Here is a 55360-nt window from a genome sequence, read left to right on the forward strand (position 1 = left end):
ATGGTCTGAGCAGAGTCTGCTGCGCGAAACCTGTGCCAGCGACAGCAGGGCGTCGATCATGTCGCCCATGTGCGCCACGTTTACGCGAATGCGGGACAAATAATGTTTGGTGGATTCGCTCACTTCGCCAGCACTGATTTCTTTGCCGAGCAGGCTGCTGTAGCCGTCGATGGCGCTCAGGGGTGTGCGCAGGTCGTGCGAAGCCGAGTACGAAAATGCTTCCAGTTCCTGATTGGCCGCCACAAGCTGTGCAGTGCGCAATCGAACACGTTCCTCCAGATGGAGGTTCAGGCGCTGAACTTCTTCCTCGGCCTGCTTGCGCGCGGTGATGTTGGTGTGCATCACGATGGCTCCACTCGGTCGGTCATTTGACAAAGGAGTCACGGTCATCAGGAACCAGCGCTCGGTCATGGGCGAATGGCAAGGGTATTCAAGTGAAAACTGGTCTGCGTCACCGTTCAAAACTGAACGGACACCATCGGTTGCCCGCCCAGCGCCGGTGCAGTCCTTTTCGCGCGAATTGATGCAAGTCCCGAGGTAGCTGACGCCCACGCCGTCGCCCGGAAGATCAAGCGCATTTCCTCTTGAGAATTGCCGCCATGCCTCATTCACGGCGGTGATGAGCCCGTCACCATCAAGCAACGCTATGTGCGCCGGCAGGGCGTCCAGAATGGCCATCTGCTTGGCGGCCTCGACCAATTGCAGCTCGGTAGAGCGCCTCAACTCCGTCGTACGGGCCAAGACCTCCTGTTCCAGCAGCCGGCTGTGGTTTTGCAGATCGGCAATTGCTTTCAGACGCAACAGGTTTCTCACCCGCAGAGACAGCTCAACCCGGTCAACCGGTTTGGTCAGGAACTCTTCTGCACCGGCTGTGAGGCCCGCCAGCCGGGCGCTGCGTTCGCTTCGCGCCGTGACCATGATGATGGGTATGTTCGCTGTGTCAGGGCTGGCTTTGAGTGCGCTGGCCACAGCGTAGCCGTCCATGCCGGGCATCATGACGTCAAGCAGGATCAGATCCGGAGCATGTTTTGCAATCGATTCCAGACCCTCATCGCCGCTGGCGGCGCTGAGGGTCACATAGCCTTCGGGCTGCAGCAGTGCTTCGAGCAATTTTCGATTCTTGCCCTCATCGTCGATGATGAGAATCGTCGCGGCGACGTCGTTGAACTCGGCGATGGCGTTCATGATTTTCCTGCGATCAGAAGGGAGTCAATAGCCGCATACAGCTCTTTGTAACGCAGCGGTTTTGCGATATACAGGTCGCAGCCAGCTGCCCGGCTCTTTTCGTGGTCCGCTTTCATCGCCATGGCTGTCAGTGCGATGACCGGAATGGCCGCCGTGGTCGCGTCCTGCTTCAGCAGGGCCGTTGCCGCGAGGCCGTCCATGCCGGGTAGCTGGATATCCATCAGGATCAGGTCGGGATGCTCAGCGCGGGCCTGGGTCAGACCCGTCTCCGCATCGACCGCACACAATACGGCATGTCCGGCATCGCGCAGCAAAAGGCAAGCCAGTTTCATATTTGTGGCGTTGTCTTCAATGACTAAAATGCTGGCCATCGGGCGTCTCCCCTGCGGTATGCGTTGCCAACAGACTGTGCGCGCGCACTGGAAGCCATGCGGCAAAGTGCGCACCTTTGCCTTCCGCGCTGGCAACAGCCACTGTGCCGCCATGTAGCTCCGCAAGTTGTTTAACCATCGCCAGACCGAGCCCGGTCCCCTGGTATTTGCGCGCTAGGCTGCTGTCAATCTGACTGAAAGCCTGAAACAGATTGGCCATGTTTTCCTTTGAAATACCAATGCCGCTATCACTGACGGAGATTTCCAGAAACTCGGTGTATTCGTTGTCAGCCAGAGGAAAGCTGTGCACCGGCCAGGTGCCTGGGAGTGTCCCCACCACCTCGCGCTGAACGCGTCGTGCGTTCAATGTGACCCGGCTTCCACCTGCCCCAAACTTGACGGCATTGGCGAGCAGGTTGTAGACGATTTGTTTGGTCTTGCGCATGTCCAGCAGAAGTCCTGCCCCCCCGTCGTTGTCAAGTTCAAGTGCGATGGATCGGGCCAACGCTTTTTCCTTGACAATGGAAAGAGTGCCAGACAGCAGCCTGTCCAGATCGACCGGCTCCAGTTCGAGCGCCATCATGCCGGCCTCGACCTTGGACAGGTCCAGAATGTCATTGATCAGCGAGAGCAAGTGCTGGCCGCTGGTAAAAATGTCGTCGATGTACTCATGTTGTTTTTCGCTCATCGCGCCCACCAGTCCGTCCTTGAGTACCTCGGAAAAACCGATGATGGCGTTGAGCGGCGTTCTCAGTTCATGCGACATGGTGGCCAGAAATTCTGACTTCATGATGCTGGCGTGTTCCAGCTCAATATTTTTCTCCTGCAAGGCGCGCTCAAATCGCTTGCGTTCGGTCACGTCGCGCGCTGCAGCAAACACCCCTTGCAGCTTGCGGTCACGGTCCTGGAAGGTGGCGGCGTTGTAAGACACAACCGTTTCCTCGCCGTTCAGGGCGCGTACCGTGAGTTCGTAGTTGCTGACCTTGTGCTCGGAAAGCACCCGTTGGATGGCGACGTCGGCGCGGGCCGGATCGGTGAAGAACTTCCTGCAGGGAGCCCCGATCAGTTCGTCGCGCGTGCGGCCGGTCAGAGTCATCATCTGCTGGTTAACATCCGAAATGAAACCCTGTGGGTCCGTCATCATCAGCGCATCGATGCTTGATTCGATCAGCGAGCGCGTGTAGAACTGCTGGTCGCGCAGCCGTTGGTCCAGCACGGCCTGAGCCGCCTCCACCTTTTTTCGCGCCGTATTGTCGGTGCCGATGAGCAGGTAACCAATGATGCCTTCTTCGGTATCGCGCAAAGCGGTGACCGAAACAATCGCCGAAAAGCGGCTGCCGTTCTTGCGAATGTAGGTGAGTTCGTAAATGTCTTCGATGCCTCTCGTTGCCTTGAAAACCAGGGCTTCGAAACCGGGCGTGATGCGGGTACCCAGTTCCTGGCTAAGACGTTCAGCCCGGACAATAACTTCCTGAGAGTCAGAAATATCGGCGGGCGTGATTTTATTCACCACGTCGGCAGCAGCGTAGCCAAGCATGCGTTCGGCACCGACATTGAAAATCTGGATGACGCCTTTTTCGTCAGTGGCAATGCTTGAGAAGTTGGCGCTGTTGAAGATGGCGCTCTGCAAAGCGCCGGCCTTGAGCAGTGTTTCCTGGCGCCCGAGCTCCACAGCGCCATCGACGCTTGCCGGTTTCTCACTGACGTTGACGGTAAAGCCCGTATTCGTCATTCACATCTCTCCACGCGAAGGGGCACTCGGCAGTCGGCGGGTGTGAGACACGTCCCATCACTGCAGGGTAGGCTCACGGGTTACCACTTGGTCAGCACTGAAACGCGAACAGGCTGGTGGCAAGGAGGAGTTGATGGAACAAGATTAACAGTGTTGCAACCTTTAGGGACTCCAAAAGCTAAGGAATACCCGACATACAGTAGTTATGTGGGCTTTATGTCCGAAAACGCACAGACAAGTGTGCTGGTTTAGGGATGCCCTCCGTTTCCGGTGGTTCTTGAGCTGCCTGATAGCCGCCTTACTCAACGGCTTCATGTGGACTGTTTGCGCTTCAGTCCAGCTTCGCGCCCGATGCCTTGACCGCCTGGGCCCAGCGCGGCATTTCTGCGGTGAGAAATTTGGCGAAGTCTTCGCTGCCCAGGAATGCCGGGTCCGCGCCCTGGGTCACCATGCGGTTGCGGATGTCGGGGCTGGCCATGACCTGCCTGAAGGCATCGCTCAATTTCGCGGTGACATCCGGGGGCAGACCGGCGGGTGCCAGAAAGCCGTAAAAGCCGACCACCTCAAAACCCTTGAAGCCCGATTCGATGACGGTCGGAATGTCCGGCAGCGCGGGGTTGCGTTCCTTGCTGGTCACGGCCAGTGCGCGCACCTTGCCCTGCTTGTGGTAACTCGCCGCCTGCGGAATCGACTCGCCCATGAACTGCACCTGACCGCCCATCAGGTCGGTAAACGCGGGTGCGCTGCCGCGGTAGGGAATGTGCACCATGAACAGGCCGGCGGCGTTCTTGAACATCCAAGAACCTGTTCACGGTCTCAACGGGGCCGCGTTGGGGTGCAATCGGGATGAGTGGGTCGCGCAGGAACGCCGCATGGGCTGGTGCCCATGCAAGGGCCTGGGTGGGCCAATCGCCCGATTTCACCCCAACCCGGAGGGCAAACGCCTTCTCGGGCGGTCTGCGGCGTTGCGGCGCTAGCCCATAGCCCGGCTATGGGCGTCGCACCGCGCCTTGCATCCCATCCCGCGAAAGCGCTTGCGCGGTCCCGTTTAGATCGTGAACAGGTTCTCAGGTACCAGATGGCTGATGCCCCCATTGCCGGCCGAGCCGTAGTTGACCTGACCCGGACGCGCTTTGGCGTAATCCACAAACTCCTTGAGCGTGGTCACCGGCAGTTTGGGGTTGACCAGCAGCGCCAGCGGCTGCATGGCGGTGCGCGCAATCGGTGTGAAGTCCTTCAACGTGGCGTAAGGCAGCTTGCTGTACAGCGCCGGGTTGATCACCATCACGCCGGTATTGGCCAGCATCAGGGTGTAGCCGTCGGGAGCGGCCTTCATCACATCCTGCGCGCCCACCGTGCCGCCGGCGCCCGACTTGTAGTCAATCACGATGGGCTGGCCCAGCACTGCCTGCAGCCGCTCGGTCAGCAGCCGCGCATGTTGATCGAGTGGCCCGCCTGCGGGAAAGCCGATGACCACCCGTATCGGTTTTTCGGGAAAGGCCGCAAAAGCCCCTGAACTGAGCGCAACAAGCAGAGCCGCCAGGGCATGCCGGGGAGTGAACATGGATGTCTCCTCTTTGTTTGAAATAGTGGCCCATGATAAACAGCGTCGCGCACGCGACGCCGCTAGCGTCTTCCCCGATGCCTCGCTTCACCGGTCGGGTTACGCTTGGCCCAAGGAGACACCATGAACCGCGCCCATTTCAAGTTCTGGCCGAAACGCCTGCCCCACGCCATCACGCCGCCCACCACCTCGCTGTGGCACAACCTGGTGGTCAGCGCCCTGCGTTTTCCGGACAAGGCCGCGCTGGTGTTTTTCGGCCGCGTGTTCACTTATGCGGAGGTGCTGGACAAGGCCGAACGCCTGGCCGCGACCTTGCATGCCCTGGGCGTCAAAAAAGGTGATCGCGTGGTGCTGGACATGCAGAACTGCCCGCAATGGGTGATTGCCCACTTTGCCATCCTGCGCGCCGATGCCGTGGTGGTGCCGGTGAATCCGATGAACCGGGCCGAGGAGCTCAAACACTACATCCTTGACCCCGACGCCAAAGTCGCCATCATTGCGGCCGATCTGGCGTCCGAGCTGGCCCGCGCCAACGCGCAACTGGCCCCGGCCGAGCGCCTGCAGCACATGGTTGTTTCGCATTACAGCGACGCCTTCGACCTGCAGGCCGAAGGCGCCGAGACCCTGCCTTCTGCCTGGCAGGACTGGCTGGGCACGCGGCATCCGCTGCCAGCGCTCGACGGCGGCACGGTCATCGACTGGGCCGACGCGCTGCGCGGCGATGTTGCGACGTTGCCGGCGCACAGCGCCACCCCGCAAGACCTCGCGGTGCTGCCTTACACCAGCGGCACCACCGGCCTGCCCAAGGGCTGCATGCACACGCATGCAAGCATCATGCACAACGCGGTGGCCAGCGGCCTGTGGGGCAACAGCACGTTTGAGAACGTGGTGCTGTCGGTGGTGCCGATGTTTCACATCACCGGCATGGTGTCGGTCATGCATGCGTCGATATATGGCGGCGCAACGCTGGTGGTGATGCCGCGATGGGACCGCGAGCTGGCCGGCCGCCTGATCTCGAAGTGGCGCGTCACGCACTGGACCAACATCCCGACCATGGTCATTGACCTGCTGGCCAGCCCGAATTTTGCGAGTTTTGATCTGAGCGGCCTGGTCTACATCGGCGGCGGCGGCGCGGCCATGCCGCAGGCCGTGGCCCAGCGTTTGTGGGAACAGTATGGTCTGCGTTTTGCCGAAGGTTACGGCCTGACAGAAACCGCCGCGCCCTCGCACAGCAATCCGCCAGACGCGACCAAGCAGCAGTGCCTGGGGGTGCCCTTTGTCGGCGTGGATGCGCGGGTCATCGACCCTTTGACGCTGCAGGAAGTGCCGCAGGGCGAGCAGGGCGAGATCATCATGTGCGGGCCGCAGAATTTTTCAGGCTACTGGAAGCGGCCCGAGGCCACGGCCTCGGCTTTTATCGACTTCGACGGCAAGCGTTTTTTCCGTTCCGGCGACCTCGGGCGGGTCGATGAAGACGGCTACTTCTTCATCACCGACCGGCTCAAACGCATGATCAATGCCTCGGGCTTCAAGGTCTGGCCGGCCGAGGTGGAGGCGCTGATGTTCAAGCACCCGGCCATCCAGGAAGCCTGCATCATCTCCACCCGCGACGCCTACCGCGGCGAGACCGTCAAGGCGGTCGTGGTGCTGCGGCCTGCCGCCAAAGGCGTGACCTCCGAGGAGGACATCATCGGCTGGTGCCGCGACAACATGGCCGCCTACAAATACCCGCGGGTGGTGCAATTTGTCGATGCCTTGCCCAAGAGCGGGTCGGGGAAGGTGATGTGGCGGACCTTGCAGGAGGCGGAGAAGGCCTGAGGCTTGCTCTTCTGACATCTTCCGGGTTTTCATCCCGGACCTGATCCAGGATTTCCGCTCGAAGACCGCCACCGTTCGGGCTGAGCCCGTCGAAGCCGCGTTTTTCCTTCAAGCTTCCTGGGTTTGCTGATGCCTGTTGGCCGGGCAACTCCCGGCCTGCAGGCGCAGCACAAGGAGAGAAGGCTTCGACAGGCTCAGCCCGAACGGTCGGGGATCGCCCCGTGGATCCCGGATCCAGTCCGGAATGACAGACTCCGCGATGAATTCGCTATAAATTAAATAGCTGCTTATGCCCGCCTGGTATGGGCTGTAGCCCGGAAACATGCTCAAGACTGCGCGGTTTTGGCTTTCCGGTAATTCCACCAGGGCAACATGGCCCTGAGCGACAACACCTGACCACTTTGCGCACGTTCGCCGCTGTAGCCGGGCAGGCCGGCCAGGGTGGTTTGCCAGGCGGCGCTTTGCAGTTCGGTCAGTAGCGCCTGTACCGGCGCCTGCGGCAGGGCTGATTTGAGACAGACCAGGTGGTAACGCTCCTGCACCAGCGGCACAAAGTCCAGGCCTTTTTCACGCGCGGCGGCTTCGATGCCAAGACCGGCGTCGGCCGCACCGCTGGCCACCGCCTGCGCAATGGCGGTGTGGGACGGCTCCTGGCTGGTGTAGCCGCGCAGGCCGCTGGCGCCCAGCTTGTCCTGCGCCAGCAGTTCATCGAGCAACACGCGGGTGCCGGTGCCTTCAGCGCGATTGACGAAACGCAGGCCGGGCTGATACATGTCGGCCAGTTGCCGGATGCGGCGCGGGTTGCCTTTGGCCACGATCAGGCCCTGACTGCGATGCGCAAAACCAATCAGCTTGTGTTGGCCTGGCTTGAGCAGGTGGCGGTAAGCACGCGCCGCCAGCGAACTGGCGCCGGGCCGGTCCAGGGTGTGAAAGCCGGCCATCATGCAGCGTCCGCTGTTGAGCGCGGCGATTGCGTCCACGCTGCCCATGAAACGGATGTCCAGATGCAGGCGGCGTGTGGCGGCCTCGTCGCGCAGCGCGCTCAGCGCGGCGTCATGGCTGGCATACAGCGTCAGCACGTGGGCCTCGTCGTCGAAGGCGGTGGAAAACGCACGTTCAATGTCGCCGCGCAAAGCCTCGATCTGCGGCGCCAGCCGGGCCTGGGCCTGGCGCTCGGCCCACAGCAACTTTTCGCCGAACTCGGTCAACTGGGCGCGCTGGCCCTTGTCCCAGACGATCAGGGTGCGGCCCAGCGTCTGCTCCCACTTCTTGAGTGCACCCCAGACATGGCGGTAGGACAGGTCCAACGCGCGCGCGGCCTTCGAGATCGAGCCTTGCTCGCGCACCGCGTGCAGCAGGTCTATCAGCGGGTTGCGGATCAGCGCATCTTTGCCGCGTTCGGGCGACAGCAGGTAGGAGAGTTCGACTTTGTGCATGGCAGAGATGGCCCGATTATGGGTGCAGCTCTGCAGCGGACTGCTGCGCCTATGCACAAGGCTTCATAACTCGTGATCCCCGATGGCGCCCCGCGGCTTGCGCACCTAGGATAGGCACTCTTTTCCGGGTCTGCATGAACACCTTTTCCGACAGCGTCAGCACTGCGTTTGCGCTGATCACCTCTCTGGATCCTCTGCTCGGCAGCATTGTGCTGAGGTCGCTGGCCGTCAGCGCCTGCGCCTGCCTGCTGGCCTGCAGTGCCGGCCTGGTGCTGGGCGCCTGGCTGGGTGTGGCGCGTTTTCGTGGCCGTGGCGCGGTGTTGACGCTGCTCAACACCCTGCTGGCGCTGCCCTCGGTGGTGGTCGGGCTGGTGGTTTACCTGTTGCTGTCGCGCTCCGGGCCGCTGGGTTTTCTCGGTTGGCTGTTTTCCTTCAAAGCCATGGTGCTGGCGCAAACCGTGCTCGTGCTACCGGTGGTCACGGCGCTGGTGCGCCAGACCATCGAGGACGCCGACCGCCTGCACGGTGAGCAGTTCCAGTCGCTGGGTGCAGGCAAGGGCATGCGCAGCCTGTTGCTGCTCTGGGACGAGCGCTACACCCTGCTCACGGTGCTGATCGCCGCCTTCGGCCGCGCGATTTCCGAGGTCGGCGCGGTGATGGTGGTGGGCGGCAACATCGACGGCTTCACCCGTGTGATGACTACCGCGATCGCGCTGGAAACCAGCAAGGGCGACCTGCCGCTGGCGCTGGCGCTGGGCCTGCTGCTGCTGGCGGTGGTGCTGCTGCTCAACGTGCTGATCGCGCTGGTGCGGCGCTGGCGTGAACGCCTGGACGACCATGCGGCGCCGCCCGAAGGCGCCAGCTTGCTGCGTCAGGGAGGCGGCCAATGAACCCGCTGTTCGAACTGAACGCCGTGGGGGTGCGCTACGGCAAGGTGCAGGCGCTGAAAGCCTGCGGACTGCGCATTGAGGCCGGTGAACGCGTGGCGCTGGTCGGCTCCAATGGCAGCGGCAAAAGCACCTTGCTGCGCACCCTGCACGGCCTGGTGCGGCCCAGCAGCGGCAGCCTGCAGGTTGACGCAGCGGCGCGTCAGGCGATGTTGTTCCAGCACCCCTACATGTTGCGTGCCAGCGCCCAGACCAATGTGGCGCTGGGCCTGTGGCTCAAGGGCGTGGCCTGGAAGGATGCGAAAGTGCAGGCCTTGCGCGCGCTCGAACGCGTCGGCCTGCTGGCGCTGGCGCAGCGCAATGCCAAGGCGCTGTCGGGCGGACAGCAGCAGCGCCTGGCACTGGCGCGGGCCTGGGCCTTGCGGCCCGATGTCTTGCTGCTCGACGAACCGACGGCCAGCCTGGACCCCGCCGCCAAACGCGAGGTCGAGGCCCTGATGGCCGAGTTTGCAGAGGCTGGCATGACGCTGATTTTCAGCAGCCACAACCTCGGTCAGGTCAAGCGCCTGGCCAGCCGCGTGATCTACCTGGAGCAGGGGCACCTGCTGGCCGACCTGCCTACACGTGATTTTTTCAACGGCCCCTTGCCGCCTGAGGCCGAGCATTTTGTCAAAGGAGAGCTTGTATGAACGCCGTCCCCATGTGTTTCCGAATTTTGAAGTCTTTCAAGGCTGTAGCCCTTGTCCCGATTGCGCTGGCAGCTACTGTTTCCATAGCGCAAACGCAGCCGATCGTGATGGCTTCCACCACCTCGACTGAGCAGTCCGGGCTGTTTGGCACCTTGCTGCCGGCCTTCAAGCAGACCAGCGGCATCGACATCAAGGTGGTGGCGCTGGGCACCGGCCAGGCCATCGACATGGGGCGCCGCGGCGATGCCGATGTGTTGTTTGTGCATGACCAAGTGGCCGAGGAAAAAGTCGTGGCCGAAGGCTTTGCCGTGAAGCGTTTCCCGGTCATGTACAACGACTTCGTACTCGTCGGCCCGGCTGCCGATCCTGCCAAAACCAAAGGCAAGGACATTGTCGAGGCCCTCAAAAAACTCAACGCGGCCAACGCCAATTTCGTTTCACGCGGCGACAAGAGCGGCACCCACGCTGCCGAGTTGCGTTACTGGAAAAATGCCGGTGTCGACAACCCGCAGTTCGCCAATTACAAGGCCTGCGGCTGTGGCATGGGCCCGGCGCTCAACATCGGCTCGTCGACCAACGCCTACGTGCTGACCGATCGCGGCACCTGGCTCAGCTTCAAGAACCGCGGCGAACTGGCGGTGCTGGTCGAGGGCGACACCCGCCTGTTCAACCAGTACGGCGTGATGGTCGTCAACCCGGCCAGACACCCGCAGGTCAAGCTCGCCGAGGCGCAGAAGTTTGTCGACTGGATTGTTTCCCCGGCCGGTCAGGCCTCGATTGCCAGCTACAGGATAGGTGGTGAGCAGCTGTTTTTTCCGAATGCCACCAAGTGATACACATTCTTCGAACCTTCGACCCGTCGACGGGCTCAGGACAGGCCAAGCTCAAGACGATCGGAACCCGGTAAAGGGTCGTGGGGGCTAACGCAACAAACCAAGCGCAAACGGCAGGCTGACGATGCCCAGCAAGGTGGACAAGGTCACCAGGCCGGCGACAAACGCGCCGTTGTACCCCATGCGCGCTGCCAGCACGTAGCAGCTTGAGGCCGTCGGCAGGGCCGAAAATGACAGCAGCACCGTGGTCTGCACCGGCGACAGTCCAAACACCCAGGACAGGCCCAGGGCGATCAGCGGAATGAAAAAGTGGCGGATCGCCAGCAGCGACACCGCCAGGGTTTTGGCCGAAGCCAGCGAGGCGAACTGCATGCCGGCGCCGGCGGCCATCAGGCCCAGCGCCAATGACGCCGCGCCGATGCGGTTCACGGTCGGCTCCAGCCAGACCGGCATCTGGAAACCCAGCAGGTTGGCGGCCAGCCCGATGGCGGTCGCGATGATCAGCGGATTGCGCACCAATGCGCCCACAAAGCCGGTGTTGGCGTGGCGCGCCATCGGCCAGACCGCGCCCACGTTGAACAGCGGCACACAGACGCCGATCAGCACCGCGATCAGCAGCAGGCCTTCGGCACCAGCCAGGCGCTCGGCCAGCGCCAGCGCGATGAAGGAGTTAAAGCGGAAGGCCACCTGCGCGCTGGCGGCGTGTTCGCGCCGGTCGATGTGTTTGCCCAACCAGGGCAAGTACGGCAACGAGTAGGCCAGGGCGATGCCCAGCACCCCCATGCTCAGCCCGGCAGCGATCAGGCTGGAAGCCGCGCCCAGATCCAGCGGGCTCCTGACGATGGAGTGAAACAGCAGGACCGGGAACAGGAAGTAGTACACCAGGCTTTCCACCTGCTGCCAGACGGTGCGGTTCAGGGCGGTGTAACGGCAGACCAGGTAGCCACACAGAATCAGCGAGAAATCGGGGAAAAGAAGTTGCGCGTAGTTCACCCGGTGAGAATAACAAAACGGTGGGGCTTTCCTAGGGATTGCCCTTATGCGTTATCCACAAGAGGCAGGCACCTTGCTTGCGCTTAGGATTAGCCATTGTTATTTTTTTAAGGAAGTTCGCCATGCAACGTCGTTATCTGCTCACCCTTTCTGCACTGACGCTGGCCACTGCTGCGGCGGGCTCGGCCTTTGCCCAGGCCTACCCCAACAAGGTCATCAAGCTGCAGGTGCCGTTTGCACCGGGCGGCACCACCGACATCGTTGCCCGCGTGATCAGCGAGCCGCTGGGCAAGGCGATCGGCCAGAACGTGGTCGTCGAGAACAAGGCGGGTGGCGGCGGCGTTGTGGGCGCGCTGGACACCGCACGCGCCACGCCGGACGGTTACTCGCTGGGCATGGCCACCGTGTCCACCACGGCGGCCAATCCGGCCATCAACCCGAAGATTCCGTACAACACCCTGACGGACTTCACGCCCATCATGAACATCGCGGCGACGCCCAACATCATTGCGGTGCATCCGAGCTTCCCGGCGCGCAATTACAAGGAGTTCATCGCCGAACTCAAGAAGAGCCCCGGTAAATACTCGTACGCCTCGTCGGGCACCGGCGGCATCGGCCACCTGCAGACCGAGCTGTTCAAGAACCTCAGCGGCACCTTCATCACGCACATTCCTTACCGCGGTGCGGGTCCGGCCCTGAACGACACAGTCGCTGGCCAGGTACAGATCATTTTTGACAACCTTCCCTCGGCCCTGCCTTTCATCCAGCAAAAACGCCTGATCCCCATCGTGGTTGCCGCGCCTCAGCGCCTGACCGTGCTGCCCGATGTGCCGACTTTCAAGGAAGTCGGCCTGGAGCCCGTGAACCGCATGGCTTACTACGGCCTCACCGGCCCCAAGGGTCTGCCGAAAGAGGTGGTTGAGAAGGTCAGCGCAGCCGCCCTCAAGGCCCTGCAGGACCCCGCCGTGCGCAAGCGCATCGAGGACACCGGCTCCATCATTGTGGGCAACACGCCCGAGCAGTTCACTGCACAGATCAAGGCCGAATTCGAGGTTTATAAAAAGGTCGTCAGCAGCGCCGGCCTGAAGCTCGAATAAGCCGCGCGGGCCTTCCAGCCCGCCGCGTGCCGCCACCCCACAGGCCCGGTGCCTGGCGGGGTGTTTTTTGGGTGCACCACGGCGCTCGGGCGGTGCAGTTTGTTATCGTCGCAGCATGCATCCCCACAGCCAGTCCGGCATAGACAGTTTTATCGACGCCTTGTGGCTGGAAGACGGCCTGTCCAAAAACACGCTGGCTGCCTACCGGCGCGATCTCTCCTTGTACGCGGCCTGGCTGGGTGCGAAGGAGCAGGGCGGCCGTGCGCTGGATGCCACCGTCGAGAGTGACATTCATGGCTATTTTTCGGCCCGCCACAGTGCCACCAAGGCGACCTCGGCGAACCGCCGGCTGACCGTGTTCAAGCGTTACTTCCACTGGGCGCTGCGCGAGCGCCTGATCAGCGCCGACCCAACGCTCAAGCTGCAGTCGGCCAAACAGGCGCTGCGCGTGCCCAAGCTGCTGTCTGAAGCGCAGGTTGAGTTGCTGCTGGCGGCGCCGAGCGAAGACACGGCCCTGGGCCTGCGCGACCGCGCCATGCTGGAGCTGATGTACGCCAGCGGCCTGCGCGTGAGCGAGCTGGTCGGGCTCAAGACCTTTCACACCAGCATGAACGACGGTGTGCTGCGCGTCACCGGCAAGGGCGACAAGCAGCGCCTGGTGCCCTTCGGTCAGGTGGCCCGTTTGTGGATAGAGCGTTACCTCGCCGAAGCGCGCCCCGAGATTCTGAAAGGTCAGCAAACCGACGATTTGTTTGTCACGGCGCGCGGCAGCGGCATGAGCCGCGTGATGTTCTGGATGCTGGTCAAAAAATATGCGCTGCGCGCCGGCATCCACTCACCGCTGTCGCCGCACACCCTGCGCCACGCCTTTGCCACGCACCTGCTGAACCACGGCGCCGACCTGCGCGCGGTGCAGATGCTGCTGGGGCATGCCGACATCTCGACGACGACCATCTACACCCATGTGGCGCGTGAACGCCTCAAGGCTTTGCATTCCCAGCACCACCCCCGGGGCTGATTTCGCGCCACGACTGATCGTTTCACAACGGTTCGTCCAGAGCTTGTCGAAGGATGCGCCTGCGGGCCGGCAGAGCCGGACCCGCGGCCTCTGCTTGAACAGAGAGCCGTCCACGAGCTGATCACGGTGGCACGCAAGGCAAAATACAGCCACGTTCATCTCAGGAAAATTCATGTCCTCGTACCCATCACGCCGCCGCCTGCTGTCCCTGCCTTTGCTCGCGCTTTGCGCCGCCGCGCTGCCTTCCGTTTCCTTCGCCCAGGCCGGCTGGCCGGCGCGGCCCATTCGTATCGTGGTGGCCTACCCGCCGGGCGGCATCAGCGACAACATTGCGCGCGCCCTGGCCGAGAAGCTGGCGCAGCAACTGGCCACACCAGTGGTGATTGAAAACCGTGCCGGCGCCGGCGGCAGCATCGGCATGGACGTGGTGGCCAAGGCCGCGCCTGACGGCTACACCCTGGGCTTTTCGGCGATCAGCCCGCTGGCGCTGAACCCGCACCTGGGCAAGCTGCCTTATGACCCGGTCAAGGACATCGCGCCTGTGGCCAGCGTGATGTATTCGCCGGTGGTGCTGCTGGCGACGTCGGCCTTTGGCGGCAAGGATTTCAAGGACATGCTGGCGCAGGCCAAAGCCAAACCCGGCAGCGTCCGCTGGTCCACCTCGGGCCTGGCCACGGTCGGCCACATCGTGCTTGAGCAGGTGCAGAACGGCGGCAAAGTCGAGATCACCCACATTCCCTACAAAGGCGGCGGCCAGCAACTGACCGACGCCCTGAGTGGTCAGTTCGAGGTGATCACCACCAACCTCAGCGGCGCGGTGATGCCGCACATCCAGTCGGGCAAGCTGCGTCCGCTGGCCGTCGGTGCGCCGGCGCGGGTTGAGGCCTTGCCGCAGGTGCCCACCTTTGCCGAGCTCGGTTTCGCACCGGCCAACCTGAGTTCGCTGTTCGGCGTGTTTGCGCCGGGCAACACGCCGGCGGCTGTGCTGCAGCGGCTCAACAGCGAGATCAACATCGCCTTGCAGACGCCCGACTTGCGCAAGCGCCTGCTGAGCGCCGACAACGTGCCGACGGTCGGCAGCGCCGCGGAGTTCGCCCGCCAGATTGCGCAGGAGTCGGCCAGCAACGCCCGGATTGTCCAGGCCGCAGGCATCAAAACCGATTGATGGCTGTCGCCCGGATGCTATCTGTTTGATAGCTGCTTGCGCTTGTCCCGCAAGGGCTGGAGGCCGATTTGTTTATGAACCCGGCGCGGCGTACATGTAATCGCGGCGGAAGGGGTAACGGCTTTGCGCGCCCTGGATGGCCTCACCCGGCACGGACCCCGCCGGGCGCGCCGCCAGCATCTGGTGCAGGCTGATCCAGCCCTGCTCGAAACACATGGCGCTGCCGGCCAGGTACAGGCGGTAGGCGCGCAGGATTTTTTCGGCGCGTTCGTCACCGCCGGTGGCAGCCAGCACCTGCTGCGCTTCGCTCAGCCGGGCCTCCAGCGCATCCGACCAGTCCCAGAGCGTGCGCGCATAGTGCGGCCGCAGGTTTTCAGTGTCAACCATTTCAAGGCCCGAGCGCGCCAGGTGGGTCAGCACATCGCTGACATGCAGCAGTTCACCGCCAGGGAAGATGTATTTCGCTATGAAGTCGCCCATGCCTGCGCCCAGCTTGGTGTTGTCCAGTCCGCCGGCGGTGATGCCGTGGTTCAGCACCAGGCCGCCCGGCGCCAGCAGGCGCATGATCTTGCCGAAGTAGGCGCCCATTTGCGCGCGGCCCACATGTTCGAACATGCCGACCGATGAGATCTTGTCGAAGGGCTGGTTTTCGTCGAGGTCGCGGTAGTCGCGCAGCTCCATGCGCACGCGGCCCTGCAGGCCTTTCTCGGCGATCAGCGCCTGCACATGCGCATGCTGGTTTTTCGACAGCGTGATGCCGGTGGCGTCCACGCCGTAATGTTCGGCGGCCCACAGCAGCAAGCCGCCCCAGCCCGCACCGATGTCGAGGAAGCGTTCTCCAGGCTTGAGAATCAGCTTGCGGCAGATGTGGTCCAGCTTGGCCTCTTGCGCCTGCGCCAGCGACATGGCCTCGTCGCGGTAGTAGGCGCAAGAGTACACGCGGCGCGGGTCCAGCCACAGCGCATAAAAATCGTCAGACACGTCGTAGTGGAACTGGACTTGTTCGGCGTCTTTTTCGGGGGTGTGCATGCGCAGCGAGCGGATTTGGCTTTGCAGGCCGGCCCACCAGCCGGTGTCGCTGTGTACCGGATTCGCCGGCAGCAGGCTGGCCGCCACCGCCATCACGTCGCGCATGCGGCCCTCGATGTTGAGCCTGCCCTCGACGTACTCTTCCGCCAGCGCGCCGATCTGGCCGGCACGCAGTCGCGTCAGGCTGGCCCAATGCGAAAAACTCATCCTGACTGGCGCATCCGGCGCTCCGAGCAGCGGACCCGCAGGCAGTTGCACAGACATGGGGGCCGGCAGGTGAACCAGCCGGGACTCCAGATGGGGAACGAGATGCCGGATCATGGGCGCACTCCTGTTCTTGCATTCAAAGTGGGTCTGAATGAAGAACGCCGGTGTTGCTGCAACCGGTTTGCCGTCGACCCAATGGCAAGTCCGACTATGCTTGAAGTTCAGGTCGGCGTGTGTAAAAAAAATGGGATTGTTGCGAAAGGTCAATCAGGCCGCAGTCTCAATCGACCAGCAAGGCCAGTTCGTCCTCATCGAACCCGGCAGCGCGACGCGCATCCAGGTTGAACGGCCCCTTGAGCCGCGGCGCGCCGTAGGCCGCGGCCAGCTCGGCGTAGGTGGCGACCGGCTCCAGCCCGCGCTCGCCGCACAAATGCCGGTACCAGTGGTTGCCAATCGCGACGTGGCCGATTTCGTCGCGCAGGATGATGTCGAGGATGCCGACGGCTGCGAGAGCATCCGGCGTGCCGACCTTGCGCAGCTTGGCCTGCATCGCCGGCGTGGCGTCCAGGCCGCGCGCTTCGAGCGTGCGTGGCACCAGCGCCATGCGGGCCAGTACGTCGTCAGATGTCTTCTGGGTCATGTCCCAGAGGCCGGTGTGTGCCGGGAAGTCGCCGTAGTCGTAGCCCATGGCCTGCAACTGCGTGCGCAGCAGGCTGAAATGATGGGCTTCCTCGGCCGCCACGCGTAGCCAGTCGAGGTAGTAGGCGGGCGGCATGCCGTCAAAACGCCAGGCCGCATCGAGTGCGAGATTGATCGCGTTGAACTCGATGTGGGCCACTGCATGCAGCAGGGCGGCCAGGCCGGCCGGCGTGTACGGTGAGCGCTTGGGCACGTCCAGGTGGGAACGCAGTTCAGGCCGCACGGGCCGGCCCGGCAACCGTGGCGGCTCTGCGCCCGAACGCTGGTTTGCTATCGAAAAAGTAGCTGCCCGCGCATGTATGGCGAGGGCTAGAAGCACTTTTTGCTCTGGATCCGGGGCCACCAGGGCCTGCAGGGCTTGCTCGCGCAGTTCTGGCGGCGGCAGCGGCGCGGTCACGGCTTGCTGGCCTCGGGCCCCACGATATTGAGCGTCAGCACACAGGCCACCCGTTCACCGTGGCTGCCCAGCACTGGTTTGGCGTTGCCGGACACCAGCACTTCGGTCTGGTCAGGGCGGCGGATGCGCCAGCGCGCGCCCAGCACCGGCTGGTTGGTGTGTACCGCGCGGCTCAGGGGCAGGTCCTCCACCGGGTAAGGGGCGCCGTCTTCGGTCAGCAGGTTGTAGGCCTCGGTGTAGCCCTCGGGCGCCACACCCAGCAGCGCGACGCCGTGCAGCCGTTTGGCCGCCTCGTTGACAAAGGTGATCTCACCGGCGGCGTCGGTGACGATCACGCCTTCGGACAATTGCTCGAGGATGGCGACACGTTCTGCCGCATACCGCGCCATCACCTCGCGCTTGTGCACCTGGTCGGTTTCTTCCACACCCAGATGCAGAATGCCGTTGATCTCGCCCGAGGGCGCGCGCAGCGGCTGGTAGACCAGGTGAAAGTAACTGCGGCGCGGTGCGTCGGCGCCCGGCGGCAGCCAGTCGAGCGGCAACTCGCGCCCCTCGAATCGCTGGCCGCTGGCATACACCGCGTCAAGGCGATCGATAAACCCCTGGCTGCTTGCCTCGGGCACCACCTTGTGCAGCAGCTCGCCTTCCATGTCCTCGCGGCCCACCAGTGTGCGGGCCATGGCGTTGACCAGTTCGATGCGGTGGTTCGGGCCGCGCGTGATGGTCACCAACACGGGCAGGTTTTCGACAATGCTGCGCACCGCCGACCGCACCGCCTCGTCCTGCTCGCGGCGCACCCGGTCGGTGATGTCGCGAATGAACAGCACCAGCATGTCATCATGGGGCACGGCCAGCACGGTGTGCCAGGCAAACAGCCCCGGAATGAACATGTCGAATTTTCTTGGCAGTTTGCCGGCACGGGTGGCCTCCAGCTCGGAAACGGCCGACGAACCGGTGACATCGGGAAACACCTCCAGCAGCCGTCGACCGATCAGCGGGGCCGCGCTTTGGCGGTACAGCATGCTGGCGCGGTGGTTCAGCCGACGGATATGCAGGCCGGCATCCAGCACCACGATGGCGTCCGAGGTGTGCTCAAACAGGAGATCGGGGCTCAGGGGTGTCATGGGCGGCGGGCGGGTGGGAAGTGTGTGGGGAAGTCAGCAGATCAGGCAGTGAGGCGGGGAGCAGGTCAAGCAGCGATTCTAGGCGGCACGCGTGCGATTCTGCAGCGCTGCGGTGGCAGGTGGGCTACTTACAATGGGCTTTGTCTTTTTATTCACTTTGTTCCAGGATGCGGCAGAACCATGAGCATTTATCAACTTGACAGCCTGAGCCCCGACATTCACCCCAGCGCCTGGGTGGCCGACAGCGCGCAGGTGATTGGTGATGTGGCGCTGGCCGAGGGCGTGAGCGTATGGTTTGGCACCGTGATCCGCGGCGACACCGAAAGCGTGCGTATCGGCCGCAATTCCAATATCCAGGACGCCAGCGTCTTGCATGCGGACCCCGGTGTCCCGCTGGACATCGGCGAGGGCGTCTCCATTGGCCACCAGGTCATGCTGCACGGTTGCACCATCGGCGATGGTTCGCTGATCGGCATTGGCGCCGTGGTGCTGAACCGGGCGCGCATCGGCAAAAACTGCCTGGTGGGCGCGGGCTCGCTGGTGACTGAGGGCAAGGAGTTCCCGGACGGCTCCATGATCCTGGGCAGCCCGGCCAAAGCGGTGCGCCAGTTGTCACCCGAGCAGATCGAGGGTTTAAAAGCGATTGCGCATCACTATGTAGAGAATGCGCGGCGCTATAAAGCCGGCTTCAAGAAGATCGCATGAACGCCGTGAATTGTCATTGCGGACGCGATCCGCAATCCATGGATCCAGGATCAGGTCCAGGATGACAGCCCCATTGATCGACACCAACCCAGTTTCATGATGTCTGAGCTTCACAAATTTATTTTCGACGGCCTGCCGGTGCGCGGCATGCTGGTGCGTCTGACCGATGCCTGGCAGGAAATCCTCAAGCGGCGCGAGGCTGGGGGCGGCTACCCGTCTGAAGTGCTGCAACTGCTGGGCGAAATGACGGCAGCCGGCGCGCTGATGCAGAGCAACATCAAATTCAACGGCGCGCTGGTGCTGCAGATCTTTGGCGACGGCCCGGTCAAGCTGGCCGTGGCCGAGGTGCAGCCTGACCTGAGCCTGCGCGCGACCGCCACCGTGACCGGCGAGGTGCTGCCCGGCGACACCTTGAGCCGTCTCGTTAACGTCAACAACCAGGGGCGCTGCGCCATCACGCTGGACCCGAAGGACAAGCTGCCGGGCCGCCAGCCCTACCAGGGTGTGGTGCCGCTGTTTGGTGACCAGCATGAAAAAATCGAGAACCTGGCCGAGGTGCTGGAGCACTATATGCTTCAGAGCGAGCAGCTCGACACCAAACTGATCCTGGCCGCAGACGGCCAGGTGGCGGCGGGTCTGTTGATCCAGCGTCTGCCGGTCAAGGGCGAGGGCAACCTCGAAAGCCAGCGCGACCGCGACGCTGACGAAGACCAGATCGGCCGCAACGAAGACTACAAACGTATTGCCATTCTGGCCGGCACGCTCAAGCGCGAGGAGTTGCTGACGCTGGATGCGGACACCCTGCTGCACCGCCTGTTCTGGGAAGAAAAACTCACGCGTTTTGTGCCCAGCACGCCGACCTTTGCCTGCAGTTGTTCGCAGGAGCGCGTCAGCAGCATGTTGCGCAGCCTCGGCACGGCCGAGGTGGAAGGCATCATCGCCGAGCAGGGGCGCATTGACGTGGGCTGCGAGTTCTGCGGCGCGCAGTACGGTTTTGACCCGGTCGATGCGGCGCAGATCTTCACCAGCCCGGCGGGGCAGTTGCCGCCGGCGCCCACGGTGCAGTAGGATCCTCTGCATAACTCCCGCCATGCGCGTTCGGGTCCACAACGGGATGATTTGCTTGCCAACACCTCGCAACGTGTGCCGAGGCACACGCAAGGGGTTTGGTGAGGAAAGCGCCCGCCAGCACAGCCGGTCGGCTGTGCGTGCCGGGATGGCCAATGTGGCCCGCAAACGCGACCGCGTTTGCTCGGGTCCGAACCCCTTCGGGGGCGTGATTTTGCGGGCGATCCGTGTCGTTACAAAACCAGGCAAGGCGGCCAGCCTTGCCTTGGGTTTTGCGCCTAACGGCTCATCCCGCAAAAGCCCCGCCGCGCGCGGCGCGAGTTATGCAGAGGGTCCTAGGGCGCTCCAGCCGAGCCCTCGCGTGCGGCCAGCAGGTCACTGAGCAGGCGGCGCTCGCACTGCGGGTCGCTGCAGTTGTCGCAGGTCCAGACCCAGCGTCCGCGGCTGGAGTCCGCTTCTGCCGCTCTGCTGGCGCGCGGCAACCCCACCTGCAGCGCAGACAGGGCGCTGCGCAGCCGCTGCTCACCCAGCCCGTACACCACCTGGTAGTTGACGCCGGAGAAGGCGAGCGCGTCGCGCAGTGCCCAGTCGGCGGCTTGCTGCGCGGCCATCAGCGCATCAGGCGCCGGAAGGTCCAGGCCCATCAGCAGGGTGACGCAGGCGTGCGAACCGTGGCGGGGCAAGGGCAGCGCCGGGTTGTCGTCAACCGCGAACAGGAGCGCAGGGTTCTCACTCGGCAGTGCGGTCGTCAGCTCCGCCGCCAGTTGGGTCTTGCCAGTGCCGGGTGCGCCGAGCACGCGGATATGTACCCGCGCACCATCTTCATTTTTCAATGAAATATGCCTCCAGCCCATGGCTGACGGATGTAAGCAGCTATCAAAACCATAGTAGATTCAACTGCAACCAGATCGGTGCAGCCGGCGCGGGATCAGGGCGTGACCTGCACAAAAATTTCATTGGGTTTGACCATGCCCAGCTCTTCCCGTGCTTTTTCCTCGACCATCTCCAGGCCTTCGCGCAGGTCCTTGACCTCGGCCGAGAGGCGCGCATTGTCGGCTTCAGCCTTGGCGTTCAGCGCGGCCTGTTCGCTGAGCCGGCGCTGCATCTCGTTGACGCTGGGAAGGCTGCCCCGGCCTATCCAGAGTTGTGCATGCACGATGATGAGCAGCACAATCAGGAGGGCGGGGACGACGCGGTTTCCCATTGCCTATGCGTGGGGATGTTTCGCCGCCGGGCCGCCCCTAGGCGAAACGCGGCCCCCTCGGGGGGCAGCGAACGACACGAAGTGCGTGAGCGTGGGGGCCATTACCTTAGGTTATAGAAGGCCGCGCGGCCCGGATAGGTCGCGATGTCGCCCAGGTCTTCTTCAATACGCAGCAACTGGTTGTACTTGGCCATGCGGTCGGAGCGGCTCAGCGAGCCGGTCTTGATCTGGCCGGCGTTGGTGCCCACCGCGATATCTGCAATCGTCGCGTCTTCGGTCTCGCCCGAGCGGTGCGAAATCACGGCGGTGTAGCCGGCGCGTTTCGCCATCTCGATCGCGGCAAAGGTCTCGGTCAGGGTGCCGATCTGGTTGATCTTGATCAGGATGGAGTTGGCAATGTTCTTGTCAATGCCTTCCTTGAGAATCTTGGTGTTGGTGACAAACAGGTCGTCGCCGACCAGCTGCACTTTTTTGCCGAGGCGTTCGGTCAGGATTTTCCAGCCGTCCCAGTCGCCTTCATGCATGCCGTCTTCGATGCTGATGATGGGGTACTTGTCGCACCAGGTGGCCAGCATGTCGGTCCACTGCTGGGCGTTCAGGCGCAGGCCGCCTTCGCCTGCGAGCACGTACTCTCCATCCTTGTAGAACTCGCTGGCCGCGCAGTCGAGGGCCAGCGCGATCTGCTCGCCGGCGGTGTAGCCGGCCTTGTCGATGGCTTCCAGAATCAGTGCAATCGCCGCTTCATGGTTTTCAACGCTGGGCGCAAAGCCCCCTTCGTCGCCGACGGCGGTGCTGATGCCGCGGTCGTGCAGGATTTTCTTGAGCGCATGAAACACCTCGGCGCCCCAGCGCAGGGCTTCGCGGAAGCTGGGCGCGCCCACCGGCACGATCATGAACTCCTGCAGGTCCAGGCTGTTGTTGGCGTGGGCGCCGCCGTTGATCACGTTCATCATCGGCACGGGCATCTGCATCGCGCCCATGCCGCCGAAGTAGCGGTACAGCGGCAGGCCGGCTTCCTCGGCGGCGGCACGCGCCACCGCCATACTGACGGCCAGCATCGCGTTGGCGCCCAGACGCGCCTTGTTGTCAGTGCCGTCCAGGTCAATCAGTGTGCGGTCCAGAAAGGCCTGCTCGCTGGCGTCCAGCCCCAGCACCGCTTCGGAGATTTCGGTGTTGATGTATTCGACGGCCTTGAGCACGCCCTTGCCAAGGTAACGACCGCTGTCGCCGTCGCGCAGCTCGATCGCTTCGCGCGAGCCGGTGGAGGCGCCTGAGGGCACGGCGGCCCGGCCCATGACGCCGGATTCCAGCAACACGTCGCATTCGACGGTGGGGTTGCCCCGGCTGTCCAGGATTTCACGGCCGACGATATCAACAATTGCGCTCATTAGGTTCCTTCTTTTTTGTGGAGGGGGCGATCAGACCGGGGCGGCAACACCTTCGACCAGCACCATATTGAAAAACTCGGTGGCGCCAGCACGCTTGGCGCGCGCGGCACGGTACATCTCGTCGTCATAAAAGGCCTTGGCCTTGTCATAGCTGGGAAAGCGCAGCATCGCCACCCGCGCGGGCTGCCAGTGGCCTTCCAGCGCCTCGAATTTTCCGCCACGCACCAGGTATTCACCGCCAGCAGCCGCCACGGCGGCAGGCGCCGCCGCCATGTACTGCTTGTACTGTTCGGTATCGGTGATTTTCATGTCAACGATGATGTAGGCGGGTGTCATGGGTCGATCCTGCGTGTGTGCGCCTGCAGGCCGTGTTCAGGCGCTGAAATTGTTTTCGAGGTAGCCGTATTTCTTGGTCACGCGGTCGAGTTCGAGCAGCGTTTCCAGCAAGGCCTTCATGTGTTTGAGCGGCACGGCATTCGGGCCGTCGCTCATGGCATTGGCCGGGTCCGGATGGGTTTCCATGAAGAGGCCAGCAATGCCGACCGCGACCGCGGCGCGGGCCAGCACCGGCACCATCTCCCGCATGCCGCCGCTGCTGGTGCCGTTGCCGCCCGGCAGTTGCACCGAATGGGTGGCGTCAAACACGACCGGCGCGCCGGTCTCGCGCATGATGGCCAGGCTGCGCATGTCGCTGACCAGGTTGTTGTAGCCAAAACTTGCGCCGCGTTCGCAGGCCATGAAGCTGTCTTCATTGAGGCCTTTTTCACGCGCCGCAGCACGTGCCTTGGCGATGACGTTTTTCATGTCGCCGGGCGCGAGGAACTGGCCCTTCTTGATGTTGACCGGTTTGCCCGATTGCGCGACCGCATGGATGAAGTCGGTCTGGCGGCACAGAAAGGCCGGCGTCTGCAACACGTCGACCACCGAGGCGACCGTGGCGATTTCGGCGTCGGAATGCACATCGGTCAGGATCGGCAGCCCGAGATCACGCTTGACCTTGGCCAGGATCTCCAGGCCCTTGTCCATGCCGGGGCCGCGGAAGCTGGTGCCGCTGGAGCGGTTGGCCTTGTCGTAACTCGACTTGAAGATGAAGGGAATGCCCAGCGAGGCGGTGATGTCCTTGAGCGCGCCAGCGGTGTCCATCTGGAGCTGCTCGGACTCAACGACGCAGGGGCCGGCGATCAGGAAGAAGGGCTGGTCCAGCCCGATCGTGAAATTGCAAAGCTTCATGCCACCACTTTCAGGGATTTGCCGGCCACCTGGTGGTCCAGCGTGGCTTTGATGTAGGCGTTGAACAGCGGGTGGCCGGCCCATGGCGTGGATTTGAACTCGGGGTGGAACTGCACACCGACGAACCAGGGGTGCACATCACGCGGCAGCTCGACGATTTCGGTGAGTTGTTCGCGCTGGGTCAAGGCCGAAATTACCAGCCCGGAAGTGCGCAACTGGTCGAGGTAGTTGACATTGGCCTCATAGCGATGGCGGTGCCGCTCGGTCACCACGTCGCCGTAAATGCCGTGGGCCAGCGTGCCTTTGGTGACGTCGGAGCTCTGCGCGCCCAGGCGCATGGTGCCGCCGAGGTCGGACTTGGCGTCACGGGTCTTGATGGTGCCGTCGGCGTCTTTCCACTCGGTGATCAGGGCGATGACGGGGTGCGGCGTGTTGGGCTCGAACTCGGTGCTGTTGGCATCCTTCAGGCCAGCCACATGGCGTGCAAATTCAATCGTCGCGACCTGCATGCCCAGGCAGATGCCGAGGTAAGGCAGCTTGTTCTCGCGGGCATAACGCGCTGCACAGATCTTGCCTTCCACACCGCGTATGCCGAAGCCGCCGGGCACCAGGATGCCGTCGAACTTGGCCAGACGTGACACGTTGTCGGGCGTGATGCTTTCGGAGTCGACGTACTCGATCACGACCTTGGCGTGATTTTTCATGCCGGCGTGGCGCAGCGCCTCGTTGAGGGACTTGTAGCTGTCGGACAGGTCTACATACTTGCCAACCATCGCGATGTTGACCTGTTTTTGCGGGTGTTCGGTTTCATACACCAGGTCATCCCAGCGCTTGAGGTTGGCCGGCGGTGTGTTCAGGCGCAGCTTGTCGCAGATCAGGCCGTCCAGGCCCTGCTCGTGCAACATGCGCGGCACCTTGTAGATGGTGTCTACGTCCCACATGGAGATCACACCCCATTCGGGCACGTTGGAGAACAGCGAGATCTTGGCGCGCTCCTCGGCGGGAATCGGACGGTCCGCGCGGCACAGCAACACGTCGGCCTGGATGCCGATCTCCCGCAGCTGTTTGGCGGTGTGCTGGGTCGGCTTGGTTTTGAGTTCGCCGGCAGCGGCGATCCAGGGCACATAACTCAGGTGCACAAACGCGGTGTTGTTGGCGCCCAGACGCAAGCTCATCTGGCGCACGGCTTCAAGAAAGGGCAGGGACTCGATGTCGCCGACGGTGCCGCCGATCTCGACGATGGCCACGTCGACCGCGTCGGGCGTCTCGTAACCGGCGCCGCGCTTGACGAACTCCTGGATTTCGTTGGTGACGTGTGGAATCACCTGCACCGTTTTGCCGAGGTAGTCGCCGCGACGCTCTTTTTCGAGCACGCTTTTATAAATCTGGCCGGTGGTGAAGTTGTTGGCCTTGCGCATGCGCGTTTCGATGAAACGCTCATAGTGGCCGAGGTCCAGGTCAGTCTCGGCGCCATCATCAGTGACAAAAACTTCGCCGTGCTGGAAGGGGGACATGGTGCCCGGATCCACATTGAGGTAGGGATCGAGCTTGATTAAAGTGACTTTGAGGCCTCGCGATTCAAGGATCGCTGCAAGGGAGGCTGAGGCGATTCCCTTGCCCAGGGAAGACACCACACCGCCGGTGACGAAGACAAATTTGGTCATGTCAGGTACGAACCGCAAGTTCGCATAGGTGGTAAACGAGGATTATACGGGGCGCTTCGCGCGGACTTGCCGCACCGGGAGCAAATCAAGGCCTGTTTGACGCAGGCGCCCAAAAAAATGCCCCGAGTTCGGGGCGGGGTTCACATCCAGTACGCCTACAGCGCGCTGATCTGCACTTTGCGCCACTTGATGATACCGCCGGGTGCACCCTGGGGGCCGTTGGCAAACTGCAAGGCAAAGGGGCCGCTGGCGAATTTACTGTCCTGAATGTTGACGGTCTGGACACCGTTCATTTCGACGATCAGGTTCGTGCCTTTGGCCGTGATCAGGAAAGTGTTCCACTTGCCGCCCGCCTTGGGCATCGGTGAGACCTTGGCGAAATCGACAATGGCGCCCGTCCCGTAGCTGGGGTCGGGGCGCTGGTCGTAGATGTTGACTTCATACGAGTTCGTGGCGGCAACTTTCTTGGGATCGGCGATCCGCATGAAAATACCGCTGTTGGTGGTGTGGTCTGCCCAGAACTCTGCCCTGATCTGAAAGTCCTTGTACGAATTTTTCGTCACCAGGTAGCTGGCCACGGAAGCCTTGTCGGCGACCAATAGGCCGTCCTCCATGCGCCAATTGGCATCACCCAATCGGTCCCAGTTCTGCAGGGTGTCCGGGCCTCCCACCAGCGTGGTCCACCCCGCGTCTGCCCGCATGTGGGAGCACGCAGCGACGCTTGCTGCGACAACCAGCAAGGCCAGGCTTCTGGCGAAAAAACGGTTCATGAGGTCTCCTGTGTTTGAATCAAGATCGGTGATTGCCACGCCGGATACTGCACCGTTTGTCCAGGGTGTCAATCCATACTCACCCTCCGGCGCGGCCTGCGTGCGGGAACAAGGCGTCAGGCTCCTGCTACATTGCGGGCATGACGAAGCAAGCAAACGACGAGACCAGCGTGGCCGGCGGCGACCTGGCCGGCAAACACATCGTGCTGGGCCTGTCGGGCGGCATTGCCTGCTACAAGGCCGCCGAGTTGTGCCGGGCCCTGATCAAACAGGGCGCGACCGTGCAGGTGGTGATGACCGAGGCCGCCGAGCAGTTCATCACGGCCGTGACGCTGCAGGCACTGAGCGGCCGGCCGGTGTTCACCAGCCAGTGGGACAGCCGACCCGCTGGCGGCATCGACAACAGCATGGCGCACATCAACCTGAGCCGCGAGGCCGACGCCATCCTGATCGCCCCCTGCAGCGCCGACTTCATGGCCAAGCTGCTGCACGGCCGGGCCGATGACCTGCTCAGCCTGATGTGCCTGGCGCGGCCGATGGCCACGGTGCCGCTGCTGATTGCCCCGGCCATGAACCGCGAGATGTGGGCGCATCCCGCGACGCAGCGCAACCTGGCCCAGTTGTCTGCTGATGGCGCCACGATCCTGGGCGTGGGTTCGGGCTTTCAGGCCTGTGGAGAGACCGGCGATGGCCGCATGCTGGAGCCGCCGGAGCTGCTCGAAGACATCATTGCCTTCTTCCGTCCCAAGCTACTGGCTGGCCAGAAGCTGCTGGTGACGGCCGGGCCGACTTACGAAGCCCTGGACCCGGTGCGCGGCATCACGAATTTGTCGAGTGGCAAGATGGGTTTTGCGATTGCCCGCGCCGCCCAGGAGGCGGGGGCCGAGGTCACGCTGGTCGCCGGGCCGGTGAGCCTGCCGACGCCGCGCGGCGTCACCCGCGTCGACGTGCGCTCAGCACAAAATATGCTTGAAGCCGTTATGCAGAAGGCGCCAGCAGCTACTGTATTTATAGCAACTGCTGCGGTGGCCGACTGGCGTCCGGCCAGCAGCTCGGAGCGAAAGATCAAGAAAGACGGCTCCGGCCAGCCACCGCAATTGTCGTTTACCGAGAACCCCGACATTCTGGCGACTGTGGCGCAATCGGCACGCGCCCAGTCGGGCGAGCTGTTCTGCGTGGGTTTTGCCGCCGAGAGCCACGACCTGGAACACAACGCGCAGGCCAAACGCAAGCGCAAGGGCGTGCCGCTGCTGGTCGGCAACATCGGTCCGGCCACCTTTGGCCGTGATGACAATGCCCTGCTGCTGGTGGATGCCCAGGGCAGCAGGGAACTGGCGCGTGCTTCCAAGCTGTCGCTGGCCCGTGAGCTGGTGGCCGATATTGCCACCCGTCTTTCCTGAAGGCCAAACCAGCCATGAACCGGATCCCTGACACGCCGCCGGACGGTGACTTCGCGCGTTATGTAGAGCAACTGAGCGCTCGATCGGCTGCCACTGCGCTGGCGCGCGAAGCGGGTGCGGTGCTCCCGTCCGGCAAGCTCGGGAACCCTGTCGCTGCGCCTGCGTCCGCGCCAGGTCCTGACGAACCGGTGGAGACAACCATGGGCTTGAGGGTCTGGTCCATGGTGCGCTGGGCGCTGCTCGCCTGGATTGCCCTGCAGATTCTTGAAGTATTTTTCCCGCGCGTCGGCATCCTGAGCTTGCCCCTGTTGTTGGCGGTGGTCGGCTGGCTGCTGTATCGCTTCAAGCAGGCCTCGACCGGTGCGCCGGGCGACACCCTGCGCCGGCTGGTCGAGCGCGCCACCCAAGAATTGACTCAACGGAAATAGCGAGATGAAAATCGACATCAGGATTCTCGATGCCAGGCTGCAGGACAACTTGCCGGCTTATGCCACCCCCGGAAGTGCCGGGCTTGACTTGCGGGCCTGCCTGGACGCTCCCCTGACCCTGCAGCCCAACGCCTGGCAACTGGTGCCCACGGGCATTGCCATCTACCTGCAAGACCCCGGTTACGCGGCCCTGATCCTGCCGCGCTCTGGACTGGGGCACAAACACGGCATCGTGCTGGGTAACCTGGTCGGCCTGATTGACAGCGACTACCAGGGCCAGTTGATGGTGAGTGCCTGGAACCGCAGTGATGTGGCCTTCACCATCGAGGCGATGGAACGTATCGCGCAACTGGTGATTGTTCCGGTGATGCAGGCCGAGTTCAACGTGGTGCAGGCGTTTGCTGCCAGTGAGCGCGGCGAAGGCGGCTACGGTTCGACCGGCAAAGCCTGACGGGTCGCCGGGTCGCGAGCGTCAGGCTTTTCCTACAGTTGCGGATAGTGGCTTCCCACGCCTTCACAGCCTTGCCCCCCACCCCAGCCGCCCGTGAACTAACCTGTAATAAGGCATGTTCCGGATCAGGGCCCGCTGTCGGCCGACAGACCCCTTTGACGGTTCGGGCAGTTTTTAAATTACCGGAGATTTCCTCATGAACACATCCCGTTTCTTCACCGTCACTTCTGCTGTGGTGCTGGTCGCCGGTCTGGCCGCTTGCGCTGCGCCCATGAGCCAGCAGCCCGTTGCCACGTTTCCCCAACAGACACAGACTTTCCCGAACCAGGCGCCGCAGGGCAACTTTATGGAATACGGCCGCGTCAGCAACGTGGAGCTTGTCCAGACCCAGGAACAAGCCAAGGCGACCGGCGGACTCGGTATGGTGCTCGGTGGGGTGGCCGGTGCAGTGGTGGGCCGCCAGATCGGCGGCGGCAGCGGCCGTGATATCGCGACCGTGGTGGGTGCGGTTGGCGGCGCTGTAGCCGGCAACGCCATTGAAGCAAACCGCAATGCTGCCAACGCCCCGGTCAACCAGACCTACCGTGTGTCGGTACAGATGGACAATGGCACCATGCGTGCCTATGAGGTTCCTTCTTTTGGCGAGTTGCGTATCGGTGACCGCGTGCGGATCCAGAACAACCAGCTTTTCCGCATGATGTAATTTGCGGCCGTCCAGCAAAAAACCGGCATGCCGCGAGGCCTGCCGGTTTTTTCTTGCTCTTTTTTCGGACGCGCTTAGTGCAGTGTGTTGTTGCCCGGCGCCTGTGCTTCCAGCCTGAAAAATCCGGTTCCCATGGTTCCTTGGCCAATCTCCTCCTCGCTGGCTTCACGCACCGATTCAACCTTCAGGCTCAGGCGGATCGCGATGCCGGCCAGCGGGTGGTTGCCGTCCAGCACCACGTGTTCTGGATAAATCTCGGTGACCGTATAGATCAGCTTGGTTTGGATATCGGCGCTGCAGCCGGCAGGCAGGGCGGCACCATCGAATGTCATGCCTTCTTCCAGCTCTGCAGGAAACAGCTTGCGCGGCTCCAGGAAAACACGGTTTTCGTCGTAGTCACCAAACGCGTCCTCGGGTTCCAGATGCAGGTCCAGGCTGTCTCCCGCGTCGTGGCCTTGCAGGCGCTCTTCAATTTTTGCGAGCAGGTCGTCGCCGCCCAGCAGGAATTCCACCGGCTCATCGAGTTCGTCAAGGACCTCGCCCAAGGTATCTTTCAGCGTCCAGGTCAGGGCAACAACGCATTGCGGGGTGATTTTCATCCGACAATTGTCCCATGGATGTCACTTTAGCCCTTCCCCTGCTCGGCGGTCTCACCCCGCAGCAATTCATGCGCCGTCACTGGCAGAAAAAGCCTTTGCTGGTGCGCCAGGCCATCCCCGGATTCCGGCCGGTGCTTGACCGCGCGTCGCTGTTCCGGCTGGCCGGGCAGGCGCATGTGGAGTCGCGTCTGGTGCAGCAACAGGCCAAAGGCTGGCGCATGAAGCAGGGGCCGTTCGGGCCGCGCAGCCTGCCGGCCTTGTCAGTACCCGCCTGGACGCTGCTGGTTCAGGGCGTGGACCTGCATGATGCGCGGGCGCATGCGCTGTTGCAACAGTTCCGTTTTATCCCTGATGCCAGGCTGGACGACCTGATGATTTCCTTTGCCACATCGGGCGGGGGCGTGGGGCCGCACTTCGACAGTTACGATGTTTTTCTGCTGCAGGCCAGTGGCCGGCGGCGCTGGAAGATCGGCAAGCAGAAAGACTTGAGCCTGCAGGAAGGAGTACCTCTGAGAATCCTGCAGAACTTTGAAGCAGAAGAGGAGTTCTTGCTGGAGGCGGGTGACATGCTGTACCTGCCGCCGCGCTACGCACACGATGGCCTGGCCGAGTCGTGTGTCGGCGCGGACGGCAGGGCGCAGGACTGCATGACCTACTCGATCGGGTTTCGCGCGCCGGGCCGCAGTGAACTGGCGGGCGAACTGCTGCAACGTCTTGCTGATTTTGACGGCGAGGCCCAAACCGGCGCTGCCCCGCATCTGTACACGGACCGCGCCCAGGCTGCAACTGCCACACCGGCGGCCTTGCCGTCGGGCCTGCTTGAATTTGCACAGCAGGCTTTGCACGATGCCTTGAAAGATCCGCTGGCACTGGCCTGTGTGTTGGGCGAGTACCTGACCGAGCCCAAGGCTTCCGTGTGGTTTGACGAGCCGGCCGGTCCTTGGGACACGGGCCATCCGGGCGGGCTCTGCCTGGATCCGCGTAGCCGCATGCTGTATGACACCCACCATGTGTTTCTTAACGGCGAGAGTTATCGGGCAAGAGGCGCCGATGCGGCGTTGATGCGCCGCCTTGCCGACCAGCGCGGTTTGTCGACGACCGATTTGCGCAAAGCCAGCGAGGCTGCGTTGGATTTGCTGGCGGACTGGTATGCGGCCGGCTGGCTGGCTCACGCGCCTGCCTGAGACGCAGGTTGCATGTAAAAATGACTCGCGTTCAACGGGACCAAGCCATGGACAGTGATCAATCGCCTGTACCCCCTTCGCCGCTTTTGCAGGGGCGCTTTGAAGGCCGCTCCGCGTTTGCCGACCTGGTGCGCCGCGCCTTTGCCGTCGCGGCCGAGCAAGGGTGGCGTGAAATCATTGTGTGCGACCCCAATTTCGAGGACTGGCCGCTCGGCGAGCGTGTGGTGGCGCAGGCGCTCAACGACTGGTCGGCATCGGGCCGCAAGTTGACCATGCTGGCGCAAAACTACGATGAGGTGATCCGGCGGCATGCGCGTTTTGTGACCTGGCGCCGCACCTGGTCGCACATCGTCGATTGCCGTGGCCATGTATCTGGAGAACTGCCCAGCGTGTTCTGGAGTCCTGGCTGGGCGTTTGAGCGGCTTGACTTGGCTCACAGCACTGGCGTGGCAGGCTCGGAGGCAGGCCGGCGTGTTGCGTTGAAAGAGCGGCTGGCCGAGAAACTGCAGCGTAGCAGCCCGGCTTTTGCGGCGACCACACTCGGCATCTAGTCGCTTGGTTGTTCGGCCAGCATGTCGCCGGGGTTGTCAATTCCGGGTTTCTACGCGCGTGAAAACCCGCATATAATGCCGGTCTGGGAAGAAAGAGCTCGAGTCCTTTTGCCCGGTCAAGCACAGCTCGGATCGTTTCGATTTGAGTTTTTTTTTGACGATTTCCGGAAATTGTTTTCTCATTCATCAAGGATCATTCAAATGAACAAGTCTCTCGTTTTGGCAGCCATCGTTGCAGCCGTCGCCCTGGTTGCCTGCGGTAAAAAAGAAGAAGCCGCTGTTCCTGCGCCGGCACCAGCACCTATGGCTGCTCCCGCACCAGCGCCTATGCCTGCTCCTGCGCCAGCCGCTGACGCTTCGGCTCCTGCCGCACCGACGCCTGACCTCGCCGCCAGCGCTGCTGCAGAAGCTGCCAAGAAGTAATTCTTCGCCAGCCCTCAAAAATGCCGCCCTCGGGCGGCATTTTTCATGGGCAAACGCTTACAGCGTGAGCCAGGGTGTGCCGCTGCCGGCATCGGCCACCACAATATCAGTACTGCGGCAGCCTAGGGCCTGAGACAGCAGTTTTTGCGCCAGGGCCGGTCGGTTGTTCTGCTGGCTCAGGTGCGCGGCCACCAGGTGTTTCAGCCCGTTGTGGCATACGCTACGGGCAATCTGCGCTGCAGCGTCATTGGACAAATGACCAAATTGGCCGCTGACACGCTGCTTCAGGAAAAACGGATAAGCCGATGCCTCCAGCATCTCGCTGTCGTGGTTGGACTCCAGCATCAGCGCGTCGCACAACTGAAGGTGATCCAGCACATGGGCGGTCGCATGGCCAAGGTCGGTCAGAATGCCCAGCTTGGCGGCGCCATCTGTACAGGTCAATTGCAGCGGTTCGCGCGCGTCGTGCGGAACCGTGAACGGCATGAGTTGCAGGCCGCCCAGATCAATGGCGACGCCATCCTGGGCAATGCGCAACCAGCCTTCAAAATCAGGTTTGTCCAGCGCGCTGTAAGTGCCCATGCTCATCCAAACGGGCACACCATGACGCAGTGCGAACTGCCGGGCGCAACCAATGTGGTCACTGTGTTCGTGGGTGATGAAAATGGCATTGATGTCGCTGTTGGCCAGGCCGGCCTCGGCCAGCCGCAGCGAGAGCTGCCGGATGCCCAGACCGCAATCGACCAATACGCGAAACGCGGGCCGGCCGCCCGCCTCGATCAGCGTGGCGTTGCCGGTGCTGCCGCTGCCCAGGCTTTTAAACCGCAACACCTGGAACAGCTAGCCAGACTTATCTCAGGTCGTCTGCAATCACCTGCACGATGCGCCGGGCATTGGCCGACGCCTCGGGCGCGCCTTGCTCGTTGAGTACGGACACGGTGGTTGCCTCGGCCTGACTGCGCACGGAAATCCGGTATTTCAGGGGCGGAATGGCTGCCGGCGAGCTGAACATCTTGGCAAAGAAGCCCGGCTCCTTCTTGTCCGCCGTGGGTTCGACGTAACGCACGAAATAAGTGCCCTGCGCGCGGTCACGGTCCTCGACGGTGAAGCCGGTGCGATCCAATGCCAGGCCGACCCTGCGCCAGGCGCGCTCGAAACCTTCATCGATCTGGACCACCGGGACGTTGTTGACATCGGCGACACGCGAGGTCTGGCGGTTTGTGCCACTGGCCACCAGGGCTCTGGACTGTTCTTGCGTGACGCCCAGTTTGACCATTAACCGGCGCAGGAATTCCGCTTCCAGTTCGGGGTCGGCTGGACGCGGTTGCCAGACGGTGCTTTCGCCCGACTTGACCGGACCTGTGGTGCGGCTTTCCTGAACGGTTTCGACCATGCCGCGGTGGCTGATGTAAATCTCGGTGCCGCCGGTCGGGGTGCGTTCCAGGCGGGTGCGGAACTTGTCACGTTCGCCGGTGGAGTACAGGTTGTCCAGCAGTTTTCCGAGCGTGGCCCGAATGAAGTCCTGAGGCAACTTGGCACGATTTTCAGCGTAGTCGGTTTCCATGATGCCCAGGTTTTCCTGGTCCAGGGTCATCAGGAAGCCACTTTCCTGCCAGAACTCGCGCACCGGGCCCCACAGCTTGTCGGCCGGGCGGTTGACCACCAGCCAGCGCTGGCTGCCGGCGCGTTCGATCCGGACATCACCCACTGTCGTTGCTGCTGTGGGCACGGACTGCGTGGTCTGGCCGACCTGGTAGCCACTGGCGGTGACGGCCGTGCCGGGCACGACGTAACGCGTCTCTCGTGACAACTGGGTCAAGTCCGGGGGCACGTCGAGTGAAGCGCCTTTGGTGGCGGACTTGTAATCGACCTTGTCACCCTGCAAGGCCTCGCCGATCGACGAGCAACCGGACAGGACGAGGGCGGCAGCAAGCGCCATCAATGGCAGGGGCAAGAGGGGCTGGCGGGAGGCGTTGTGCATGGGCAATGTCTTCTTCACGTGGATTCCCTTAAAAATTAGATCAGGCCACAAACGCGCAATGCGTTTTCGACCGTGGCTTCGTTGGCAGTTTCAAGCGGTGTCATGGGCAGGCGCAAGGTTCCGCCGCACAGCCCCATGCGAGCCATCGCCCATTTGACCGGGATCGGATTGGCTTCGACAAACAGATGTTTGTGCAAAGGCAGCAGCTGGAGCTGGATCTTCATCGCGGCGCGGCTGTTGCCGGCAATCGCCGCGACACACAACTCGTGCATCAGGCGCGGTGCCACATTGGCCGTCACGCTGATGTTGCCCTGACCGCCACACAGCATCAGTGCCACGGCGGTCGGGTCATCACCCGAGTAGACCGCAAAACCGGCCGGCACTTCCTTGATCAGCCACTGCGCGCGCTCGATGTTGCCGGTAGCTTCCTTGATGCCGACAATGCCGGGGACCTGCGCCAGCCGCAATACCGTGGGATGCAGCATGTCACCCACGGTACGGCCAGGGACGTTGTACAGCACCATGGGCAGCTCGACCGCTTCGGCAATGGCGGTGAAATGGCGGTACTGGCCTTCCTGGGTAGGCTTGTTGTAGTAAGGCACGACCTGCAACTGGCAATCGGCGCCCACTTTTTTGGCAAAACGCGCAAGTTCGATGGCTTCAGAGGTCGAATTGGCGCCGCAACCAGCCATCACGGGAACGCGGCCTTTGGCCTGCTCGACCGAGACACGGATGATTTCGCAGTGTTCCTCCACATTGACGGTCGGCGATTCGCCGGTGGTGCCCACCACGCCGATGCAGTCGGTACCTTCGGCAATGTGCCAGTCCACCAGCTTGCGCAAAGTCGGGTAGTCAACGCTGCCGTCTTCATGCAGGGGTGTGGCCAGTGCAACGATGCTGCCGGTAATGGTATTCATGTCTGTGTGTCAGGTTGAGGGGCCCGGCCTGCCGGTATCAAACCGGGAAATCAGGCTGATTGCGCATTCTACTCAGTGCGCAGTGAAGGGTTTATCCCGACAGGGGGCTGCTGTCGTCGATGCTCGCGAGCAGGCGCTGGCGTCCCGACAGCACATGGCGCTCTGCGGCAGACCTGGCCTTGACTTTGGCACCCTTGACGATGGCCTCGTAAATCGACTTGTGCTCGATGTTGGAGCGCCGCATGTTGCCCGGCGAGTTGAAATAACGCCGGCGGAACAGGTGCAGTTCCTTGACATAGTCGTCATAGGTGGCGTGCGCGCGCTGGTTGTTCGACAGGCGCAGGATCAATGCGTGGAACTGCAGGTTCAGGTCGTAATAGCGGTCGGCGTCCTCGGCCTCGCAGGCTGCGTCCATCTGCGTCAGCAACAGCTCGAACTGCTGCTTGTGCTCTTCGCCGATGTGCTCGGTGGCGCGTTCAGCGGCAAAGCCGAACACCAGGGCGCGCAGGTCATAAATCTCCAGCATTTCACGCATCGAGATCTGCCGCACAAACACACCGCGGTTGAGGACGGCTTTCACGATGCCCAGACCAGTGAGCATGCGGATGGCCTCCCGGATGGGGCCGCGGCTGGTGCCCATGCGCAAGGCCAGCGCTGCCTCGTTGAGCCGTTCGCCAGGCTTGAGCACCCCGGTGTAGATCAGGTGTTTGAGCTCGTCGGCGATGAGGATCGGCAGTCCCTGCTCGGGCTTTTCTCTGGGGGATGACATGGGCTTGACGGCCGGTAGGGCGCTTTGCGGGCGCATGACAAGAGGTGCCGCTATGGTAGCGGACTCGCACTGACAAGAGATCAAATTTCGTAAAAGTGTTCTCTTTTATATAAAAAGTGTTGACACTTGTAGCCTCCAAAGAAGACACTCGCCCTTCGTTTTTGATTTTTCGGATTCCCCATGCCTCACATGCCTGCTTCTTCCGCGCTAGCGCGCTTTCGCGTGGTGGACCTCACCCAGGTTCGCGCCGGACCCACCGCCTGCCGGCAGTTGGCTGATTGGGGGGCGGACGTGATCCAGGTGCAGATGCCTGAACACATGCGCGGCGATGACACGCTGGGCGGTCAGGAAGGCTCTGACTACCAGTACACCCACCGCAACAAACGCTCGATCACGCTCAATCTCAAGGAGCCGGAGGGCATCAGTGTGCTCAAACGCCTGATTGCAGGTGCCGATGTGGTGGTGGAGAACTTCCGGCCCGACGTCAAGTTCCGCCTTGGCATCGACTATGACACCCTGGCTGTGGGCAACCCCGGCTTGGTGTACGCCAGCATTTCGGGCTTCGGCCAGACCGGCCCGCTGGCCGCGCGGCCCGGTTTTGACCAGATCGCCCAAGGCATGGGTGGCCTGATGTCGGTGACCGGTATGGTCGAACAGGGCCCCATGCGTGTGGGCATTCCGATCGCCGACCTGTGCGCCGGTATATTTGCGGCCCAGGGCATCCTGGTGGCACTGCTTGAGCGCCAGACCTCGGGCAAGGGTCAGTGGCTGCACACATCGCTGCTGGAGTCGATGGTCTACATGATGGATTTTCAGACCTCGCGCTGGCTGATTGACGGCGAAGTTGCCACGCAAGCTGGCAACTTCCACCCGACCAGCATTCCGACCGGCGTCTACAAGGCGCGCGACGGCTACATGAACATCGCGGTGTTTGGCTCCAAGATCTGGGAACGCTTTTGCGACATCCTGGGCGCGCCGCAGTGGGTCAGTGACGAGCGTTACAAGGACAAACGTGGGCGATCCATCAACCGCGACACGCTCAACGCCGAAATCAACCGGCTGCTGGCGGCGCAGGACAGGGACTACTGGATAGAGCGGCTGAACGCCGGCGGCGTGGCCTGTGGTCACATCAACAGCATGGACGAGGTGTTCGAAGAGCCGCAGATCCAGCACCTAGCCATGGTCAAGGAGGTGGTGTCCAAACACCTGGGGGCGCAGCGCCTGGTCGGCCAGCCGGTGCAGCTTGAGCGCACGCCCAGCACCATTGCCCGCGCGGCGCCGCGCCGCGGCGAGCACACCGAGGAAATCCTGGCCGAACTGGGCTGGGGTGCCGATGACCTGGCGCGCATGAAATCAACCGGAGTTTATTGATGGCTGAGCTGACTTATGAGTCCCCCACCGAACGGGTGTTGACCTGGCTGGAAGCGTCCACGCTGCACATCCGTTTCAACAACCCGGCGCGTCACAACGCGCTGTCGGTCGACATGTGGGAGGCGGTACCGGCGCTGCTGCGCCTGGCCGAAACCGATGAGCGGGTGCGGCTGGTGGTGTTTTCAGGGGCCGGCGAGAAGGCCTTCGTGTCCGGTGCCGATATATCCCAATTTGAGGACATGCGGGCCGCGCAAGAAGCCGTCACGCGTTATGAACAGATGGCGGAAACCGCCCTGATGAGCATCCTCAACTTCAGCAAACCCACGCTGTCGTGTATACGTGGTTACTGCATAGGCGGCGGCGTGAACGTGGCGATCAGTTGCGACATCCGCATTGCCGCGAGCGACTCGGTGTTTGCGATTCCGGCGGCGCGCCTGGGCCTGGGCTACCGCTACTCGGCCATGAAAAACCTGGTCGACCTGATCGGCCCCGGCGCGGCGAAAGACCTGTTTTTCACGGCCCGAAAGATTGACGCGGCCGAGGCCCACGCGCTGGGTCTGGTGTCGCGTGTGTGCGCGCCGGAGCACTTGCCGGCGCTGCTGGAGGACTACGCGGCGGCGATGGCGGCCAATGCGCCGCTGACGATACGCGCGGCCAAGGCCATCACGGCAGAAATCCTCAAGCCTTCGACCGAGCTGGACCTGGCGTTGTGCCAGCAATTGATACGCGGCTGTTTCGACAGTGCCGACTACGCGGAGGGTCGCAAGGCCTTCATGGAAAAACGCAAACCGGTGTTCACGGGGAAGTAAAGAAGACTGCCAACCGCTCGCACGCTCGCTCACACCACCCACCCACAGGAACCCAGCCATGCAGTCTTACTGGATGAAGACCCTCAATAACGAATCCACGCTGGAGTTGCGTGAAGTCGCGCAGCCCGAACCCGGTCCGCAGCAACTGCTGGTGCGCCTGCACGCTGCCGGGCTCAACCGCGGCGAACTTCTCACCGGTCTGAGTGCGACCGGCAAGGCGGTGGGCATGGAGGGCGCCGGCGAGGTCGTGAAGCCTGGCGCGGGCGTTACCGGCTTTCAGCCAGGCGATCGTGTCATGGGCCGCTGCACCGCCGCGTTTTCGGAATACGTCTTGATGGACCTGCATGAAGTGATGCATATGCCGGCCGCGCTGTCCTGGGAAGAGGCCGCCAGTGTGCCGCTGACCTTCATGGTGGTTTATGACATGCTGGTTGAGCAGGGTCGCCTGGCTGGCGGTGAGTGGCTGCTGGTCAATGGCATCTCGTCTGGCGTCGGCGTGGCGGCCCTGCAGACAGCGAAGGCGCTGGGGGCGCAGGTGATTGGCACGTCGGGGTCGGCTGAAAAGCTGGCCCGGTTGCAGCCTTTGGGGCTGGACGTCGGCCTGTGCACACGCAAGGCCGATTTTTACGAGGCTGTCATGCAGGCCACGGCCGGCAAGGGGGTGAACCTTGTCGTCAATGCGGTCGGGGGTTCGGTGTTTGCCGAAGGCCTGCGTTGCCTGGCTTTCGAGGGGCGTCATGCCACCGTCGGTTACGTGGACGGCTCATTGAAAGCCGAGCTCGACCTCGAAGCCCTGCACATGAAACGCCTGCACCTGTTTGGCGTGTCCAACAAGTTACGCACGCGCGAGCAGCGCGCCCGCAGCGTGGCCGGCTTCATCACTGACGTGTGGCCAGCGCTGGCCGACGGCCGCATCCGTCCGCTGGTGGACAAGGTGTTTGCGTTCGGCGAACTGCCTGCCGCCAAGGCTTGCATGGACGCCAACCAGCACCTCGGAAAAATTGTGCTCGCCATGCCCTAGCCCCTCACATCAACAAGGAGACAACACCGTGACAACAAAAGAATTTTTATCCGCATTGCTGATAGGCAGCCTGAGCCTGAGCGCAGCCGCCCAGGCGCCGGCCTATCCCGCGAAACCGGTGCGCATGCTGGTTGGCTTTGCACCGGGCGGGGCGGCCGACTATGTGGCCCGGGCCATGAGCGAGGCGCTCGGCAAGTCCATGGGCCAGCCCATCGTGATCGAAAACCGCGCCGGCGCCGGCTCCAGCATTGCGGCCGAAGCCGCGGCAAAGGCCGCCCCGGATGGCTACACCATTCTGATTGCCAGCCCGAGCAGTATTTCGGTGAACCCGGCGCTCAACCCCAAGCTGGGTTACACCGCCCGCGACCTCATGCCTATCACCAAGGTCACCACCTCGCCGCTGGTGATTGCCGCCAACCCGGCCCAGGGCATCACGTCCGTCAAGGACCTCATCGACAAAGCCAAAAAGGCGCCAGGCACGCTCAACTACGCGACCTCGGGCAACGGCTCGGCCCCACATCTGGGCGCCGCTCTGTTCCTGCAGATCACCGGCGTGCAGATGACACACATCCCGTTTCGTGGCGGTGGGCCGGCCGTGCAGTCAGTGATCGCCGGCGACACCCAGCTGACCTTCGGCACGCCGCCGTCGGTGCTGCCCATGGTGCAGGCCGGGCGCCTGCGCGGCCTGGCGGTCAGCACGCGCGAGCGCTCGGCGCTGGTCCCTGGTGTGCCGGGCATGGCCGAGGCCGGCCTGCCGGAATACAGCATCGAGTTCTGGTACGGGCTTTTTGTGCCGGTTGGCACGCCGCCAGCCATCGTCAAGAAAATTTTTGACGCGACCACCGTGGCGATGCAGCAGCCCTCTGTCAAGGCCGCGCTGGCCCGTGAAGGTACGGACGTGGCACTGTCGGCCTCGCCCGAGCAGTTTGCCGGTTTCCTCAATGAAGATGCGAAGTTCTGGGTCAAGCTGGTCAAGGATGCGGGCGTCAAGCTCGACTGAGCCTGCGCCTACAGACGGTACCGCGGCACATGGCCGACCGGCGAGGTTTCCCGGACCGCCGCGATGCGCTGCACGAAGCGCGTCGGGGCGTCCCGAAAGCCGTCTTCAAAGGCGACGACGCGCAAGCCCTGGCAGACTTTCAGTAATTCGCCCGGACGCAGCAGGAAGTCGGGTCGCGAGGGTTTGCCGACGGTTTCGTTGCCCTGCGCGAAGGTTTCGTAGATCAACACACCGCCAGGTGCCAGACTGTCCAGCAGCGCCGGCAGCAACGGGCGCCACAGGTAGTTGGTGACGACCACCGCATCAAACTGTCGCCCCGCAAAGGGCCACGGGCCGGCTTCAATATCGGCCACCACCTTTTCGCAGGCATCCGCCGGAATTGCTATCGAATCAATAGCTGCTTGCGCTTTATCCACAAGGGCTAGAGGGTGTTTTAGCTTGTAAAACCACCAGGCGTGACGGCCCTGGCCGCAAGCCACATCCAGCACTGTGCCCCCGGGCCGGACCAGGTGCGACCAGCGCTGCACCCAGTCAGAAGCGGGCTCGCTGCCGTGTGGGCTGAGGGGGGAGGCTGAGGTGCTCACAATGGCTTGACCTCGTCCTTCAATGCGGCCAGCGCCATGTTTTCAACCACGCCGGGTGCCATCAGCTTGAGCCAGCGGCCGAGCTTGCCTTTGGCTGTCATCACCACCTCGCGCTCGCGCCGCTCCATGCCTTCGACGATCAGGCGGGCGCATTCCTCCACGCTCATGGCGCCGTCTTCCTTGAGCCCGCTGCTGCCGGCCGGTGCACCGGCGGCGTTGAAGCCGCGGTGCCGGATCTGCGTGGCGACCACGCCGGGATAGGCGGTGGTGACGCTGACACCGGCGTTTTTCATTTCTGCGCGCAGCGCTTCAAAAAAACCGGTCATGGCAAATTTCGTCGCGCTGTAAGCGGTGCGGCCCGGCACACCGACCAGGCCGGCCAGGCTGGACACCGCGACGATGCTGCCCCGGCTTTGTTTGAGAGCCGGGAGGGCCGCATGGGTGCACCAGACGCTGCCCCAAAGGTTGATTTTCATCAGTTGTTCGTACCAGCCGAGGTCCTCCATCCTGACCTCGGCGAACAGCGCCTGCGCCGACATGCCGGCGTTGTTGATCAGCGTATCAATACGGCCGAAGTGGTTCAGGGCTGCTGTGATCAGCGCGCTGCACTGGGATGGTTCGGAGACGTCGGTGCGGACCACCAGCGCGCTCGCGCCCCTGGCCTGGCACTGCGCCGCCACGGCTTGCAGGGCCTCTTCGTTACGGGCGGCCAGCACCAGCGACAGTTGTGCGCCATGGCGCTGCGCGAGCTGGCGCGCCATTTCAGCGCCTATGCCCTCGGAGGCGCCCGTGATCACGATGGTTTTCATGCCGCTGTCTCCCGTTCGTTTTTTTTGGAGACGCAAGCCTATCACCTAAAAACAGGCCCAGATCTGGTCGGCCAGGGTGCGCAGAAAGTCGGGCCGGGTGTACAGCGCAAACACGCCCACGCTGGCCGCGACGGCCAGCGAGTGGAGGGCGAGTTTGCGTGCCATCTCAGGCGCCTTGCGGGACCGTGGCGGGGCGAGTCCGCTGGATTGCGGTTTCGCGCACCGGCAGGTTCACCAGCGCCGCAAACACGCCCAGCGCAATGGCGATGTACCAGACGATGTCGTAACTGCCGGTGCGGTCATACAGGTAGCCGCCCAGCCAGACACCCAGGAAAGAGCCGATCTGGTGGCTGAAAAACACAAAACCGCTGAGCATGGACAGATGCTGGATGCCGAAAATCTGCGCCACGACGGCATTGGTCGGCGGAATGGTGGACAGCCAGAGCAGTCCCATCAGGCTGGCAAAGATGTAGACGCTGAGCGGGCTCAGCGGCGCAGCCAGGAACACCGCAATCACCACGGCCCGCGCGAAATAGATGAAGGCCAGGATGTTTTTCTTGGACAGGCGCTGGCCCAGCGTGCCGGCGGCGTAAGTGCCGAACACATTGAACAGGCCGATCAGCGCCAATGCATAACTGGCGACTTCCGGCGACAGGCCCTTGTCGCGCAGGTAGCTGGGCATGTGCACCCCGATGAACACGACCTGGAAGCCGCAGACAAAATAGCCGGCCATCAGCAACTGGAAACTCGGGTACTTGAAGGCTTCCTTCAATGCCTGGAAGATGGTCTGCTCGCGCGGCGGTGCCTGGCCGGGCCCGAAACTTGTTTCACGCAGGCCGAAGGCCAGGGGGGCAATCAGCAGCACGGCGGCGCTGAGCACCAGCAGCGCCTCCTTCCAGCCCAGGCCACTGATCAAAAAACCTTCCACCGGCACCATCAGGAACTGCCCGAAGGATCCGGCCGCGGCGGCCACACCCATGGCCCAGGAGCGCTTCTCGGCCGGGATGTTGCGCCCGATCACGCCGTAGATCACGGCGTAGGTGGTTCCGGCCTGGGCGGCACCGATCAAAATGCCAGCGGTCAGTGTGAACATCAGGCCGCTGGTCGACATCGCCATACCGACCAGGCCCAAGGCGTACAACACGGCGCCGCCAATGATCACGCGAAAGGCACCAAAACGGTCGGCCAGCATGCCGGCAAAAATCCCGAAAATGCCCCAGGACAGGTTTTGCACCGCAATCGCCAGCGCAAAGGTCTGGCGGGTCCAGCCCTGTTCCTGGGTGATGGGCAGCAGCCACAGGCCGAAGCCGTGGCGTATGCCCATGGACAGGGTGACGATGATGGCGCCGCACAGCAGCACCTGGGTCATGGAGAGGTTTCGTGATGTCGATGGCATGCTCTGAATGTAACCAGACGAGGGTTTTTCTGCTCCCCGGAATGTTCATGGATTTGATGAGAAATACGCATGAGTGGGCGGGCGTCGATTTTTGAGCTGTGTATTCATCCAGTTATCAAATCCTGCCGGACTACAATCAGCGCTCCCATGGCGACCAAACTACCCAACGACTATTCCGAAGGCTCAATCCGCGTGCTCAAGGGCCTGGAGCCCGTCAAGCAGCGGCCGGGCATGTACACGCGCACCGACAACCCGCTGCACATCATCCAGGAAGTGCTGGACAACTCGGCCGACGAGGCGCTGGCCGGACACGGCAAAAAGATCAAGGTGACGCTGCACACCGACGGCTCGGTCAGCATCGAGGATGACGGCCGCGGCATTCCCTATGGCCTGCACCCGGAAGAAAAGGCGCCGGTGATCGAGCTGGTGTTCACCCGCCTGCATGCCGGCGGCAAGTTCGACAAGGGCAAGGGCGGGGCCTACAGCTTTTCTGGCGGCCTGCATGGCGTCGGTGTCAGCGTGACCAATGCACTGTCCAAACGGCTGGAGGCCACCTCTTACCGTGACGGCATGGTCGCCAAGTTGGTGTTCGAGGCCGGCGAGGTCACCGAGAAACTCCACCTGCGCAAGGCCGTCGAGGGTGACCGCAAGTCCGGCACCACGGTGCGGGCCTGGCCTGATGCCAAATACTTTGAAGCCTCGGCGCTGCCCATGGCCGAGCTCACCCACCTGCTGCGCAGCAAGGCGGTGCTGATGCCCGGCGTCACCGTGACGCTGGCGGTGGAAAAAACCAAAGAGGTGCAGACCTGGATTTACAAGGGTGGCCTGCGCGACTATTTGATGCAGACCTTGCCGGCCGATCCGGTGATTCCCTTGTTTGAAAATGAAGGTTTTGCCGACGCCGCGCACGACAGTTTTGCCGAGGGCGAGGGCGCCCAGTGGTGCCTGGCCTTCACCGAGGACGGCCAGCCGGTGCGCGAGAGTTATGTCAACCTGATCCCGACCAGCGCCGGTGGCACGCACGAAAGCGGCTTGCGCGATGGCGTGTTCCAGGCGGTCAAGAGTTTTGTCGACCTGCATTCGCTCCTGCCCAAGGGCGTCAAGTTGTTGCCTGAAGACGTGTTTGCGCGCGCCAGTTATGTGCTCTCCGCCAAGGTGCTGGACCCGCAGTTTCAGGGCCAGATCAAGGAACGCCTCAATTCCCGTGACGCGGTGCGCCTGGTGTCCAGCTGTGTGCGGCCGACGCTGGAGCTGTGGCTGAACCAGCATGTCGACTATGGCAAAAAACTCGCCGAACTGGCCATCAAGGCGGCGCAAAGCCGGCAAAAAGCCGGCCAGAAGGTCGAAAAACGCAAGGGCTCTGGCGTGGCCGTGTTGCCCGGCAAGCTGACCGATTGTGAAAGCCGCGACCTGGCGCACAACGAGGTGTTTCTGGTCGAGGGCGACTCGGCCGGTGGCAGCGCCAAGATGGGCCGCGACAAGGAAAGCCAGGCCATCCTGCCGCTGCGCGGCAAGGTGCTCAACACCTGGGAGGTGGAGCGTGACCGGCTGTTTGCCAACACCGAAATCCATGACATCGCGGTTGCCATCGGTGTTGATCCACACGGCCCCAACGACACGCCCGACCTCAGCGGCCTGCGTTACGGCAAGGTCTGCATCCTGTCCGACGCCGACGTGGACGGATCACACATCCAGGTGCTGCTGTTGACCCTGTTTTTCCGGCACTTCCCGAAACTGATCGAAACCGGCCATGTCTATGTGGCCCGCCCGCCGCTGTTCCGGGTCGATGCGCCGGCCCGAGGCAAAAAACCTGCTTCCAAGGCGTACGCGCTCGATGAGGGGGAGTTGACTGCGATTCTGGACAAGTTGCGCAAGGAAGGCGTGCGCGAAGGGGCTTGGGCCATCAGCCGCTTCAAGGGCCTGGGCGAAATGAATGCGGAACAATTGTGGGAAACCACACTCAATCCAGATACCCGCCGCCTGTTGCCGGTGCAATTGGGCAACATGGATTTTGCCCAGACCGAGTCCCTGGTGACCAAACTGATGGGCAAGGGTGAGGCCGCTGCGCGGCGCGAACTGATGGAACTCCACGGGGACGCCGTGGAAATTGACATTTAAAGGTAGCGATACATGACAGTGATGCAACTCCACCGGCATGGGTATGTTCATGCATAAAAAGCGGCGCCAGCCCATGGCGCTTGGGCGCAAGCTGCTATCTTTTTTGATGGCTGCGGCGATGGGGCTGCTCGCCGTACCGGCCCGCGCCGATGTCTGGGGGTATGTCGATAACGCGGGCGTCGCCCATTTTTCTGCCGAGCGCCTCGACGAGCGATACCAGCTCTTCTTTCGCAGCGGCGAAACTTTTGACACCAGCCGTGGCAACCGCGGGCTGCCGCCTTACAACCCAGGTGCAACCGGCGCACCGCCAAAGTTGCTGGCCTTTTTCGATGTGTCCCCCAATTACAAGGCGGTCAAACATCTGCTGCGTGAGGCCTCGGTGGCGCAGGACATCGACTATGAATTGCTGCAGGCGCTGATTGCGACCGAATCGGGCTTCAACACCCATGCGGTCTCGCCCAAGGGTGCTGTCGGCCTGATGCAATTGATGCCGCCGACGGCCCAACAATACGGCGTCAGGCCGGACACGAGGGCGACGATCGAAAAAAAGCTGACCGATCCCAGGACCAATATTCGCGCCGGCTCGCGTTACCTGCGCTACCTGATCGACTTGTTCCCCGGCCAGCTCGAACTGGCGGTGGCAGCCTACAACGCCGGAGAAGGCGCGGTCCAGCGTGCCGGCAACAAGATCCCGAATTACACTGAGACAAAAAACTACGTCAAAACCGTGATGCAACTGTATGCCCACCTGAAACCGCCCAGCGCGCTGGTTGATGCGCGCCGGCCAGGTCGAGTCCGACTGGAAATGATGGGTGGCAACACTGGCCGGCCTGCGGGTGGCGCCACCGGGCGCGGTAATCAGCCCCTCCCCTTGGTGGGGCAGATGCCGGTCGCACCGGAATTCAAGATTGAACGGGAGTAGGGCCTGTCTTCACGATTTATGCAAGATGCGTTGCGCGTTTCACCGCAACCCGGGGGCAACGGGATGAAAACAAAGCCATTCCGCGTTGCACTCCCAACCCAGACGCGCAGTTTGGGTGCCGTCGCGCGCCTCGATTGGCGCTGTTTTCAGCACGTTCGCACTTCTATAACCAAATGGTGAAGGCAGGCCCTCAGTGAATCCTGTTTTTGCCGCTGATATTTTTGCCTTGGGCGTCGCCGCCGGTGTGTTGGGCCTGGTGATGCTGTTCAGTCTGATCATTGCTTACGCCTACGACGAGCCGACCCTGTTCGCCCTGGGCGGCTACGTGCTGCTTGTCACTGTGGCCTTGCTTGCGGGTCGGCAGACGGACTTGCCGCTTCATGACATTGAATCTGTTGTGTTGATTCTTGGGCCGACCCTGGTCGCCGGCCTGCATGCCTGGCTGCTGCGCAAGCGCCAGATCAGCCTGGGAGATCAGCTCGTGATGGCCGCGACCGTGCTGATCGCGCTCGCAATCGCAGGGCTTCGGATGGTGGATAACTCGCCGTTGGCCATCCTGGCTGGCAGCTATGGGCTGGGGGCCCTGCTGGTGCTGTCATGGTTGTATTTGTGTCTGCCCGCCTGGCGCATTTCCGGCCCCTGGAAATGGTGGCTGGTGCTGGGGCACCTGGGCGGGCTGGTCGTCGCGCTGCTTTTTTTGCTGGGCACCGTGGTTTCCGAGGCCAGCTATTGGCCGGTGGCCCTGATGCTGTTGCTGCAACTGCCTGCGACCTATCTGGCGCTGGTCTGGCGCAGCCGCCTGCTCAATGAAGGCCGGTTGCGCGGGCTCGCCGCCAAGGTCACCGATCCGCTGACCGGCCTGTCCAGCCTGGCAGTTTTGATTGACCGGCTGCGGCCGGCCATCGGCCGCGCCCAGAATCTCAAACACGGCGGAGCGCTCTATCTGATCGAGATCAACAACCTGGCCGGGCTGCTCCATGAACTGGGCGCGGACTCCAAGGAAAAAATCATTCTTGAAGCAGCCAACCGCATCCGGCGTGCCATCAGCGACAGCGACACCGCGGCCCGGATCACGGAGCAATTGTTTGCCGTGGTTGCCCAGGACTTGGAGGACGACGGGCAAGTCGATTCTCTGGCGACGCGGTTGCTGGTCAGCGGATTGCGCATCGAAAGTGATTTCCTGCCCGGCGTGTCTTTGCAGTTTCGTGTCATCGCCACCGATCTGAAGGTCAGGGTGCTGCCCCACACCGCCGCCGCGCAGGCCTGGCTGCGTGGTTTGGTCAATCATTTCGCGGCCTGGCCCGATACCCACCGTTCACGCAACATTCTGCTGTTTTCCAACGGACAAATACGCCGGCCGCAAAGCGCCGCGAGCAACAGCAGTTTCTGAGCGGCAGCGCCGCCTGATGCCAGGCTTTCCCTCTTTTTTGTTTCCTGACCTGCGCAACTCCTGACCCCATGGACGATCTTTTCACACCTCCCCCTCCCGCCGCCCCCGAGCTGCCCGACCAGGAGTCGCTCGCCGCTTACGCCCAGCGCGCCTACCTGGAATATGCGCTCAGCGTGGTCAAGGGCCGGGCCCTGCCCGATGTCTGTGACGGCCAGAAGCCGGTGCAGCGCCGCATCATGTACGCCATGGCGCGCATGGGTCTGGGGTTTTCCGGCGCGGGTGGTGCCAAGCCGGTCAAAAGCGCGCGTGTGGTCGGCGACGTGCTGGGCAAGTACCATCCGCACGGCGACCAGGCCGCCTATGACGCGATGGTGCGCATGGCGCAGGACTTCAGCCAGCGTTACCCGCTGATCGACGGTCAGGGCAACTTCGGTAGCCGCGACGGTGACGGCGCGGCTGCCATGCGTTATACCGAGGCGCGGCTGGCGAAAATCACCACGCTGCTGCTTGATGAACTCGACGAAGGCACGGTCGATTTTGTGCCGAACTACGACGGCTCGTTTGAGGAACCCCGCCAGTTGCCGGCGCGGCTACCTTTCACCCTGCTCAACGGCGCCAGCGGCATTGCGGTCGGGCTGGCCACCGAAATCCCCAGCCACAACCTGCGCGAAATCGCTGATGCCTGCATCGCGCTGATCAAGACCCCCAAACTCTCCGATGACGAGCTGTACGCACTGATCGCTGGGCCCGACTATCCGGGCGGCGGCCAGATCATCTCGACGGCCGCCGACATTGCTGCTGCCTACAGCACCGGCCGCGGTTCGCTCAAGGTGCGCGCGCGCTGGAAGATCGAGGACCTGGCGCGCGGCCAGTGGCAACTGGTGGTGCAGGAGCTACCGCCCGGCGTCAGCACGCAGCGTGTGCTGGAAGAAATTGAAGAGATCACCAACCCCAAGATCAAGGCCGGCAAGAAGGCGCTGAGCCTGGACCAGGTGCAGCTCAAACAAACCGTGCTGGCCGTGCTCGATGTGGTGCGCGACGAGTCGAGCAAGGACGCCGCCGTGCGGCTGGTGTTCGAGCCCAAGACCAGCCGCATCAGCCAGAGCGAGCTGATCACCACCCTGCTGGCGCACACCAGCCTGGAGAGTTCGTCCAGCATCAACCTGACCATGGTCGGTCTGGACGGTCGGCCAACGCAGAAAAACCTGCGGCAGATGCTCAGCGAGTGGATCAGCTTTCGCCAGACGACGATAGAGCGGCGTTCACAACACCGCCTGGGCAAGGTGCTCGACCGAATCCACATCCTTGAGGGCCGGCAACTGGTGCTGCTCAATATCGACGAGGTGATTGCCATCATCCGCCAGGCTGAGGAGCCCAAGGCGGCACTGATAACCCGTTTTAATCTGAGCGACCGGCAGGCCGAAGATATTCTTGAAATCCGCCTGCGCCAACTGGCCAGGCTGGAAGCCATCAAGATCGAGCAGGAGCTCAAGAGCCTGCGCGAAGAGCAGGGCAAGCTCGAAGAAATCCTCGGCAGCCCGGCGGCTTTGCGACGCCTGATGGTCAAGGAAATCGAGCTGGACGCCAAACAGTTCGCCGACCCGCGCCGCACGCTGATCCAGGCCGAGAAAAAAGCCGTGCTCGAAGTCAAGGTGCTCGACGAGCCGGTCACCGTGGTGGTCAGCGCCAAGGGCTGGGTGCGCGCGCGCAGCGGCCACGGCCATGATGCGGCGAGTTTTGCCTTCAAGTCCGGTGACGGCCTGTACAGCACCTTTGAATGCCGCACGGTGGACAGCCTGCTGGTATTTGGTACGGCCAGCAAAGGCTCGGGGCGCGTTTATTCGATTCCGGTCGCCATGTTGCCCGGTGCGCGCGGCGACGGGCAGCCCGTCACCACCTTGATTGATCTGGAAACCGGCACGCAGCCCGCGCATTATTTCGCGGGCCCGACCAGCGCGACGCTGCTGCTCAGCGGCAGCGGCGGTTACGGCTTCCTCGCGACGGTGGAGAACATGACGACGCGGCTTAAGGGTGGCAAGGCCTTCATCAGTTGCGCCGAAGGCGAGACGATCTGCAAGCCCTCCCATGTCTCAGGCAGCAGCGGCCCAGCGCCGCTCAACCCGGCCACCCACGTGGCCTGCGCATCAACAGCCGGGCGCATCCTGACCTTTGAAATCAGCGAACTCAAAACCCAGCCCGCCGGCGGCCGGGGTCTGATGCTGATCGACCTGGACGCCAAGGACACCCTGGCTGGCGCGGCTGCCTACACCCGCAGCGTGAAAATCGAAGGCATCGGACGTGGCGGCAAGGTTCGCGAGGAAACGCTGGAGATCCGCAGCCTGAACAATGCACGAGCCGCACGTGCGCGCAAGGGCAAGGCGGCTGATCTGGGCTTCAAGCCGTCGTCGATCTCGCGGCTGGAATAACACCGGCTGGTGATGCTGCTTTTTCCGCGTTTCTAATCCCATACAGCAGGCCCATGATTCGCTGGATGCTGGTGATTTTCCTGGCCCTGATCCTGATCAGCTGGTTCACCCCATTGCTGCAAAAGCTGGGCTTCGGAAAACTGCCGGGCGACTTCCGCTTCAAGTTGTTTGGCCGCGAATGGTTTATTCCGCTGACCACCACCCTGCTGCTGAGTGCACTGGCAAGCCTGATCAGCAAACTGATTTGAACCCGGAGAACAGATGCCGACCCACACCGTTCAAGCCCAGGCCCTGAGCACTCACGACGGGGCGCCGGATGTGCGCTTGTCTGCCGGTACGGCGCCAGTGGCCTGTGTGGACATCGGTGGCACCAAGGTCGCTGTCAGCGTACTCGATTCGCAGGGTGTTCGGGGCCGGCTGGTCGAGCCCACGGCCAGGGAAGGCGGCGCTGACGCGTTGGCGCAGCAGGTGCTTCGAATGATTGACGGCAGTTGCCGGGCAGCGCAGGTCAGCCGCGAAGACTTGGCCGCAGTTGGCGTGGCGTCTTGCGGACCATTTGTCCTGAACCAGGGGTCCATCGAGCTGGCCGCGCCCAACATCTGCGGCGGCCTCGCCGGCGCAGCGCGTGGTTTGCCCAACACCTGGAGGTCGGCTGTACTGGAAGCACCGCTGCGCGCTGTGTTCAAGCAGGTACGCATTGAAAACGACGGCATTGCCGCGCTGGAAGCCGAGCGCCGCTGGGGCGCGCTACAGGGCCTGGACCATTGTGCTTATGTGACCTGGAGCACCGGCATCGGCGTCGGCCTGTGCGTCGATGGCCGACCGCTGCACGGCAAAATGGGCAACGCCGGTCATGCGGGCCATATGTTTGTCAGTGACAACGATGACGCGCTGTGCGGCTGCGGCAACATTGGCGACCTCGAAGCCCTGGTCGCCGGCAACGCGATACCACGGCGTTTTGCAAGTCGCGGTTATGCGGACGCGGCGGGCCTGCTGCAAGCCGCACGCAGCGGTGACGCGCAAGCGGCGCTGCTGGTCGACGATCTTTGCCGGATCCTGGGTCGCGCGCTGTACAACCTGGTGGTGACGCTGGACCTTCAGAGCATCAGCCTGGGAGGTAGCGTGTTCTGGCATCACCGAGACTACCTGCTCCCGCGTTTGCAGGCGCAGCTCAGCGGCAGATTGCCCGCCTTGACAGAAGGCGTTGAGCTGGTGGCCGCCGGGCTGAAAGACAAGGTCGGGGACTACGCGGCGCTGGCCTTGGTGGCCTGAGCCTTCAGACCGCATCGCTCAGGGCAGCAGCTTCCATTCGTGGCTGCATTTTCGGCACCTCACCAGCAACTGTCCGTTGCGGCGGTCCTCTTCCACCACGCTCAGGCGGCCGTACTCCGCGCATTGCGGGCAATTGGCCTGGTCGGCGACGGTTTCTGCGTGCGATAACAGGTAGAGATAGCGGCGCAAGGCCCAGAGTGCCAACGCACCACTGACGATAAACAGGCCGGCGTTGACCAGTTTGTCGCCGAGGGTGCCGCCCTGAAAAAGCTCCAGCGTCGCCATCAGCGCAATCGTGCTGAGCAGAGCCAGCAACATGTGCGCATGACTGGACAGCAGTTCACGTTCGTACCATTTTCGAAAACCGATGGTGCGTATACCCTCGGCCAGTGGACGGTTGAGGTAGTTGCGTTGAGTCATGGCCGTTCCGGGTGAATAAGGAATAGTTACATACTTCCCGTATTCCTGCCAGCGCCTGGCAAAGACCCGCCCGGCCGCGCCGCTTTCGCTGGCCTCAGCCCGGATCCAGGTCGGTGAGTGTATTCAGAAAGGCCTTGCGCCACCAATGCACATCCTGCTGGCGGATACGCTCAAGCAACTTCTGGTGACGTTTCTGGCGTTCGGCCAGGGGCATCTGCAGCGCGACCTGGATGCTTTCAGCGGTACCGTGGGTGTCGTAGGGGTTGACCAGCAGCGCTTCCTTGAGCTGCTCGGCCGCGCCGGCAAAACGCGAAAGCACCAGCACGCCAGGATCGGCCGGATCCTGCGCCGCAATAAATTCCTTGGCGACCAGGTTCATGCCGTCGCGCAGCGGCGTGACCAGGGCCACGCTGGCCACCCGGTACAGGCCGGGAAGGCGTTTGCGCGCCACGTTGCGATGGATGTAACGCACCGGCATCCAGTCAAGTTCTCCGTAGTCGCCATTGATCGATCCGCAGAGACTTTCGAGCTCCTGGCGCAGCCCGGAGTAGGTGTCCAGCGCCTCACGGCTCGGTGAGGCGATCTGGATCAGCGTGGCACTGCCCAGGTTTTCGGGATACTGCTGCAGCAACTGGCGAAACGCCCGCAGGCGCTGCGGCAGTCCTTTGGAGTAGTCGAGCCGCTCCACACCCAGCAGCAGGCGCCGGCGCGAATACTCGTCCTTCATGCTGTCGAACATGTCGCGCGCATCCTTGCCATGGGTCAGCGCCGCAAATTCATCGACGTCGATCCCGATCGGAAACGCCTGTGAATGCACGGTGCGCCCGAACGCACGGAACTGGTGTTTGTCCAGCGCTTCGGCGCCGGCTTCCTGTCCCACATAACGCGAGAAATGGTCCACGTCGCTCTGGCTTTGCAGTCCCACCAGATCGTAGGCAAACAGCGAGCGGATCAGCCACTCGTGCTGCGGGATCGCGGCCAGAATCAGCGGTGGCGGCAGGGGGATGTGCAAAAAGAAACCGATGCGGTTTTTGCAGCCCATGGCTCGCAGTTCGGCGGCCATCGGGATGAGGTGGTAGTCATGGACCCAGATGATGTCGTCGGGTTGGAGAAGGGGCATCAGCTTGCGCGCCATCATCTGGTTGACGCGGCGGTAGCCGCCGATGAAGCCGGCATCGAAGTCCGCCAGGTCCAGCCGGTAGTGAAAGACCGGCCAGAGCACGCCGTTGCTGTAGCCCAGGTAGTAACTGTCGTGGTCCTCCCGGCACAGGTCCACGGTGCTCAGGGTGACGTTGCCGGCCTGCTGGGTGTGTATCTCGCCCTCACCGGGCGTGCCGCCTTCGACAATCGTGCCGCTCCAGCCGAACCACAAGCCCCCGTTGGTGGAAAGCGCATCACCGAGCGCCACCGCCAGGCCGCCCGCTGCCGTCTTGCGCGGATCGGCGACCCGGTTGGAGACCACAACAAGTCTGCTCATACCTGGCTGTCCCAAGGGTCTGAAAGGCGCACCGCCGCGTTGATGATGCCCACCATCGAGTAGGTCTGAGGGAAGTTGCCCCACATCTCACCGGTCACCGGGTGTGTGTCTTCCGACAGCAGGCCGACATGGTTGCGCGCAGCCAGCATGGTTTCGAAAATCTCGCGCGCCTGCGCCTTGCGGCCGATGCGGGCCAGCGCATCGATGCGCCAGAAGGTGCAGATGTTGAAGGCGGTTTCGGGTTTGCCGAAGTCATCGGGCGCTTCATAACGCCGCATGTAGGGGCCATCGCACAAATGCTTTTCCAGCGCATCGACGGTGGCGACAAAACGCGGGTCCTTGGGGTCGATGAAGCCGACTTCGATCATCAAGAGCACACTGGCATCGAGATCGCGGCCCCCAAAACTTTCGGCGAAGGCCTGGCGCTCCTCGCTCCAGGATTCGCGCAGGATACGCTCGCGCATGGTGTTGGCATGGCCGTGCCAGTAAATCGCGCGCTCTGGCTGCTTCAGCGTGACGGCAATCTTGCCGAGACGATCACAGGCGGCCCAGCACATCAGCGCCGACGAGGTGTGCACTCGGGCGCGGGTACGCAGCTCCCACATGCCGGCGTCGGGTTTGTCGTAGTTGCGCACAGCCTGTTCGCCGACTGCTTCCAGTCGCGCAAATTCGGCTTCGCCGGCGCGATGCAGCAAGCGGTGGTCGTGGAAAGCCTGGGCCGCACCCAGCACCACGTTGCCGTAGACGTCGTGCTGGAAATGCTCCTGCGCCTGGTTGCCCACGCGCACCGGGCCCATGTTGCGGTAGCCGCCCAGATGGCCGTAGGTGGCCTCCGGCAGTTCGCGCTCCAGACCGATGCCGTACAGCGGCTGGATGTGGCCGCCGCCGGCCTGCACCACCACGTTGCTGAGCCAGCGCAGGTAGTCTTCCATGGTGCCGACTTCAGACAGGCTGTTGAGCGCGCGCACCACAAAAAAGGCGTCGCGCAGCCAGCAGAAGCGGTAGTCCCAGGTCCGGCCGCTGTGGGGTGCCTCGGGAATGCTCGTGGTCATGGCCGCAACAATGGCCCCGGTGTCTTCAAACAGCGAGAGCTTGAGTGTGATGGCAGCACGTATCACGGCTTCCTGCCACTGCAGCGGCAGGTGCAGGCGCTGGCTCCACTTGCGCCAGTAACTCAGTGTTTCTTCCTCGAACAGGCGCGCGGTGTCGGCAATGCCGTCGGCCAGCGACTCGTCGGCGCCGAGCAGGAAGTTGTGTTCACGTGTCAGCACAAAAGGCTGGCGCGACAGCAGATGGGCAATCGGCGCGTCGGTGTTCAGGCGCAGGGTCAGCGCGTCACCGACATAACGCAGGTGGTTGCTGCCATGCGTGATGGCAGGTGTGCTGCGGCCCCAGTCGTAACGGACGTCCAGCGCCACGCGGATGCGCGGCGCGCCGTGGATGGGGCGCACGCGGCGCACCAGGGTCATGGGCCGGAAAAAACGCGAGCGCCGGTAAAAGCGCGGCGCGAAGTCGGTGATTTCAATCGCCTGGCCACTGGTGTCAAACAACTGCGTGCGCAGCACGGCCGTGTTGTGTTCATACCATTGCTTGCTGTGCGAGAAATTTTCAATCTCGATCGCAAAGGCGCTGCCCTTGTCGCTGGGGTCCAGCAGGGCGTTGAAGACCGGGTCGCCGTCAAAACGCGGCAGGCAGCACCAGACAATGCGCGCGCGCGCATCGACCAGCGCGCTGAAGGCGCAGTTGCCGATCACGCCCAGTGACAGCGAAGGCGAAGCCGGTGCTGCAAAGCTGTGGGCACCATCTGCGGCGGCGGATGGCAAGGGAGCGTCAGGACTGGAATTACTCATGAGGACAAACTTTCAGCGCGCGAAGCGCGGCGGGGGACAAGCGCCGACTGTAGCCAGGTGGCCATTTCGGGCACGCCAGCGCAACGGTACTGCGCGCTGGTGGGGCCGGGGCCAACCTTGACGGCATGTCCGCCCAATCCCAGCACTGCGCTGAAACCGTCTTCGTCGGTGACGTCATCGCCGGCAAATACCGGAACCCGTCCGGCAAACGGCGCCTCGGTCATGAAGGCCGCAATGGCTGTGCCCTTGCTGACGCCGCTCAGCTTGAGGTCAATCACACATTTGCCCTGCATCAGCTGCAGGCCCTTGCTCTGTGCCACCGCTGCCTGCATCACCTGCAGGCACAAGGCTTCGAGTTCTGGCGCGTGGCGGTAATGCAGGCTGAGCGCCAGGTTTTTATGTTCGAGCTGAAGGGCTCGGTACTGCCGGACCAGGCCCTCCGCAGCAGCGAGCACATGGCGCAGGTCGGCGGCCGGTGCGCTGATCAGCTGAGCCTGCGCGTTGCGGCGTTGCGCGCCGTGCTCGACGGCAGCCGGCAATAGCAGCGGAGCGAGAAAACCATCCAGATCGCGCAGGCGGCGACCCGACACCAGCGCCAGCGCTCCGTCGAGTTGGCTGGACAGGGCGGCCAACGTGCGGGTGAGTGCGGGAGGAACAAGGACCGCGTCGGGGTGGGACGCGATCTCCACCAGCGTTCCGTCGAAGTCAAGAAAAAGCGCTGTGCGGGCGGTGATGCGGGGAAGCATTTCGTGAGGCATGAGCATTGCAAGCTACCTTAGCAGAAAGCCCGCCAGCAGCCTGTAGGCCGGAGCCGTG

General features: G+C 63.0%; 53 protein-coding genes and 2 pseudogenes. 26 read left to right on the forward strand and 29 right to left on the reverse strand.

Going from position 1 to position 55360, the window contains the following annotated elements; translation table 11 throughout:
- The 5 genes and pseudogenes from ACH2CW_RS16680 to ACH2CW_RS16700 all read right to left on the reverse strand — a co-directional run.
- The coding region (locus tag ACH2CW_RS16680) for a response regulator (RefSeq protein WP_395060181.1) at window positions 1–1185 on the reverse strand (1185 nt) is incomplete at its 3' end.
- Window positions 1182–1556, reverse strand: a complete 375-nt coding sequence (locus tag ACH2CW_RS16685) for a response regulator (RefSeq protein WP_395060183.1) — start codon at window positions 1554–1556, stop codon at window positions 1182–1184. The genes ACH2CW_RS16685 and ACH2CW_RS16680, both read right to left, overlap by 4 nt.
- Window positions 1534–3186, reverse strand: a complete 1653-nt coding sequence (locus ACH2CW_RS16690; RefSeq protein WP_395060185.1) for a PAS domain-containing sensor histidine kinase — start codon at window positions 3184–3186, stop codon at window positions 1534–1536. Before ACH2CW_RS16690 ends, ACH2CW_RS16685 begins: the two co-directional genes overlap by 23 nt.
- A gap of 433 nt (window positions 3187–3619) precedes the next feature.
- A pseudogene (locus tag ACH2CW_RS16695) lies at window positions 3620–4084 on the reverse strand (Bug family tripartite tricarboxylate transporter substrate binding protein); the annotation flags it as partial.
- A 268-nt stretch (window positions 4085–4352) separates the two neighbouring features.
- Window positions 4353–4852 (reverse strand): annotated as a pseudogene (locus ACH2CW_RS16700) (Bug family tripartite tricarboxylate transporter substrate binding protein); the annotation flags it as partial.
- Between the two features lie 123 nt (window positions 4853–4975).
- On the opposite strand from ACH2CW_RS16700, the gene ACH2CW_RS16705 reads away from it, so the two are divergent.
- A complete protein-coding gene (locus ACH2CW_RS16705; RefSeq protein ID WP_395060187.1) occupies window positions 4976–6670 on the forward strand; it encodes a long-chain fatty acid--CoA ligase in 1695 nt (564 codons plus the stop codon).
- 326 nt (window positions 6671–6996) lie between these two features.
- Here the strand turns inward: ACH2CW_RS16705 and ACH2CW_RS16710 are convergent, their stop codons facing one another.
- Entirely contained in the window at window positions 6997–8106 is a 1110-nt protein-coding gene (locus ACH2CW_RS16710) for a substrate-binding domain-containing protein (protein ID WP_395060189.1), read from the reverse strand.
- A gap of 134 nt (window positions 8107–8240) precedes the next feature.
- On the opposite strand from ACH2CW_RS16710, the gene ACH2CW_RS16715 reads away from it, so the two are divergent.
- The 3 genes from ACH2CW_RS16715 to ACH2CW_RS16725 are packed head-to-tail and all read left to right on the forward strand — an operon-like array spanning window position 8241 to window position 10515.
- Entirely contained in the window at window positions 8241–8996 is a 756-nt protein-coding gene (locus tag ACH2CW_RS16715; protein WP_395060191.1) for an ABC transporter permease, read from the forward strand.
- Window positions 8993–9682 carry a phosphate ABC transporter ATP-binding protein gene (locus tag ACH2CW_RS16720; protein WP_395060193.1) on the forward strand — a complete coding sequence of 230 codons (690 nt, stop codon included), beginning with the start codon at window positions 8993–8995 and terminating at the stop codon, window positions 9680–9682. The genes ACH2CW_RS16715 and ACH2CW_RS16720 overlap by 4 nt, the downstream gene beginning before the upstream one ends.
- The gene (locus ACH2CW_RS16725) at window positions 9679–10515 is read left to right on the forward strand and encodes an extracellular solute-binding protein (RefSeq protein WP_395060195.1); all 837 of its coding nucleotides are present in this window, start codon (window positions 9679–9681) and stop codon (window positions 10513–10515) included. Before ACH2CW_RS16720 ends, ACH2CW_RS16725 begins: the two co-directional genes overlap by 4 nt.
- 87 nt (window positions 10516–10602) lie before the next feature.
- On the opposite strand, the gene ACH2CW_RS16730 is transcribed toward ACH2CW_RS16725, so the two are convergent.
- Window positions 10603–11508: an AEC family transporter gene (locus ACH2CW_RS16730; protein ID WP_395060197.1), complete on the reverse strand. Its 906-nt coding sequence runs from the start codon at window positions 11506–11508 to the stop codon at window positions 10603–10605.
- A 122-nt stretch (window positions 11509–11630) separates the two neighbouring features.
- On the opposite strand from ACH2CW_RS16730, the gene ACH2CW_RS16735 reads away from it, so the two are divergent.
- The 3 genes from ACH2CW_RS16735 to ACH2CW_RS16745 all read left to right on the forward strand — a co-directional run bounded on the left by ACH2CW_RS16735 (window position 11631) and on the right by ACH2CW_RS16745 (window position 14788).
- Window positions 11631–12605, forward strand: coding sequence for a tripartite tricarboxylate transporter substrate binding protein BugE (locus tag ACH2CW_RS16735; protein WP_395060199.1), 975 nt, complete (start codon window positions 11631–11633; stop codon window positions 12603–12605).
- A gap of 115 nt (window positions 12606–12720) precedes the next feature.
- Window positions 12721–13623 carry a site-specific tyrosine recombinase XerD gene (gene xerD / locus ACH2CW_RS16740; RefSeq protein ID WP_395060201.1) on the forward strand — a complete coding sequence of 301 codons (903 nt, stop codon included), beginning with the start codon at window positions 12721–12723 and terminating at the stop codon, window positions 13621–13623.
- A 172-nt stretch (window positions 13624–13795) separates the two neighbouring features.
- The gene (locus tag ACH2CW_RS16745) at window positions 13796–14788 is read left to right on the forward strand and encodes a Bug family tripartite tricarboxylate transporter substrate binding protein (protein WP_395060203.1); all 993 of its coding nucleotides are present in this window, start codon (window positions 13796–13798) and stop codon (window positions 14786–14788) included.
- A 72-nt stretch (window positions 14789–14860) separates the two neighbouring features.
- On the opposite strand, the gene ACH2CW_RS16750 is transcribed toward ACH2CW_RS16745, so the two are convergent.
- The 3 genes from ACH2CW_RS16750 to ACH2CW_RS16760 form a co-directional block, all read right to left on the reverse strand.
- Window positions 14861–16138, reverse strand: coding sequence for a class I SAM-dependent methyltransferase (locus tag ACH2CW_RS16750; protein ID WP_395060204.1), 1278 nt, complete (start codon window positions 16136–16138; stop codon window positions 14861–14863).
- A gap of 166 nt (window positions 16139–16304) precedes the next feature.
- Window positions 16305–17120, reverse strand: a complete 816-nt coding sequence (locus ACH2CW_RS16755) for a ferritin-like domain-containing protein (RefSeq protein WP_395060206.1) — start codon at window positions 17118–17120, stop codon at window positions 16305–16307.
- Window positions 17117–18244: a PAS domain-containing protein gene (locus ACH2CW_RS16760; RefSeq protein WP_395060208.1), complete on the reverse strand. Its 1128-nt coding sequence runs from the start codon at window positions 18242–18244 to the stop codon at window positions 17117–17119. The genes ACH2CW_RS16755 and ACH2CW_RS16760 overlap by 4 nt, the downstream gene beginning before the upstream one ends.
- Before the next feature lie 180 nt (window positions 18245–18424).
- On the opposite strand from ACH2CW_RS16760, the gene ACH2CW_RS16765 reads away from it, so the two are divergent.
- Both ACH2CW_RS16765 and ACH2CW_RS16770 read left to right on the forward strand, forming a co-directional pair.
- Window positions 18425–18949 carry a gamma carbonic anhydrase family protein gene (locus tag ACH2CW_RS16765; protein ID WP_395060210.1) on the forward strand — a complete coding sequence of 175 codons (525 nt, stop codon included), beginning with the start codon at window positions 18425–18427 and terminating at the stop codon, window positions 18947–18949.
- 99 nt (window positions 18950–19048) lie between these two features.
- The gene (locus ACH2CW_RS16770) at window positions 19049–20017 is read left to right on the forward strand and encodes an Hsp33 family molecular chaperone HslO (RefSeq protein ID WP_395060212.1); all 969 of its coding nucleotides are present in this window, start codon (window positions 19049–19051) and stop codon (window positions 20015–20017) included.
- Window positions 20018–20352: 335 nt separating this feature from the next.
- Here the strand turns inward: ACH2CW_RS16770 and ACH2CW_RS16775 are convergent, their stop codons facing one another.
- The 7 genes from ACH2CW_RS16775 to ACH2CW_RS16805 all read right to left on the reverse strand — a co-directional run bounded on the left by ACH2CW_RS16775 (window position 20353) and on the right by ACH2CW_RS16805 (window position 26273).
- Window positions 20353–20850 (reverse strand): hypothetical protein, encoded by a 498-nt coding sequence (locus ACH2CW_RS16775; protein ID WP_395060214.1) that lies wholly within the window; start codon window positions 20848–20850, stop codon window positions 20353–20355.
- Between the two features lie 95 nt (window positions 20851–20945).
- Window positions 20946–21221, reverse strand: a complete 276-nt coding sequence (locus ACH2CW_RS16780; protein WP_395060216.1) for a septum formation initiator family protein — start codon at window positions 21219–21221, stop codon at window positions 20946–20948.
- 101 nt (window positions 21222–21322) lie between these two features.
- On the reverse strand, window positions 21323–22609 hold the full coding sequence (gene eno / locus ACH2CW_RS16785) for a phosphopyruvate hydratase (RefSeq protein WP_395060218.1): 1287 nt from the start codon (window positions 22607–22609) through the stop codon (window positions 21323–21325).
- A gap of 30 nt (window positions 22610–22639) precedes the next feature.
- On the reverse strand, window positions 22640–22945 hold the full coding sequence (locus tag ACH2CW_RS16790; RefSeq protein ID WP_395060220.1) for a DUF1330 domain-containing protein: 306 nt from the start codon (window positions 22943–22945) through the stop codon (window positions 22640–22642).
- 36 nt (window positions 22946–22981) lie between these two features.
- Window positions 22982–23839, reverse strand: coding sequence for a 3-deoxy-8-phosphooctulonate synthase (gene kdsA, locus ACH2CW_RS16795; RefSeq protein WP_395060222.1), 858 nt, complete (start codon window positions 23837–23839; stop codon window positions 22982–22984).
- Window positions 23836–25503, reverse strand: a complete 1668-nt coding sequence (locus tag ACH2CW_RS16800; RefSeq protein WP_395060224.1) for a CTP synthase — start codon at window positions 25501–25503, stop codon at window positions 23836–23838. The genes kdsA and ACH2CW_RS16800 overlap by 4 nt, the downstream gene beginning before the upstream one ends.
- A 155-nt stretch (window positions 25504–25658) precedes the next feature.
- Window positions 25659–26273 carry a DUF1080 domain-containing protein gene (locus tag ACH2CW_RS16805; protein WP_395060225.1) on the reverse strand — a complete coding sequence of 205 codons (615 nt, stop codon included), beginning with the start codon at window positions 26271–26273 and terminating at the stop codon, window positions 25659–25661.
- Between the two features lie 140 nt (window positions 26274–26413).
- Between ACH2CW_RS16805 and coaBC the strand changes: the two genes are divergently transcribed.
- From coaBC to ACH2CW_RS16825, 4 genes are all read left to right on the forward strand, one after another.
- Window positions 26414–27673 (forward strand): bifunctional phosphopantothenoylcysteine decarboxylase/phosphopantothenate--cysteine ligase CoaBC, encoded by a 1260-nt coding sequence (gene coaBC, locus ACH2CW_RS16810; protein ID WP_395060227.1) that lies wholly within the window; start codon window positions 26414–26416, stop codon window positions 27671–27673.
- Window positions 27674–27687: 14 nt separating this feature from the next.
- Complete coding sequence (locus ACH2CW_RS16815; RefSeq protein WP_395060229.1) at window positions 27688–28101, forward strand: hypothetical protein; 414 nt, start codon at window positions 27688–27690, stop codon at window positions 28099–28101.
- Between the two features lie 4 nt (window positions 28102–28105).
- Window positions 28106–28552, forward strand: a complete 447-nt coding sequence (dut, locus tag ACH2CW_RS16820; RefSeq protein ID WP_395060231.1) for a dUTP diphosphatase — start codon at window positions 28106–28108, stop codon at window positions 28550–28552.
- 196 nt (window positions 28553–28748) lie between these two features.
- The gene (locus ACH2CW_RS16825) at window positions 28749–29255 is read left to right on the forward strand and encodes a glycine zipper 2TM domain-containing protein (protein WP_395060233.1); all 507 of its coding nucleotides are present in this window, start codon (window positions 28749–28751) and stop codon (window positions 29253–29255) included.
- 74 nt (window positions 29256–29329) lie between these two features.
- Here ACH2CW_RS16825 and ACH2CW_RS16830 read toward each other — a convergent pair whose 3' ends face one another.
- Window positions 29330–29854, reverse strand: coding sequence for a peptidylprolyl isomerase (locus ACH2CW_RS16830; protein WP_395060235.1), 525 nt, complete (start codon window positions 29852–29854; stop codon window positions 29330–29332).
- A gap of 14 nt (window positions 29855–29868) precedes the next feature.
- Between ACH2CW_RS16830 and ACH2CW_RS16835 the strand changes: the two genes are divergently transcribed.
- The 3 genes from ACH2CW_RS16835 (at window position 29869) to ACH2CW_RS16845 (ending at window position 32012) form a co-directional block, all read left to right on the forward strand.
- The gene (locus ACH2CW_RS16835; RefSeq protein ID WP_395060237.1) at window positions 29869–31038 is read left to right on the forward strand and encodes a JmjC domain-containing protein; all 1170 of its coding nucleotides are present in this window, start codon (window positions 29869–29871) and stop codon (window positions 31036–31038) included.
- 47 nt (window positions 31039–31085) lie between these two features.
- Window positions 31086–31589 (forward strand): hypothetical protein, encoded by a 504-nt coding sequence (locus tag ACH2CW_RS16840; RefSeq protein WP_395060239.1) that lies wholly within the window; start codon window positions 31086–31088, stop codon window positions 31587–31589.
- A 201-nt stretch (window positions 31590–31790) separates the two neighbouring features.
- On the forward strand, window positions 31791–32012 hold the full coding sequence (locus ACH2CW_RS16845) for a hypothetical protein (protein ID WP_395060361.1): 222 nt from the start codon (window positions 31791–31793) through the stop codon (window positions 32010–32012).
- Window positions 32013–32069: 57 nt separating this feature from the next.
- Here the strand turns inward: ACH2CW_RS16845 and ACH2CW_RS16850 are convergent, their stop codons facing one another.
- The 4 genes from ACH2CW_RS16850 to ACH2CW_RS16865 form a co-directional block, all read right to left on the reverse strand.
- Complete coding sequence (locus ACH2CW_RS16850; protein ID WP_395060241.1) at window positions 32070–32843, reverse strand: MBL fold metallo-hydrolase; 774 nt, start codon at window positions 32841–32843, stop codon at window positions 32070–32072.
- Window positions 32844–32862: 19 nt separating this feature from the next.
- The gene (bamC, locus tag ACH2CW_RS16855; protein ID WP_395060363.1) at window positions 32863–33993 is read right to left on the reverse strand and encodes an outer membrane protein assembly factor BamC; all 1131 of its coding nucleotides are present in this window, start codon (window positions 33991–33993) and stop codon (window positions 32863–32865) included.
- A gap of 35 nt (window positions 33994–34028) precedes the next feature.
- On the reverse strand, window positions 34029–34910 hold the full coding sequence (dapA, locus tag ACH2CW_RS16860; protein WP_395060243.1) for a 4-hydroxy-tetrahydrodipicolinate synthase: 882 nt from the start codon (window positions 34908–34910) through the stop codon (window positions 34029–34031).
- Between the two features lie 91 nt (window positions 34911–35001).
- The gene (locus ACH2CW_RS16865) at window positions 35002–35679 is read right to left on the reverse strand and encodes a GntR family transcriptional regulator (RefSeq protein ID WP_395060245.1); all 678 of its coding nucleotides are present in this window, start codon (window positions 35677–35679) and stop codon (window positions 35002–35004) included.
- 180 nt (window positions 35680–35859) lie between these two features.
- Between ACH2CW_RS16865 and ACH2CW_RS16870 the strand changes: the two genes are divergently transcribed.
- The 4 genes from ACH2CW_RS16870 to ACH2CW_RS16885 are packed head-to-tail and all read left to right on the forward strand — an operon-like array spanning window position 35860 to window position 39880.
- Window positions 35860–37050 (forward strand): CaiB/BaiF CoA transferase family protein, encoded by a 1191-nt coding sequence (locus tag ACH2CW_RS16870; RefSeq protein ID WP_395060247.1) that lies wholly within the window; start codon window positions 35860–35862, stop codon window positions 37048–37050.
- A complete protein-coding gene (locus ACH2CW_RS16875; protein WP_395060249.1) occupies window positions 37050–37859 on the forward strand; it encodes an enoyl-CoA hydratase in 810 nt (269 codons plus the stop codon). The genes ACH2CW_RS16870 and ACH2CW_RS16875 overlap by 1 nt, the downstream gene beginning before the upstream one ends.
- A gap of 58 nt (window positions 37860–37917) precedes the next feature.
- The gene (locus tag ACH2CW_RS16880; RefSeq protein WP_395060251.1) at window positions 37918–38880 is read left to right on the forward strand and encodes a zinc-binding dehydrogenase; all 963 of its coding nucleotides are present in this window, start codon (window positions 37918–37920) and stop codon (window positions 38878–38880) included.
- A 28-nt stretch (window positions 38881–38908) separates the two neighbouring features.
- Window positions 38909–39880, forward strand: coding sequence for a tripartite tricarboxylate transporter substrate binding protein (locus ACH2CW_RS16885; protein ID WP_395060253.1), 972 nt, complete (start codon window positions 38909–38911; stop codon window positions 39878–39880).
- 8 nt (window positions 39881–39888) lie between these two features.
- Here the strand turns inward: ACH2CW_RS16885 and ACH2CW_RS16890 are convergent, their stop codons facing one another.
- From ACH2CW_RS16890 to ACH2CW_RS16900, 3 genes are all read right to left on the reverse strand, one after another.
- Window positions 39889–40464 (reverse strand): class I SAM-dependent methyltransferase, encoded by a 576-nt coding sequence (locus ACH2CW_RS16890; RefSeq protein WP_395060255.1) that lies wholly within the window; start codon window positions 40462–40464, stop codon window positions 39889–39891.
- Window positions 40461–41273, reverse strand: a complete 813-nt coding sequence (locus ACH2CW_RS16895) for an SDR family oxidoreductase (RefSeq protein WP_395060257.1) — start codon at window positions 41271–41273, stop codon at window positions 40461–40463. Before ACH2CW_RS16895 ends, ACH2CW_RS16890 begins: the two co-directional genes overlap by 4 nt.
- A gap of 166 nt (window positions 41274–41439) precedes the next feature.
- On the reverse strand, window positions 41440–42669 hold the full coding sequence (locus ACH2CW_RS16900) for an MFS transporter (RefSeq protein WP_395060259.1): 1230 nt from the start codon (window positions 42667–42669) through the stop codon (window positions 41440–41442).
- Between the two features lie 147 nt (window positions 42670–42816).
- Between ACH2CW_RS16900 and ACH2CW_RS16905 the strand changes: the two genes are divergently transcribed.
- The 6 genes from ACH2CW_RS16905 (at window position 42817) to ACH2CW_RS16930 (ending at window position 50797) form a co-directional block, all read left to right on the forward strand.
- The gene (locus ACH2CW_RS16905; RefSeq protein ID WP_395060261.1) at window positions 42817–44787 is read left to right on the forward strand and encodes a DNA topoisomerase IV subunit B; all 1971 of its coding nucleotides are present in this window, start codon (window positions 42817–42819) and stop codon (window positions 44785–44787) included.
- A gap of 43 nt (window positions 44788–44830) precedes the next feature.
- Window positions 44831–45709: a lytic transglycosylase domain-containing protein gene (locus ACH2CW_RS16910; RefSeq protein ID WP_395060263.1), complete on the forward strand. Its 879-nt coding sequence runs from the start codon at window positions 44831–44833 to the stop codon at window positions 45707–45709.
- Window positions 45710–45902: 193 nt separating this feature from the next.
- On the forward strand, window positions 45903–47099 hold the full coding sequence (locus ACH2CW_RS16915; protein WP_395060265.1) for a diguanylate cyclase domain-containing protein: 1197 nt from the start codon (window positions 45903–45905) through the stop codon (window positions 47097–47099).
- Between the two features lie 68 nt (window positions 47100–47167).
- Window positions 47168–49525: a DNA topoisomerase IV subunit A gene (gene parC, locus ACH2CW_RS16920; RefSeq protein ID WP_395060267.1), complete on the forward strand. Its 2358-nt coding sequence runs from the start codon at window positions 47168–47170 to the stop codon at window positions 49523–49525.
- A gap of 53 nt (window positions 49526–49578) precedes the next feature.
- Entirely contained in the window at window positions 49579–49773 is a 195-nt protein-coding gene (locus tag ACH2CW_RS16925; RefSeq protein ID WP_395060269.1) for a DUF2905 family protein, read from the forward strand.
- A 13-nt stretch (window positions 49774–49786) separates the two neighbouring features.
- Complete coding sequence (locus ACH2CW_RS16930; RefSeq protein ID WP_395060271.1) at window positions 49787–50797, forward strand: ROK family protein; 1011 nt, start codon at window positions 49787–49789, stop codon at window positions 50795–50797.
- Window positions 50798–50815: 18 nt separating this feature from the next.
- Here the strand turns inward: ACH2CW_RS16930 and ACH2CW_RS16935 are convergent, their stop codons facing one another.
- From ACH2CW_RS16935 to otsB, 4 genes are all read right to left on the reverse strand, one after another.
- On the reverse strand, window positions 50816–51217 hold the full coding sequence (locus ACH2CW_RS16935) for a hypothetical protein (protein WP_395060273.1): 402 nt from the start codon (window positions 51215–51217) through the stop codon (window positions 50816–50818).
- Between the two features lie 94 nt (window positions 51218–51311).
- Window positions 51312–52694, reverse strand: coding sequence for an alpha,alpha-trehalose-phosphate synthase (UDP-forming) (gene otsA / locus ACH2CW_RS16940; protein ID WP_395060274.1), 1383 nt, complete (start codon window positions 52692–52694; stop codon window positions 51312–51314).
- Window positions 52691–54544 carry a glycoside hydrolase family 15 protein gene (locus tag ACH2CW_RS16945; protein ID WP_395060276.1) on the reverse strand — a complete coding sequence of 618 codons (1854 nt, stop codon included), beginning with the start codon at window positions 54542–54544 and terminating at the stop codon, window positions 52691–52693. Before ACH2CW_RS16945 ends, otsA begins: the two co-directional genes overlap by 4 nt.
- The gene (gene otsB, locus ACH2CW_RS16950; RefSeq protein WP_395060278.1) at window positions 54541–55302 is read right to left on the reverse strand and encodes a trehalose-phosphatase; all 762 of its coding nucleotides are present in this window, start codon (window positions 55300–55302) and stop codon (window positions 54541–54543) included. The genes ACH2CW_RS16945 and otsB overlap by 4 nt, the downstream gene beginning before the upstream one ends.
- Window positions 55303–55360 lie beyond the last annotated feature (58 nt).

Origin of the sequence: Polaromonas sp. (genome assembly GCF_043778355.1) — a bacterium.
Classification (GTDB): domain Bacteria; phylum Pseudomonadota; class Gammaproteobacteria; order Burkholderiales; family Burkholderiaceae_C; genus Polaromonas.

What these genes read in the sequence shown, in the direction of transcription:
- ACH2CW_RS16685 (WP_395060183.1), bottom strand. Translation starts at nt 1,556, where the DNA reads ATGGCCAGCATTTTAGTCATTGAAGACAACGCCACAAATATGAAACTG.
- ACH2CW_RS16705 (WP_395060187.1), top strand. Translation starts at nt 4,976, where the DNA reads ATGAACCGCGCCCATTTCAAGTTCTGGCCGAAACGCCTGCCCCACGCC.
- ACH2CW_RS16710 (WP_395060189.1), bottom strand. Translation starts at nt 8,106, where the DNA reads ATGCACAAAGTCGAACTCTCCTACCTGCTGTCGCCCGAACGCGGCAAA.
- ACH2CW_RS16715 (WP_395060191.1), top strand. Translation starts at nt 8,241, where the DNA reads ATGAACACCTTTTCCGACAGCGTCAGCACTGCGTTTGCGCTGATCACC.
- ACH2CW_RS16720 (WP_395060193.1), top strand. Translation starts at nt 8,993, where the DNA reads ATGAACCCGCTGTTCGAACTGAACGCCGTGGGGGTGCGCTACGGCAAG.
- ACH2CW_RS16725 (WP_395060195.1), top strand. Translation starts at nt 9,679, where the DNA reads ATGAACGCCGTCCCCATGTGTTTCCGAATTTTGAAGTCTTTCAAGGCT.
- ACH2CW_RS16735 (WP_395060199.1), top strand. Translation starts at nt 11,631, where the DNA reads ATGCAACGTCGTTATCTGCTCACCCTTTCTGCACTGACGCTGGCCACT.
- xerD (WP_395060201.1), top strand. Translation starts at nt 12,721, where the DNA reads ATGCATCCCCACAGCCAGTCCGGCATAGACAGTTTTATCGACGCCTTG.
- ACH2CW_RS16745 (WP_395060203.1), top strand. Translation starts at nt 13,796, where the DNA reads ATGTCCTCGTACCCATCACGCCGCCGCCTGCTGTCCCTGCCTTTGCTC.
- ACH2CW_RS16750 (WP_395060204.1), bottom strand. Translation starts at nt 16,138, where the DNA reads ATGATCCGGCATCTCGTTCCCCATCTGGAGTCCCGGCTGGTTCACCTG.
- ACH2CW_RS16760 (WP_395060208.1), bottom strand. Translation starts at nt 18,244, where the DNA reads ATGACACCCCTGAGCCCCGATCTCCTGTTTGAGCACACCTCGGACGCC.
- ACH2CW_RS16765 (WP_395060210.1), top strand. Translation starts at nt 18,425, where the DNA reads ATGAGCATTTATCAACTTGACAGCCTGAGCCCCGACATTCACCCCAGC.
- ACH2CW_RS16770 (WP_395060212.1), top strand. Translation starts at nt 19,049, where the DNA reads ATGTCTGAGCTTCACAAATTTATTTTCGACGGCCTGCCGGTGCGCGGC.
- ACH2CW_RS16780 (WP_395060216.1), bottom strand. Translation starts at nt 21,221, where the DNA reads ATGGGAAACCGCGTCGTCCCCGCCCTCCTGATTGTGCTGCTCATCATC.
- eno (WP_395060218.1), bottom strand. Translation starts at nt 22,609, where the DNA reads ATGAGCGCAATTGTTGATATCGTCGGCCGTGAAATCCTGGACAGCCGG.
- ACH2CW_RS16790 (WP_395060220.1), bottom strand. Translation starts at nt 22,945, where the DNA reads ATGACACCCGCCTACATCATCGTTGACATGAAAATCACCGATACCGAA.
- kdsA (WP_395060222.1), bottom strand. Translation starts at nt 23,839, where the DNA reads ATGAAGCTTTGCAATTTCACGATCGGGCTGGACCAGCCCTTCTTCCTG.
- ACH2CW_RS16800 (WP_395060224.1), bottom strand. Translation starts at nt 25,503, where the DNA reads ATGACCAAATTTGTCTTCGTCACCGGCGGTGTGGTGTCTTCCCTGGGC.
- ACH2CW_RS16805 (WP_395060225.1), bottom strand. Translation starts at nt 26,273, where the DNA reads ATGAACCGTTTTTTCGCCAGAAGCCTGGCCTTGCTGGTTGTCGCAGCA.
- coaBC (WP_395060227.1), top strand. Translation starts at nt 26,414, where the DNA reads ATGACGAAGCAAGCAAACGACGAGACCAGCGTGGCCGGCGGCGACCTG.
- ACH2CW_RS16815 (WP_395060229.1), top strand. Translation starts at nt 27,688, where the DNA reads ATGAACCGGATCCCTGACACGCCGCCGGACGGTGACTTCGCGCGTTAT.
- dut (WP_395060231.1), top strand. Translation starts at nt 28,106, where the DNA reads ATGAAAATCGACATCAGGATTCTCGATGCCAGGCTGCAGGACAACTTG.
- ACH2CW_RS16825 (WP_395060233.1), top strand. Translation starts at nt 28,749, where the DNA reads ATGAACACATCCCGTTTCTTCACCGTCACTTCTGCTGTGGTGCTGGTC.
- ACH2CW_RS16830 (WP_395060235.1), bottom strand. Translation starts at nt 29,854, where the DNA reads ATGAAAATCACCCCGCAATGCGTTGTTGCCCTGACCTGGACGCTGAAA.
- ACH2CW_RS16835 (WP_395060237.1), top strand. Translation starts at nt 29,869, where the DNA reads ATGGATGTCACTTTAGCCCTTCCCCTGCTCGGCGGTCTCACCCCGCAG.
- ACH2CW_RS16840 (WP_395060239.1), top strand. Translation starts at nt 31,086, where the DNA reads ATGGACAGTGATCAATCGCCTGTACCCCCTTCGCCGCTTTTGCAGGGG.
- ACH2CW_RS16845 (WP_395060361.1), top strand. Translation starts at nt 31,791, where the DNA reads ATGAACAAGTCTCTCGTTTTGGCAGCCATCGTTGCAGCCGTCGCCCTG.
- bamC (WP_395060363.1), bottom strand. Translation starts at nt 33,993, where the DNA reads ATGCACAACGCCTCCCGCCAGCCCCTCTTGCCCCTGCCATTGATGGCG.
- dapA (WP_395060243.1), bottom strand. Translation starts at nt 34,910, where the DNA reads ATGAATACCATTACCGGCAGCATCGTTGCACTGGCCACACCCCTGCAT.
- ACH2CW_RS16865 (WP_395060245.1), bottom strand. Translation starts at nt 35,679, where the DNA reads ATGTCATCCCCCAGAGAAAAGCCCGAGCAGGGACTGCCGATCCTCATC.
- ACH2CW_RS16870 (WP_395060247.1), top strand. Translation starts at nt 35,860, where the DNA reads ATGCCTCACATGCCTGCTTCTTCCGCGCTAGCGCGCTTTCGCGTGGTG.
- ACH2CW_RS16875 (WP_395060249.1), top strand. Translation starts at nt 37,050, where the DNA reads ATGGCTGAGCTGACTTATGAGTCCCCCACCGAACGGGTGTTGACCTGG.
- ACH2CW_RS16880 (WP_395060251.1), top strand. Translation starts at nt 37,918, where the DNA reads ATGCAGTCTTACTGGATGAAGACCCTCAATAACGAATCCACGCTGGAG.
- ACH2CW_RS16895 (WP_395060257.1), bottom strand. Translation starts at nt 41,273, where the DNA reads ATGAAAACCATCGTGATCACGGGCGCCTCCGAGGGCATAGGCGCTGAA.
- ACH2CW_RS16900 (WP_395060259.1), bottom strand. Translation starts at nt 42,669, where the DNA reads ATGCCATCGACATCACGAAACCTCTCCATGACCCAGGTGCTGCTGTGC.
- ACH2CW_RS16905 (WP_395060261.1), top strand. Translation starts at nt 42,817, where the DNA reads ATGGCGACCAAACTACCCAACGACTATTCCGAAGGCTCAATCCGCGTG.
- ACH2CW_RS16910 (WP_395060263.1), top strand. Translation starts at nt 44,831, where the DNA reads ATGTTCATGCATAAAAAGCGGCGCCAGCCCATGGCGCTTGGGCGCAAG.
- parC (WP_395060267.1), top strand. Translation starts at nt 47,168, where the DNA reads ATGGACGATCTTTTCACACCTCCCCCTCCCGCCGCCCCCGAGCTGCCC.
- ACH2CW_RS16925 (WP_395060269.1), top strand. Translation starts at nt 49,579, where the DNA reads ATGATTCGCTGGATGCTGGTGATTTTCCTGGCCCTGATCCTGATCAGC.
- ACH2CW_RS16930 (WP_395060271.1), top strand. Translation starts at nt 49,787, where the DNA reads ATGCCGACCCACACCGTTCAAGCCCAGGCCCTGAGCACTCACGACGGG.
- ACH2CW_RS16935 (WP_395060273.1), bottom strand. Translation starts at nt 51,217, where the DNA reads ATGACTCAACGCAACTACCTCAACCGTCCACTGGCCGAGGGTATACGC.
- otsA (WP_395060274.1), bottom strand. Translation starts at nt 52,694, where the DNA reads ATGAGCAGACTTGTTGTGGTCTCCAACCGGGTCGCCGATCCGCGCAAG.
- ACH2CW_RS16945 (WP_395060276.1), bottom strand. Translation starts at nt 54,544, where the DNA reads ATGAGTAATTCCAGTCCTGACGCTCCCTTGCCATCCGCCGCCGCAGAT.
- otsB (WP_395060278.1), bottom strand. Translation starts at nt 55,302, where the DNA reads ATGCCTCACGAAATGCTTCCCCGCATCACCGCCCGCACAGCGCTTTTT.